Origin of the sequence: Geodermatophilus telluris (assembly GCF_900102745.1) — a bacterium.
Classification (GTDB): Bacteria; Actinomycetota; Actinomycetes; order Mycobacteriales; family Geodermatophilaceae; genus Geodermatophilus; species Geodermatophilus telluris.
In genome coordinates this window covers 1-57,372 of record NZ_FMZF01000007.1, presented here as the reverse complement: position 1 = coordinate 57,372, position 57,372 = coordinate 1, and the positions used below count along the sequence as shown (strand labels likewise).

Below are 57,372 nucleotides of genomic sequence, written 5' to 3'. Positions count from 1 at the left end.
TCCCCGGTGACGCCCAGCCGCGACAGCCCGACCGCCACGCCCCCGCCGGCGACCGTGGCGACGGCGCCCAGCGTCGTCGACAGCGCGTTGGCCGACACCAGCGACGGCTCGTCGGCGGTGTGCGGGAGCCCGGCCGACAGCGCCGACAGCACGAACCGGGTGACCGAGAAGACCACCAGGCCGAGCGCGTAGAGCGGGACGCCGGAGACGCCGGCGAGCACCGTCGCGGCTACGACGGCCACCAGCGCCGCCCGCAGCAGGTTGGCCCGGAGCAGCACCTGGCGGCGGCTCCACCGGTCCAGCCAGACGCCGGCGAAGGGGCCCACCACCGAGTACGGGAGCAGCAGGACGGCGAACCCGGCGGCGACGTCGAGCGGATCGGCGGCGCGCTGCGGGTTGAACAGCACCGTGCCGGCCAGCGAGGCCTGGAAGACGCCGTCGCCGAACTGGGACAGCAGCCGGGTGGTCAGCAGCCGGCGGAAGTCGCCGCGGAGCAGCAGGTGCCGCACGGTCGTGTCGGCACCCACGGGAGCGAGGGTAGGACGCGCCTCCGCCGCCCCCTGACGGCCGGGCTGTTGCACACTGGTGGGGATGTCCGCGGTGCCCTCGTCACCTGATCCCGAGTCCGGCCGGCCCGCCCGTCCGGGCACGGGCCGACGTCGCCCGGCCCTGCCGCCGCTGTCCACCGGGACGCTCGACGACGTCGGTCCCGGGTCCCTGCTGGTGGCGATGCCGGCGCTGACCGACCCGAACTTCGCCGGCGGCGTCGTCTACGTGCTCGACCACAACGACAGCGGCACTCTCGGCGTCGTGCTGGGTCGGCCCAGCCAGGTCGAGATCCGCGACGTGCTGCCCGGCTGGTGCGACCTCGCCGTCGAGCCCGGCGTCTTCCACGTCGGCGGCCCCTGCGAGACCGACACCGCGCTGTGCCTGGCCGCCTGGTCCGGCGCGACGGCGGCCGAGGACGCCGGCCTGCGCCGGGTGGCCGGTGACGTCTATCTCGTCGACCTCGACGCCGACCCCGCCGCCCTCGAGTGCGGGTCCGGTCGCGGCCTGGCCGGGCTGCGGGTCTTCGCCGGCTACGCGGGCTGGTCGCCCGGCCAGCTGGCCGCCGAGATCGCCGAGGGCGCCTGGGCCTGCGTGCCCGGCAGCCCCGCCGACGTGCTCAGCGACCTGGCCGGCTCGGCGCTGTGGCGCGCCGTCCTGGGCCGGCAGCGGGGTCGCCTGGCGGTGCTGTCGACCGCGCCGGCCGACCCGTCGGCCAACTGACCTGGCACGGCGCGCGGCCCGGGCGCGCGCGGACCCCCCGCATCTGGTAGGAAGAGGCCCGGAGGGGGCGGTCTGGGGAAGAGGCCGCCCCCTCCCCCACGTCCTGGCACGGCCTCCCTGCAGGGGCCCGCCCCGAGCGCCAGCGAGGGGTGGGGGGCAGGGAGGCCCTTCTAGACGCCGACCGCCGCGGCCACCGCCGGGTGGGCCACCGCGTCCACGGTCTGGTCCTCCTCCGGCAGCGCGATCGTCCGCGGCCCGTGGTCGGCCAGGGTCACCGTCACGTCCTCCTCCTGGCCGGGCAGCGGGGTGGCGTACTGCAGCAGCAGCCCGCTCCCGTCGTCCACGGCCACCGACCAGCCGGCGTCCGAGGCGTACACGGTGGCCAGCTGCCCGTCGATCGAGCGCTGCCCCTCCCAGGTGTGCCCGCCGGCGGTGAACGCCGCGGCGTCGTCGGTCCCGGTCGCGCCGAGGTTGAGCACCACCCGCACGAGCACGTCGGTCAGCGGCACCTCCTCCGACCCGGTGGCCAGCGGCCGCCGCACGAAGGGCACGTCGGGCAGCCCCTCGGCCGACAGCGCCGCCGGCAGGCCGGCCAGGTCGCCGAACCAGACGGTGTCCGCGGTGAAGAACACCGTGCGGACGTCGTCGGGCTGCTCGCCGCCGTAGGCGGTCACCGCCCGCGCGCGACCGGTCCCGCCGGCCAGGTCGACCTCGCCGGTCAGGGTGAGCAGCCCGTCCTCGCCGAAGGGCGCCGTCGCCACCAGGTCCGCGCCGCCGCTCTCGGCGGTGTCGGCGAGCAACCCGGCGAGCACCTCGGCCTCCTCGGCGGTCACCGGGTCACCGGGCTGGCGGGCGGCGGGGTCGTCGGTGCAGCCGGCGAGCAGGACCGTCGGCAGGACGAGCGCGGTCGCGAGCAGGCGGCGCGGCATGGCGGCCAGCGTAGGCAGCCGCGCTGCCGCGCACCCGCAGACGTGGCAGGGCCCGCCCTCCGGATCGGAGGACGGGCCCTGTCAGGTGCGCTCAGCGTGCGCTCAGCGCTCGACCTCGCCGCGGATGAAGGCCTCGACGGCGTCGCGGGCCTCGCTGTCGCTGTACTGCACCGGCGGCGACTTCATGAAGTACGACGACGCCGACAGGATCGGGCCGCCGATGCCGCGGTCCTTGGCGATCTTCGCGGCCCGGACGGCGTCGATGATGATGCCCGCCGAGTTGGGCGAGTCCCAGACCTCGAGCTTGTACTCCAGGTTCAGCGGGACGTCGCCGAACGCGCGGCCCTCGAGCCGGACGTAGGCCCACTTGCGGTCCGAGAGCCACGGCACGTGGTCCGACGGGCCGATGTGCACGTTGTCGGTGCCCATGTCCCGGTCGACCTGGCTGGTCACGGCCTGGGTCTTGGAGATCTTCTTCGACTCCAGGCGCTCGCGCTCGAGCATGTTCTTGAAGTCCATGTTGCCGCCGACGTTGAGCTGCATCGTGCGGTCGAGCTGCACGCCGCGGTCCTCGAACAGCTTGGCCAGCACCCGGTGGGTGATGGTCGCGCCGACCTGGCTCTTGATGTCGTCGCCGACGATCGGGACACCGGCGGCGGTGAACTTGTCCGCCCACTCCGGGGTCCCGGCGATGAACACCGGCAGCGCGTTGACGAACGCGACGCCGGCGTCGAGGGCGGCCTGCGCGTAGAACTCGGCGGCCTGCTGCGAGCCGACGGGCAGGTAGCAGACGAGGACGTCGGCGCCGGACTCGCGGAGGGCGGCCACGACGTCGACCGGCTGCTCGTCGGACTCCTCGATCGTGGCCCGGTAGTACTTGCCCAGGCCGTCGAGGGTGGTGCCGCGCTGCACGGTGACGCCCAGCGGCGGGACGTCGGTGATCCGGATCGTGTTGTTCTCGCTGGCGACGATGGCCTCGGAGAGGTCGCGGCCGACCTTCTTGGCGTCGACGTCGAACGCGGCCACGAACTCCACGTCGGACACGTGGTACTCGCCGAAGCGCACGTGCATGAGGCCCGGGACCGAGGTGGTCTCGTCGGCGTCCCGGTAGTAGTGCACGCCCTGCACCAGCGACGCGGCGCAGTTGCCGACGCCGACGATGGCGACCTTGACAGCTCCCATGGTCTTCCCTTCATCCCTGGACCGGGTGGTCCTCACTGCGGACCGTTCGGTCCTGGCGGTGGCTGGCGGCGGGCCGGACAGCCGGTGGTGCCCCGCGGTGGTGCGGGTCGGTCGGTGCGGGTCAGTCGGTGCGGGACGGCGGCTCCGCGTCCCCGCCGGTCTGCTCTCCCGGGTCGCGGCGCTCGCTGTCGATGAGCTCGGACAGCCAGCGCACCTCCCGGTCGACCGAGTCGAGTCCGTGGCGCTGCAGTTCCAGCGTGTAGCGGTCGAGCCGTTCCCGGGTCCGCGCCAGTGAGGACCGCAGGCCGTCGCGCTGCCGTTCGACCGTGCGGCGGCGCCCCTCCAGGATGCGCAGCCGCACGTCGGCGGCGGTGTGCCGGAAGAAGGCGAGGTGGACGCCGAAGAGCCTGCCGTCGTCGTAGGCCTCGGGGCCGGCCTGGCTGACCAGCTCCGCGAACCGTTCCTTGCCCTCCGCGGTGATCGTGTAGACCACCTTCCCGCGCCGTCCGGTCAGCGGCGGTGCGTCGGCCGGCAGCGGTGCCCGACGGTCGGGCTCGTCGGTGCTGACGAGCCCGGCGGCGTGCAACCGCTTGAGTGCGGGGTACAGCGAGCCGTAGGAGATGCTGCGCAGGCCACCGAGCACCTCGGCGAGCTGTTTGCGCAGCTCGTACCCGTGCATGGGCGACTGTTGCAGCAGTCCCAGGATGGCGAACTCGAGCACCTCGCCCCCAGCCTCTCCTGCCGGTCGATGTATCGGGACGATACATCGGGGGGTGAACGGAGCCGCAACTCGGCGCCGCTCGCACCCGCCCGGGTGACCCCCCGTCCCGGCGTCGCAGCGGCCCCGGGGGTGGCGGACCTGCGTACATTGGCGGCCGTGCCCGGACGTCGATCCGTCGTGGACTACTCGCTGCAGCGGCGAGCCGTCCTCGCGGACGTGCAGTCCGGGCGCACCGGGCTCTCCGAGGTCTGTGACGCCAGCCCGTACCTGACCCGCGCGGCGAGGTACCACGGCCGGGCCACCGACGTCCCCTGCCCGGTCTGCCGCCGGGAGCGCCTCGCGCTGGTGAACTACGTCTACGGCGAGTCGCTCGGACACGTGTCGGGGCAGGCGAAGACCGACGCCGAGCTCGCCCGGATGGACGCCGCGCAGGAGGAGTTCTCCGTCTACACCGTCGAGGTGTGCCGGGCCTGCGGCTGGAACCACCTGGACTCCTCCTACGTCCTGGGGACCGAGCCGGCACCCGGTCGCCAGCCGCGACGGGCACGCCGCCGCGCGGTCACCGACTGACCGGCCGGCGGACCGGCGGGTGACCGCCGGACCCGTCCGTCACACCCGTCCCGGGCGGACGGCGCCCACGCGCGTCCTCCCGGGTGCACACACCCGAGAACGCCACGCTGGGCGGGACCCCGTCCCGCCCACCGACTACCGAGGAGGGGCTGCCTGGTGCCTCCCCACGACGAGACCACGCCGGTCGGGCCGCAGGGCCCCGACCGGCGACCGACGAGCGGCCGCGGCTCCGGGGGGAGCGGCGGCCGCCGTCCCCCCACCGACCGGGCCCGTGCGGCCGCGGGCCGCCCGGGTGGCTCCCGCCCCGCCGGCTCCCGGCCCGCCGGGCCGCGCCCCGCCGCTGGCAAGAACGGCCGGACGAAGAAGCAGCGGCGCCGCCGCGGCCTGAAGATCGCGCTGGCCTCGCTGCTCGGGCTCTTCGTGCTGCTCGGCGTCTTCGTCGGCGTCGTCTACGCCACCACCGAGGTGCCCGACCCCGACTCGGTGTCGAACGCGCAGACCACCGTCGTCTACTACGCCGACGGCACCACCGAGATGGGCCGCCTCGGCGACACCAACCGCACCAACGTGGCGCTGGACCAGGTGTCGGAGCCCGCCCGCGAGGCGGTGCTGGCCGCGGAGAACCGGAACTTCTACTCCGACCCCGGCATCTCCTTCACCGGCATCGTCCGCGCCGCGTGGAACAACCTCACCGGCGGCTCGACGCAGGGTGGCTCGACGATCACCCAGCAGTACGTCAAGAACGCGTTCCTGACCTCGGACCAGACGTTCAGCCGCAAGTTCCAGGAGCTCTTCCTGGCGGTCAAGCTGGACAACGAGTACTCGAAGGACGAGATCCTCGAGAACTACCTCAACACCATCTACTTCGGCCGCGGCGCCTACGGCATCGAGGCCGCGGCGACCACCTTCTTCGGCGTCCCGGCCGCGCAGCTGACCGCGCAGCAGGGCGCCGTCCTCGCCGTCCTCGTCCGCAGCCCCAGCTCCTACGACCCCGAGGCCAACCCCGAGGGCGCGCAGGACCGCTGGGGCCTGGTCCTCGACGCGATGGTCGAGGAGGGCTGGATGACCCAGGAGGAGCGCGACGCCTCGGTCTTCCCGCCGGTGCAGCCGCGGCCCGAGGGCTCCACGCAGGGCATCCCGTCCGGGCCCGAGGGCCTCGTCGTGCAGCAGGCGATCGACGAGCTGCGGGCCAAGGGCTACACCGACCAGCAGCTGCTCGCCGGCGGCCTGCGGATCGTCACCACGGTGGACAAGGCCGCGCAGGACGCCGCGGTGACCGCGGTCGGCGACGTCATGGACGGCCAGCCGGACAACCTGCGGCAGGCCCTGGTCGCCGTCGACCCGCGCACCGGCGCCGTCCGCGCCTACTACGGCGGGACGAGCGGCACGGGCAACGACTACGCGCAGGCGCAGCGCCAGCCCGGCTCCTCGATGAAGCCCTACGTGCTGGCCACCGCCCTGGACCAGGGCATCGGCGTCAACGCCCGCCGCGACGGCAGCTCGCCGCAGACCTTCCCCGACCGCGAGGCCCCGGTGCGCAACTCCGGGGGCGTCTCCTGCGGGGCGTGCACCCTGGTGGAGGCGATGACCCGCTCGCTGAACACCACCTTCTACGGCCTGGCCTACGAGGTCGGCCCGGAGAACGTGCGCGGGACGGCGCTGGCGGCCACCGGCCTGCCCGACACCTGGCAGGGCGGCCCGCTCGAGAACAGCACCACGCTGGCCAACGGCGACGGCTTCACCGGCTCGGCCATCGGCATCGGCGAGTACGAGATGCGCCCGATCGACCAGGCCGTCGGCTTCGCCACCTTCGCCAACGGCGGCACCCACCGCGACCCGTACTTCGTCAGCCGGGTCACCGACACCGAGGGTGCGGTGCTGCTGGAGTACGGCGGCGAGAGCGGCGAGCAGGTGCTGCGGCCGGAGGTCGCCAACGACGTCACCTTCGCCCTCGAGGGCGTCGCGCAGTACTCCCGCCGGGCGCTCGACGGCGGCCGCGAGGTGGCCAGCAAGACCGGTACCCAGGGCCTCAACGCCGACGACAACTCCGACGCCTGGATGGTCGGCTACACCCCGTCGATCTCGGCGGCGGTGTGGATGGGCACCGACGGCCGCGAGCCGATCGTGAACTCCGACGACGCGATCATCTACGGCTCGGGCCTGCCCGGCGCGATCTGGCAGCAGTTCATGGACACCGTGCTGGAGGGCACGCCGGAGGAGGACCTGCCCAACTCGCCGCGCATCCGCGGCGACACGGGCAACGGCGTGCCGGCCCCGGAGACGGCGGCCCCCACCACCACCGCGCCGCCGACGCAGGCCCCGCCGACGACCGAGGCCCCGGTGACGACGGAGGCCCCGCCGCCGACCACCGAGGCCCCGGTGCCGGCGCCCGCGCCGACGACGACGCCGCCGGCCCCGGTGACGGGACCGCCGACCGACGGGGTGGTCCCGCCGCAGGGCGGCCAGCCCGGCGACGGCAACGGCAACGGCAACGGCTCGCCCGCGCCGACCCAGCAGGCGCAGCCGACCGGCTGACGCCGGACGCCCGGCACACTGACCGGGTGAGCTCCTCCCCCACGGGCCCGTCCGCCCCGGCACCCTCGCCGGCGGACGGGCCCGCGGCGTCTGCGGACCCGTCCGCCGCCCTCGCCGCCCGGCGGCCCGACCGCGTGGTGCCCACCTGGACCGACCCGGTCGCCGCGCAGGCCAGCGAGGCCGTGGGCGGCCCCTGGGGACGCCACGCGGTGACCGGGCGGGCGCTGTTCTGGACGCCGCTGCGGGTCTGCCTGCTGTTCAGCACCGGTGTGCTCGCGCTGGCCTGGCTCAAGCAGTCGCCGTGCGCCGACGGCAACTGGGCGGGCTCGGTGCAGTACACGCACTTCTGCTACTCCGACACCGTCCCGCTGTTCGGCATCCACGGACTCGACGGCGGCGCGCTGCCCTACCTCGACTCCGCCGTCGAGTACCCGGTGCTCACCGGCGCCTTCATGGCGCTCGCGGCGCTGCTCGCCCGCAGCTACGGCGACCTGGCCGCGGCGGCCGGGCTGCTGCCCCAGGTGCCGCCGGTGCAGGCCTACTACGTGGCCACCTGCCTGCTGCTGAGCCTGTGCGCGCTGGTCACCACCCGGGCCGTGCTGGGCACCAGCGGCCACCGGCCGTGGGACGCCGCGCTGGTCGGCCTCTCGCCGCTGCTCCTCGTGCACGCGTTCACCAACTGGGACCTGTTCGCCGTGGCACTGGCCGCCTGCGGGCTGTGGGCGTGGGCCCGCGACCGGCCGGTGCTCGCCGGCGTCCTGCTGGGCCTGGGCACCGCCGCGAAGCTGTTCCCGGTGCTGCTGCTCGGCGCGCTGTTCCTGCTCTGCCTGCGCGCGGGCCGGCTGCGGGTGTGGCTGCGGGCCGCGCTCGCGGCGGCGGCGGCCTGGCTCGCCGTCGACGTGCCGGTGGCGCTGCTCGCGCCGGAGAACTGGTCGCTGTTCTTCCGGCTCAACAGCACCCGCCCGGCCGACCCGGACACGGTCTGGAACCTGCTCATCACCGCCTCGGGCGGGACGCTGCTCGACGGCCCGCTCGCCGAGGGCGAGGCGCCGGTGGTGCTCAACGCCCTGGTCGCGGTCTGCGTGCTCGCGGTGTTCGCCGCCTTGGGCTGGCTGGTGCTGCGCGCGCCGGTGCGCCCGCGGGTGGGCCAGGTGGCGTTCCTGCTGGTCGCCGGCTTCCTGCTGGTGACCAAGGTGTGGAGCCCGCAGTACTCGCTGTGGCTGCTGCCCCTGGCGGTGCTCGCCCGGCCGCGGTGGCGCTCGCTGCTGGCCTGGCAGGCCACCGAGGCGGTGCTGTGGGGGGTGCGGATGCTCTGGTACCTCGGGGCGGACGCCCGCGGCGTGGGCACCGAGTGGTTCTTCCTCGCGGTCGGCGTCCGCGACGTCGCCGTCCTCGTGCTGGTGGCGCTGGTCGTCCGCGACGTGTGGCACCCCGACGGCGACGACGTCCGCACCACCTGGCCCGGCGTCGACGACCCCGCCGGCGGCCCCCTGGACGGCGCCGAGGACCGCGTGGTGCTGCGCGGGCGGGTCCACGCCTAGCGGCCGCTACGCCCGGGACAGGGCCTCGCGCACCAGCTGCACCTCCTCGGCGTGCGCGGCCGCGTCGCCCGGCGTCTCCAGCACGACCGGGCAGTCGGCGGCGCGGGCCACCTCCAGCAGCAGCTCCAGTGGGATCTCCCCGCCCGTGAGCGGCGCGTGCCGGTCGCGGCCCGAGCCCGCCGGGTCACGGCTGTTGTTCAGGTGCACCAGGTCGACGCGGCCGGTGACGGCGCGGACGTCGTCGACGGCGGTCGCGAGGTCCCAGCCGGCGGCCCAGGCGTGGCAGGTGTCGAGCACGAACCCGGCACCGAACTCCCCGACGGCGTCCCACAGCCGGGCCACCGCACCGAGCTCGCGGGCCATCGCGTTCTCCCCGCCGGCGGTGTTCTCGATGAGCAGCGGCAGTGGGAAGCCGCCCTCCTCGGCCTGCCGGACGAAGGTCTTGCGCCAGTTGTCGAAGCCCGCGGCCGGGTCGTCCTTCGCCAGCACGTGCCCGCCGTGCACCACCATGCCCCGCGCCCCGATCGCCGCTGACGCCCGCGCGTGGACGGCGAGGTTCTTGCGGCTCGGGATGCGGATCCGGTTGTTCGTCGAGGCCACGTTGAGCACGTAGGGCGCGTGCACGAAGACGGCGACGTCGGAGGCCAGCAGGTCCTCGGCGTCGGGCCGCGGCGGCGGGGCCTTCCAGCCCTGCGGGTCGCCGAGGAAGACCTGCACGCCGTCGGCGTCCATCTCGGCGGCCCGGGCCAGCGGGCCGCCGGCGTCGAGCGCGTTGTCCTCGGTCAGGCCGGGTCCGACGTGGACGCCGATCGGGTGCGTGCTCACACCGGCGACGGTAGTCAGGCACGGCCGGCGTCCCCAGCCTGCGGCGCTGGTAGCCTGGGACCGCGCGTCCGCCCGCCGTCGTCGGCGGGACCGGGCGCGCGACGCGTGTACGACCCTCCTGCTGCAGACGTCCTGCAGCCGCCGCAGACCAGAGGAGGTGGGGTTCTCCGTGCGTCACTACGAACTGATGGTCATCCTCGACCCCGACCTGGAGGAGCGCACCATCGCTCCCTCCCTCGACCGGTTCTTGACCGTCGTCACCAACTCCGGTGGCACCGTCAAGACCGACATCTGGGGCCGGCGCCGCCTGGCCTACGAGATCAAGAAGAACGTCGAGGGCATCTACGCGGTCGTCGACATCCAGGCCGAGCCCGCCGCGGTCGCCGAGCTCGACCGCCAGCTCAACCTGAACGAGTCGGTGCTGCGCACCAAGCTCATGCGGCCCGAGGTCCACTGAGCATGGCCGGCGAGACCGTCATCACCGTCATCGGCAACCTGACCTCCGACCCGGAGCTGCGGTTCACGCCGTCGGGGGCCGCGGTCGCCAACTTCACGGTCGCCTCGACGCCGCGCACCTTCGACCGGCAGTCGCAGGAGTGGAAGGACGGCGAGGCGCTCTTCCTCCGCTGCAACGTCTGGCGGCAGGCGGCGGAGAACGTCGCCGAGTCCCTCACCCGCGGCTCGCGGGTCATCGTCTCGGGGCGGCTCAAGCAGCGCTCGTTCGAGACCAAGGAGGGCGAGAAGCGCACCGTCGTCGAGCTCGAGGTCGACGAGATCGGCCCCTCGCTGCGCTACGCCACCGCGAAGGTCACCAAGGCCTCCCGCGGTGAGGGTGGCGGCGGCTTCGGCGGCGGCGGTGGCGGCTTCGGTGGCGGTGGTGGCGGCGGCGCGAGCGACCCGTGGTCGACGCCCGCCGGCCCGTCCGACGAGCCCCCGTTCTAGTCCACACCCCGACCTAGCCGTACCTGGAGAACCCAGTGCCCAAGCCCCCCGTGCGCAAGCCCAAGAAGAAGGTCTGCCAGTTCTGCAAGGACAAGGCGACCTACATCGACTACAAGGACACGACCCTGCTGCGGAAGTTCATCTCCGACCGCGGCAAGATCCGTGCCCGCCGCGTGAGCGGCAACTGCAGCCAGCACCAGCGGGACGTCGCCACGGCCGTGAAGAACAGCCGTGAGATGGCCCTGCTGCCCTACACCTCGACGGCGCGCTGACCATGAGCACCCAGAAGCTGATCCTGACGCAGGAGGTCACCGGTCTCGGGTCCTCCGGTGACACGGTGGAGGTCAAGGGCGGGTACGCCCGCAACTACCTCCTGCCCCGCGGCCTGGCCATCGTGGCCACCCGCGGTGCCGCGAAGCAGGTCGAGTCCCTGCGGCGGGCGCGTGCCGCCCGCGAGGTGCGCTCGCTCGAGGAGGCCCAGGCCGTGGCCGGCCGCCTGCAGGGCCTGACCGTCCGCGTGCCGGCCCGTGCCGGTGCGGGCGGCCGCCTGTTCGGCCGGGTCACCACCGCCGACGTCGTCAACGCCGTGACCGCCGCCGGTGGCCCGGAGCTCGACCGCCGCCGGGTGGAGCTGCCCAGCAGCATCAAGACCACGGGCCGGCACACCGTCACCGTGCGGGTGCACCCCGAGGTCACCAGCCAGCTGCCGATCGAGGTCGTCGCCGGCTGAGCGCGGGCGACCACCCGGTCGCCGCCGTACCGCCCGAGAGGGGCGTCGGACACCCGTCCGGCGCCCCTCTCGGCGTCTCCGGGCCCGGTGGACGGCGTGGCCGCCCGGGCCTGCACCACGTGTCGACCCGGCGTCGTCTCCGGCGCCCGGAGACCACCGCAGGTCGACGACCGGCGGTTCCTCCGGCCCGTCCCCCGCCCTGTGGACGTGTGACCGCAGGGACGGGTGTGCTGCGACCCGCGACACGCCGGTGCGCGACACCACGGGTTCTCGCGGACTTTCTCCCGTCCACACCCGGTGGGTGGCCTCTGCGCAGGTCAGCGCCGCGGTGGGGACGGACGGCGCGGTCGGTCCCCTGCCGTCTCCACATGTCGACACGCGTGTGTCCACCGACTTGTCCACAAGTTGTGCAGAACGCGCCCCACAGCGGTGTTGGACGCCGTCCCCCGCGCTCCCTACCGTCGCTGACGGCGGGTGGACGGACCGGTTCTGTCGGTCCCCCGCCCTAGCCTCAGGCTCGAACAGGCGTTCGAGAGCGTTCCAGCAGTCCTGGTGCTTCCCCCACCGGACCCCGGCCAGTGGCCGGGGTCTGTCTGCGGGTGCGCCGGTGGAGAGAAGGAGGACCTCCCGTGGCGGTGGCCGACGAGTTCAGCCGGCCGTCCCCGACGGCGCCGGAGTACGACCGGCAGCCGCCGCAGGACGTCGCGGCGGAGCAGTCGGTGCTCGGCGGCATGCTGCTGAGCAAGGACGCGATCGCCGACGTCGTCGAGGTGCTGCACGGCAACGACTTCTACCGGCCGGCGCACCAGGTGATCTTCGACTGCATCCTCGACCTGTACGGGCGGGGCGAGCCGGCCGACGCGATCACCGTCGCCGCGGAGCTCAACCGCACCGACCAGCTGTCGAAGATGGGCGGTGCGGTCTACCTGCACACGCTCATCGCCTCCACGCCGACCGCGGCGAACGCCGGCTACTACGCGGCCATCGTCGCCGAGCAGGCGGTGCTGCGGCGGCTGGTGGAGGCCGGCACCCGCGTGGTCCAGCTCGGCTACGGCGCGGCCGGCGGGCGGGGCGACGTCGACGACATCGTCGACCGCGCTTAGCAGGAGATCTACGACGTCACCGAGAAGCGCATGAGCGAGGACTACTCGCGCCTCGAGGACGTCCTGCAGCCCACGATGGACGAGCTCGACGCCATCGCCTCCCGCGGCGGCACCGCCCGCGGCGTGCCCACCGGCATCCGCGACCTCGACGAGCTCACCAACGGCCTGCAGGCCGGCCAGATGGTCGTCATCGCCGCCCGTCCCGGTGTGGGCAAGGCGCTGGCGCTCGACACCCCGATCGCCACCCCCACGGGGTGGACGACGATGGGCGAGGTCGGGGTCGGTGACCGGGTGCTCGGTGCCGACGGGCGCCCCACCACGGTCGTCGCCGCCACCGACGTGCTGACCGACCGGCCCTGCTACGAGGTGCACTTCTCCGACGGCACGGTGATCGTCGCCGACGCCCGGCACCAGTGGGTCACCACCGACCGCGCCGCGCGCCGGCTGGGCGAGCGGGGTGAGGCCCGGGTCCGGACCACCGAGGAGCTGGCCCGCACGGTCCACTGCGCGACGGCCGACCGGCGGCTCAACCACGCCGTGGTGAACGCCGCGCCCCTGGACCTGCCGGCCGCCGACCTGCCCGTGCCGCCGTACGCGCTCGGCGTGTGGCTGGGCGACGGGACGTCCGCGGCGGCGCACTACACCAGCGCCGACCCCGAGATCGCGGCCTACATCGAGGCCGAGGGCCTGGTGGTCGTCCCGACCGGTGTCGACCGGCGCTACGCGCTGCGCCTGCCGGCCCGTCCGGCACCGGCCGAGCGGCCGTGCCCGATGTGCGGCGAGCTGTTCGTCCCGCGGACCTCGCAGGTCCAGACCTGCGGCAAGACCTGTGGTGGCCGGCTGCGCGCGAGCGGCGGGGTGGGGCGCGACGCGACCTGCCCCGACTGCGGCGGTCCCTCGTCCGGCACGGCGCAGTGCCAGGCCTGCCGGGACGACCACGGCACCGTGCAGGGCCTGCTGCGCACCCTGGGCGTGCTGGGCGACAAGCACATCCCCACCGCGTACCAGCGGGCGTCGGTGACCCAGCGGCGGGCGCTGCTGGCCGGCCTGCTCGACACCGACGGCACCGTCACGCAGGGTGGGGCCGTCCAGTTCGCCGTCACGAACCGCCGGCTGGCCGAGGACGCCCGCGAGCTGATCGCCGGCCTCGGGCACCGGGTCAGGCTGAGCACGAAGCGGGTCCGCGGCCGGTCCGAGGCGTCCTCCACCTGCTACACGCTGACGTTCAGCACGGACGACGAGGTCTTCCGGCTCGAGCGCAAGAAGCTCGTGCACAAGGAGCGTGGCGCGCGCACCTACACCGCCCGCGGCGTCCGTTTCGTCACCGACGTCCGGCCGGTCGCCAGCGTGCCGGTGCGGTGCATCCAGGTGGACGCCGCCGACTCCCTGTTCCTCGCCGGCCGGAGCTTCGTCCCCACGCACAACTCGACGCTGGGGCTCGACATCGCGCGGTCGGCAACGGTCAAGCACCACATGCCCGCCGTCATCTTCTCGCTCGAGATGAGCAAGCACGAGATCACCATGCGTCTGCTGTCGGCCGAGGCGAAGGTGCCGCTGCACCACATGCGCGCGGGCACGCTGTCCGACGAGGACTGGTCGAAGCTGGCCCGCCGGATGGGCGAGGTCGCCGACGCGCCGCTCTACATCGACGACTCGCCGAACATGACGATGATGGAGATCCGGGCCAAGGCGCGGCGGCTCAAGCAGCGCAACGACCTCAAGCTGGTGGTCATCGACTACCTCCAGCTGATGACCTCGGGCAAGCGCGTCGAGAGCCGCCAGCAGGAGGTCTCGGAGTTCTCCCGTGCCCTCAAGCTGCTGGCCAAGGAACTGGAAGTCCCGGTCATCGCGATGAGCCAGCTGAACCGTGGTTCAGAACAGCGGCAGGACAAGAAGCCGATGCTCTCCGACCTCCGCGAGTCGGGGTGCCTGCCGGCGGAGACGCGCATCCTCCGGGCCGACACCGGCGCCGAGACGACGATGGGCGCACTGTTCGCCAGCGGCGCCACCGACGTCCCCGTCTGGGCGCTGGACGACAACCTGCGCTACGTCCGCCGGCACCTGACCCACGTCTTCTCGACCGGTCGCAAGCCGGTGCTGCAGCTGACCACCTCGTCCGGCAAGACGGTGCGGGCCACGGCGAACCACCCGTTCCTCACCTACGACGGCTTCCGGCCGCTCGGTGAGCTGGCGCCCGGTGACCGCATCGCGGTCCCGCGGCACGTGCCGGCGCCCGACCGGATGACGGTGTGGGAGGACGAGAAGGTGGTGCTGCTGGCCCACCTGATCGGTGACGGCAGCTTCGTCAGGCGGCAGCCGCTCCGCTACGCGTCGGTCGACGAGGCGAACCTGCGGGCGGTGACCACGGCCGCGCTGCACTTCGGCGTCGTGGCCGTGCGGGACGAGTACGCGGCGGCCCGGTGCACCTCGCTGCGGCTGCGGGCGCCGTTCCCGCTCACCCACGGGCGGCGGAACCCCATCGCCGCCTGGCTCGACGAGCTGGGGCTGTTCGGTCTGCGCAGCCACGAGAAGTTCGTGCCCGAGCCCGTCTTCTCCCTCCCGAAGAAGCAGATCGCGCTGTTCCTCCGGCACCTGTGGGCCACCGACGGTTCTGTCACGGTGACCAAGGACGGCCGCGGTGGCCGGGTCCACTACGCCTCCACCAGCCGGCAGCTCGTCGACGACCTCTCCCGGCTGCTGCTCCGCTTCGGGATCTCCTGCCGCGTCCGCCGGACGCGCAAGACCGGCTACCGCGACGGCTGGACCCTCGACGTCAGCGGCTGCGACGACCAGCGGCGCTTCCTGGGGGAGATCGGCGTCCACGGCGCCCGCGGGGCGGCTGCCGAGCGGCTGCTGGAGGTCGTGCGGGCCACGTCGGGCAACCCGGACGTCGACACCATCCCCGTCCAGGTCTGGGAGCGCGTCCGGGACGTCCTGGCCGAGCAGGGCATGAGCCACCGCGCCTTCGCCGCCGCCATGGGCTCGGCCTTCTGCGGCAGCGCCATGGGGAAGCACGCGCCCAGCCGGGAGCGGCTCGGCCGGGTCGCGGAGATCCTCGGCGACGCGGAGCTGGAGATGCAGGCGGTCAACGACCTGCTGTGGGACGAGGTCGTCTCCATCGAGCAGGGCGCGGAGGAGGAGGTCTACGACGCCACGGTGCTCGGCGGCCACAACTTCGTGGCCGAGGGGATCGTCGTCCACAACAGCATCGAGCAGGACGCCGACATGGTCATGATGATCCACCGCGAGGACATGTACGAGAAGGAGAGCCCGCGGGCGGGCGAGGCCGACATCATGCTGGTCAAGCACCGCAACGGCCCGACCGCGAACGTGACGGTCGCCTTCCAGGGCCACTACAGCCGCTTCGTCGACATGGCCAACTGAGATCCGGCCGACGGAGACACGGCCGACCGACCGAGCCACGACCGAGGGGCCCAGGACCGCGACGGTCCCGGGCCCCTCGCCGTGTCCGGCATCCCTCCCACGGTGCTCCACGTGGAGCGCGACAGCCGGTCGGGCGTCCCACCTGCGGTGCAACACCTCGGCCTTGTGATGCGGACCACCGTCGTCTACGAAGAGGTGTCCCTCCCCCCAGCTTGGAGAAGCCTGTGCAGCAACGACGCTGGCAGCGGGCGACCTCGTCGGTCGTCGGCGCGCTCACCCTGACGACCGCGTTCGCGGTCGCCGCGCCCCCCGCCCTGGCCGCCCCGCCGCGGCCCACGCCCGTCTCGGTGTTCCCCTCCGACTCGCTCACCGTCGCCGACCCCGGCCAGGTCACCGGCCGCCGCGTCGCGCTGCCCACCCGCGACTGCGGCGCCCCGGTGTCCTGCGGTCTGGTGCAGCAGCTCAACCAGCTCGACGGCTTCGACCTCGACCCGCGGATCGCCGTCCGGTTCACCCGCCCGGTCGACCCGGCGCAGGCGGCTGCCGGCATCACCGTCGAGGGCCCCGACGGGGAGCGCACCGGCGTCGACCGCGTCGTCTGGGACCCCTCGACGAAGGTCCTCTACGCGCACCCGGCCGAGCAGCTGGCGCCGGCCACCACCTACCGGTTGCGGGTGGCCGACGGCCCGGGTCACCGGCCGCTCGAGGACACCTTCACCACCATGAGCGCCCCCGACGGCCTGCTCGACCTGCGGGAGCAGATCGACAGCGGCGCCGCCTTCGCCGACCTCGGCATCACGCCCGGCCTGCAGGTGGACGGCGTCTTCCCGGCCGCCGGCCTCGGTGTCTCCCTGGTCCAGGACACCGCGGTGAGCGGCGCCGACACCACCACCCCGGTGGTCGTGCCCCAGGCGGCGACCGGCGGCCGGGTCGTCTTCGGCTCCTTCGAGGCGCCGTCGTGGCTGCGCGACGACGTCACCATCGAGCAGACCCCGACCCGCGACGACGGCCCGGAGCCCGTGGCGGCGGAGCGGCTGCCGTTCGTCGCCGTCCTGCCCGCCGGGGAGGCGCCGGCGGGCGGCTGGCCGACGGCGGTCTTCGGCCACGGCTTCACCCGCTCCACGGCGGACGTCTTCCTCGCCGCGGTGGTGAACGCGCGCAGCGGGATCGCCACCGTCGCCACGAACGTCGTCGGTCACGGCTACGGCCCCGGCAGCCAGTGGCAGGTCACCCCGCTCGGCGGGCCGACGACGACGCTCCCGGCCTACGGTCGCGGCGTCGACCAGGACGTCAACGGCACCGTCGAGAGCACCGAGGGCTCCTCGGCGACCGGTGCGGCAGCGGCCCAGTCGTCGCGGGACGCGCTGCGCCAGACGGCCGCGGACGTCATGACGCTGGTCCGCTCGCTGGGCGGCAGCGACGTCGACGGCAACGGGTCGGTGGACCTCCGGGGCGCGGGCGTCACCTACTTCGGCCAGAGCTTCGGCGCCATCTACGGGACCATGGTCACCGGGGCCGACCCGACGATCACGCGGTCGGTGCTCAACGTGGGCGGCGGTCCGGTCACCGAGATCGCCCGGCTGGGGGCGTTCCGCCCGCTCACCGAGCAGGCGCTGGCCGCGGCCGGGCTGCTCAACAGCGACGACCCGACGCGCAACCACTTCCAGGAGCAGCTGCCGCTGCGCGGCGAGGGCCCGGTGACGGTCACGGTGCCGGGTGCGGTGGAGATCCAGGAGTTCCTCGCCCGGTCCACCTGGCTGTCCCGCCCGGGCAGCCCGGAGACCTTCAGCCCGCTCATCGAGCCGGAGCGGGCGGTCTTCCAGGTGGCCTTCGGCGACCGGACGGTGCCCAACCCGACGTCGTACACGGTCATCGACGCCGGTGACCTGTGGGAGCGGACCAGCCTCTACCGCAACGACCGCACCCCGCAGGCCGGCGTCAACCCGCACGGCTTCCTGCTGGACCTGGCGACGTTCCCCGTCGCCGGCGTCCAGGGCCAGACGCAGGTGGCCGCGTTCCTCGGCCGGGGGCAGGTCGTCGACCCCGACGGCGCGGGCGGCGTCTGGGAGGTGCCGGTCGCGGACCCGTCGGTGCTGCTGGCGCTGAACTTCGAGCAGCCGGCCCTGCGGCCCTGACCGGCCGCTGACACGCGGAGGGGCCCGGGACGACGACTGTCGTCCCGGGCCCCTCCGTCTGGCAGCTCTACGCGGCGGCGGCGGCCATCGCGGCCTGCTCCCGGAGGAGAGCGCGGCGGACCCGCGGCTTGCCGGTGGTCATCTTCCACAGCTTGGCCAGCTGCACGGGCAGGTTCCGGGCCGTGGTGTTCTCCAGCCAGCCGTTCGGCAGCGACAGCCGGATGATCTTGTGCCAGGCCGAGCCGACCTGCTGCGGCAGCGGCGCGGTGTGGTAGTTCAGGCCGTAGCGCTCGAACAGGTCGCGGATCTTCGGGGCGATCTCGGCGTACCGGTTGCTCGGCAGGTCGGGGAACAGGTGGTGCTCGATCTGGTGCGACAGGTTGCCGGTCAGAGTGTGCATCGCCTTGGAGCCGGAGATGTTGGCCGAGCCGAGCATCTGGCGCAGGTACCACTCGCCGCGGGTCTCGCCGTCGATCGACTTCTTCTCGAAGGTCTCCACGCCCTCGGGGAAGTGCCCGCAGAGGATGACGGAGTTCGACCAGAGGTTGCGGACGATGTTGGCCACGAAGTTGGCGGCCAGCGTGGAGACGAAGTTCGGGCCCGACAGCAGCGGGTGGATGAGGTAGTCCTTGCGCACCTGCCGGCCGATCTTGACCAGCACCTGCTTCGCCCGCCGGCGGAACTCCGGGTCGCCGGTCTGCTTCTTGGCGATGACCGCGCCGAGCTCGAGGTCGTAGGCGGCGATCCCGTACTCGAAGAAGCAGGCGTTGATGAAGCTCCACAGCGGCTGGCCGAGGTACATCGGCGTCCACGGCTGGTCCTCGTCGACGCGCATGATGCCGTAGCCGAGGTCGTTGTCCTTGCCGATCACGTTCGTGTAGGTGTGGTGCAGCTCGTTGTGCGAGTGCTTCCACTGCTCGGCCGGGCTGGCCATGTCCCACTCCCACGTCGTGGAGTGGATCTTCGGGTCGCGCATCCAGTCCCACTGGCCGTGGAGGATGTTGTGCCCGATCTCCATGTTCTCGAGGATCTTGGCGATCGACAGGCCGATCGTCCCGGCGATCCAGGCCGGCGGGAAGCCCGAGGCCAGCAGGACGGCGCGGCTGCCCAGCTCGATCTTGCGGTGCACGTCGATGACCCTGCGGATGTAGCGGGCGTCGGCCTCGCCGCGGCTGTCCATCACGCCCTGGCGGATCTCGTCGAGCTCCTTGCCGATGAGCTCGACGTCCTCGGGCGTGAGGTGCTCGATGGGGTTGACGTCCTTCTTCTGCAGAGCGGTCATGCGGTGCGTCTCCTCGGGGTCGAGAGGTCAGTGGTCGATGTCGCAGGCGCCGGCGGCGGCGCTGATGCAGGTCTGGACGAGGACGCCGTCGCCGGGGACGGCGGTGGTCACCTCGCCGGTGCGCAGGTCGCGGACGGCGCCCTCGCGCAGCGGGAGCACGCAGCCGTAGCAGATGCCCATGCGGCAGCCGCTGGGCATGAGGACGCCGGCCTCCTCGGCGGCGTCGAGGATCGGGGTGGCGCCGTCGGCCTCGAGCGACGTCCCGTTCCTCGTGAACGTGACCGTGCCGCCCTCGCCGGTGACCAGCACCGTCGGGCGGAACCGCTCGGTGTGGAGGCGGTCGGCCAGGCCGGCGGCCGCCCAGTGCTCCTCCAGCGCCTCGAGCATGCCCAGCGGCCCGCAGGCCCAGGTGGCGCGCTCGGCCAGGTCGGGCACCAGCTCGGCGATCGCGGCGGCGTCCAGCATCCCGGCGGTGTCGGTGTGCTGCTCGACCAGCCGGATCCGGCCGGCGGCGGCCAGGTCGCGCAGCTCGGTGCCGAAGACGACGTCGTCGGCGGTGGGCGCGGAGTGCACCAGCACCACGTCGTCGAGCTCCGGGTGGTTGCGCAGGATGCCCATGACCGGCGTGATGCCGGAGCCGGCGGTGACGAACAGCGCCTTGGCCGGCCGCTGCTCGGGCAGGCAGAACTCCCCGGTGGCCTGGTCGAGCTGCACGATCGTGCCCGGCTCCGCGCGGCGCACCAGGTGGTTGCTCACCTTGCCGTCGGGGATGGCCTTGACGGTGACCGTGAAGCAGCCGTCGGTGCGGCCGAGGTCGGAGGTGATCGAGTAGGCGCGCCACATGCGCACGCCGTCGACGTCGATGCCGATGCGCACGTACTGGCCGGGCCGGTGCGGCCGCCAGTCGGCACCCGGGCGGATGACGACCGTGGCGGCGTCGCGCGTCTCCGGGACGACGGCCTCGATGCGACCGCGCAGGTCGGCGCCCGGGCGCAGCGGGTGCACCAGGTCGAGGTAGTCGGCCGGCAGCAGGGGCGTGGTGACGAGCTCGGCCAGGCGGAGCGCGCGGTCACGCAGCGTCCTCAGGGTCGGCCGGGCCGCGGTGGGGCGCGGAGCGGTCGCGGTCATACCTCCACTGTTCCCTGCGCAGGGGACGACTACCTGTGCTCTGGACGTGAACGTCGCGCCGGATACTGTTCCGTGCGAACAAGAGCGGTCACGGAGGGGTCACGGTGCCGACGGATCAGGAGACGTTCGGGCTCGACGTCGCGGCGGTGGTGCGGGCCGAGCTGCCGTCGGTGGCCGAGCGGACGGTCGCCGCCATCGTCGTCGAGGTGCCCAGCTACGCCGAGGCCTTCCGCGGCCCCATGGGCCGGCGCATCGAGAACGCCGTCGAGCTGGCCCTGGCCGGTTTCCTGGAGCTGGCCACCGCGATCGACGGCGCCGATGCCAGCCGGCCGATCGCTCCGGCCATCGAGGGCGCGTACGCGCTGGGCCGCGGTGAGGCCCGCACCGGCCGGTCGATGGACGCGCTGCTGGCCGCCTACCGGGTGGGCGCACGGGTGGCGTGGCGGCACATGAGCGGGACGGCGGTGGCCGCCGGGCTGTCCGCGGGCGCACTGGCCCGCTTCGCCGAGCTCGTCTTCGCCTACATCGACCAGCTGTCGGCGGCCAGCGCCTCCGGGCACGCCGACCAGCTGGCCGCCAGCGGGCGGGTGCGCCGCCGCCACCTGGAGCGGCTGACCGAGCTGCTGGTCACGGGCGCGCCGCCCTACGACCTGCACGCGGCCGCCGAGCTGGCCGACTGGACGCCGCCGCGCACCCTGACGGCGGTGCTGCTGCCGGAGGCCGGCGCGCGCGAGGCGATGGCGCTGCTCGACGCCCGGACGCTGCAGGCCGGGGAGGACCTGCCCGGCGCGGAGCCCTCCACCGAGCGCGCCGTGCTGCTGGTGCCCGACGCCGAGGGGTTCGCGCGCGCCGCCCTGGTGCGGGCGTTGACCGGCCGCGGCGCCGTCGTCGGCCCGCCGCGGCCGTGGGTGGACGCCCGGTCGTCGTACTCCCGCGCGCTGCGGGCGCTGCAGCTCGGCCTGGAGCCCGAGGGCGACGTCCCGGTGGACACCGAGCTGCGGCTGGCCGACCTGGTGCTGCGGGCCGACGGCGAGGCGCTGGCCGACCTGCGCGCCCAGGTGCTGGCCCCCCTCGACGACCTCGGCCCCGGCCCCCGCGAGAAGCTGCTGGAGACGCTGCGCTCGTGGCTGCTGCACCACGGCCGCCGCGAGCAGGTCGCCGCCGAGCTCTACGTGCACCCGCAGACGGTCCGCTACCGGATGGGGCAGCTGCGCGAGCGCTTCGGTGACCGCCTCGACGACCCGCAGACCGTGCTGGCGCTGACCTTGGCCCTCGGCGCGCGCTGAGCGGGGCGGGTGGACGACCGGCACCGCACAGGTGCCCGGCATCGCACAGGTGACCGGCACCGCGCACCCAGCTGCCTCCCAGCCGGGCGGCCGAGGCTCGGGCGCACCGCGGCACCGCACCGGCGCCGCGGGCACCGAGGAGGTCCGCCGTGCACACCACCGACACCCACCCCGGCCCCACCGAGCACGTGGGCGCGCACGCCTGGGTGCGCGTCCCACGCCGTCTCCTGCTGGAGGGGAGCGCCGGCCGCGCCGTGGAGGTGTCCGCCGTGGCGCTCGCCGAGCACCCCGGCGCGATCCTGCGGTCGCTCGCCGTCGGGGCCGACGGTCGTCGCGAGGTCAGCCGGCCCGCAGCACCGCGACCAGGAAGTCCGACGTCGCGGTGAACGGGTGCAGGTGCCAGGTCGACAGCAGCACGTCGGGCTCCAGCCCGGCGGTGCCGGCGTCGGCGAGGAAGGCGTCGAAGGCGTAGTCGCGGCCGGCGCCGAAGCCGACCACCGCCCGCCCACCCGCCACCAGGTGGGCGCGGAAGCGGCGCAGCACCTCGACGCGGGTCGAGGTGCTGAGGAAGGTCACCACGTTGCCCGCGCAGACGACGACGTCGAACCGGTCGGGCAGGTCGAGTTCGGCGAGGTCACCGACCAGCCAGCGCGCCCCCGGGTGGTCCTGTTCGGCGGCCGCGACGAGCACCGGGTCGACGTCGACCCCGACGACGTCGTGCCCCACCGAGGCGAGGTACCCGCCCACGCGGCCGGGCCCGCAGCCGGCGTCGAGGACCCGCGCCCCGCGCGGGAGCATCGCGTCGACCAGCCGGGCCTCGCCGACGATGTCCGTGCCGCCCGCCGCGAGGTCCCGGAAGCGCTGCACGTAGGCGGCCGAGTGGCCGGGATCGGCCTGCGTCATCCGCACCCAGGCGTTCTCGCTCACGGTGCCATCGTCGCCGGGCGCCAGTCCGGCGGGTCACCGGGGTGCAGCGCGGGGTCGTCGGCGGCCAGCGTGCGCACCGGCCCGGGTGGGGTCAGCGGGCCCTCGAACCGCACCGTCACCCGGCCCAGCCCGCGGCCCCACACCCAGCCCGGCCCCAGCTCGTCGTGGACGACGTCCTGCCCGGGCCACCACCGCCGGTCGGCCGGCGGCTCGGGCTCGGCCGGCGCCTCGGCCACGGCGGTCTCCCCCGGCTCCGGCACGGCCTCGTCGTCGGCGGCGAACAGGTCGCCCTGCGCGTACTGCGACAGCCCGGAGACGCCGACGCCGAGCAGCCGCAGGCCGCCGCCGGTGCCGGCCTCGGCGAGCAGCCGCCGGGCGATGGAGGCCACCTGCCGGGCGTCGTCGGTGGGCTGGGGCAGGGTCTGCGAGCGGGTGATCGTGGTGAAGTCGTAGCGGCGCAGCTTGAGCGTCACCGTCCGGCCCGACAGCGACGACGCGCGCAGCCGGCCGCCCACCCGGCCGGCCATCGCGTCGATGAGCCGGTTGAGCTCGGCCACGTCGGTGAGGTCGCGCTCGAAGGTCGACTCCTGCGACACCGACTTGGCCTCCCGCTCGGCGACCACCGGGCGGTCGTCCTCGGCCCGCGCCAGCTGGTACAGCCCGGTGCCGTGCGCCCGGCCGGCGAGCGCGACCAGGTCGTGCAGCGGCTTGCGGGCGAGGTCGGCCACCGTCCGCACGCCCACCGTGTGCAGCCGCTCGGCCGTCGCCGGGCCGACGCCGCCCAGCCGGGTCACCGGCAGCGGGTGCAGCACGTCGAGCTCCGAGCCGGGCGGGACGACGACGAGGCCGTCGGGCTTGTCCAGGTCGGAGGCGATCTTGGCCATGAGCTTGGAGCTGCCGATGCCCACCGAGCCGGTCACCCCGCCGGTGGCCGCGGCGATCCCGGCCTTGAGCCGCCGGGCGAGCGCGGTGACGCCGTCGACGGTCAGGTCGTGGCCGGGGCCGGCCGCCAGGTCGACGTAGGCCTCGTCGATCGACACCGGCTCCACCAGCGGCGACAGCTCGCGCAGCAGCTGCATGACGACGTCCGACGTCCGCCGGTAGGCGCCGAACCGGCCGCCGAGGAAGGCCGTGCCGGGCGGGCAGCGGCGCCGGGCCTCCGCCGTCGACATGGCCGAGCGGGCGCCGTAGGCGCGCGCCTCGTAGGACGCCGTGGCGACGACGCCGCGCCCGCCGGTCCCGCCGACGACCACGGGCCGGCCGCGCAGCGAGGGCTTGTCGCGCTGCTCGACGGCGGCGAAGAACGCGTCGAGGTCGAGGTGCAGCACACTCGCCTCCCGCCGCACGGCGCCATTCTCCCCGCCCGTTGCCGGTGCGCCCGCCACCCGGCAGGCTCCGTGACATGGGGGACCGGCGGACCGCGTTCGAGACCGCCTACGACGCGGCGCTCGCGCGCTGGCCGGTGCCGGTCCGCCCGGTCGACGTCGAGACGCGGTTCGGCCGCACCCACGTGCTGGTCAGCGGCGCGCCGTCGGCTCCCCCGCTGGTGCTGCTGCCCGGCGGCGGGGCCACCCCGCTGGCCTGGTCGGGCGCGATGCGGCGGCTCGTCGCGGTGCGCCGCGTGCACGTCGTCGACCCGGTCGGCGACGCCGGCCGCAGCCCGGCCACCAGCCCGCTCACCAGCACCGGCGACGTCGTCGACTGGCTCGCCGAGGTCCTCGACGGGCTGGGGCTGGGCGCCGTCGACCTGGCCGGGCACAGCTACGGCGGCTGGCAGGCCCTCGCCCTCGCGCTCGACCGGCCCGACCGCGTGCGCCGCCTCGGCCTGGTCGACCCGACCACCACCTTCGCCGGCTTCTCCCCCGGCTACCTGCTGCACGCCGTCCCGGTGCTCGCCCGGCCCAGCGCCGCCCGGATGCGGGCGCTGGTGCGCTGGGAGACCGGCGGCCGGCCGGTGGACGACGCCTGGCTCGACGTCGCCGCGCTGGGCGCCGAGGTGTCGACGGCGGCGCCGGTGCGCACCCGCCGGCCCGAGCCCGCCCGGCTGGCCGCGCTGACCGTGCCGACGCTGGTCGTCGTCGCCGGGGACGGGCGGGCCCAGGACCCGCGGCAGGTGGCCCGCAACGCGGGCCGGCTGATGCCGCGGGCGAGCGTGGTGACGCTGCCCGGCGCCACGCACCACACGCTGCCGGCCGGTGCGGAGCAGGCGCTCACCGAGTTCCTCCGCTGAGCGGGGGCGGTCCGTCCGGGTGGACCGGCACCGCCCGTGCCCGAACTCCTCGATCACCGCCGCGCCGGCTGTGTCGGGCAGCGTGACCGGGCTCCCGCCCCGCAGCCGGCTCAGGCGTCGGTGAGCGCCGCGGGCGGCAGCCAGTCGGCGTCGAGCAGCTCGGCGATCTCCTGTAGCGAGGAGGTGTCCGCGCCCGCCGTCGACCCGCTGACCGCCAGCCGCTCGACCATCACCCGGGCCACCTGCTCCTCGACGGTGCCCTCGGCGAAGGCCACCCGCCACGGCGACACCTGCCCGTCACGGTGGGTGCGGCCGGTGACCTGGCGGGCCTGGATGCCGGAGAACCGCGGCTGGTGGAACAGGCCCACCCGCGGGGTCGACGACGCCGTCGCCCCGCCCGGCAGCAGCTCGCCGGCGTGCAGGCTGATCGAGGCGGTCACGGTGAACACGCACACCGGGGCGGCGCCGGTCTGGAAGCGCAGCCGCTCGGCCTCGACGTCGAAGCGGTCCCGGCCGTAGATCGAGGCCACGGCGACGCCCGAGTCCAGCAGCGCCTCGCGGATCGGGTCGGCCGCCGTCTCGACGAACTCCACCGACACCGCCACCTGCCGCTCGGCCTCCACCTGCGCACGCACCCAGTCGACGGTGGCCTGGACGCGGATCAGCCCGGCCTTCTGCCGGAACCGCAGCAGCGCGGCGCGACCGCGGGCGCTCTGCCGGGCGCGGCGGGCCAGCTGCATCTCGGCGCGGAACTCCTGCCACTCCGACGCGTAGGCGCACCTCTCGGCCGGGGTCAGCGCCACCGGCGTCCCGGTCACCGACACCGGTCCCCACGGCGCCGGGCGGTGCAGGGTGGCGGGTGGCTCCGCGCCGGTGAGCCAGCCCTGCAGCCGGGCGAGGTCGGTGCGGCGGGCGTCGGCGTCCTCGGTCCACGCCCAGCCGTAGCGGCCCCGTTCCACGTGGAACCCGTGCTCGGCGAGCTTCGCCGGCAGGTCCGCCCACGCGCGCAGCGGCTCGCCGTGCACCTGGGCGAACTGCGGCGCCAGGTAGGGCAGCTCCAGCGGGGTGTGCGCGGGGGTGGCGGTGGCGGCGACGACGAACGGGACGTCCTTCGCGCGCCCACCGCCGGAGACCGCCTTCCAGTGCTTCCACCGCTGCGTCGTCGTGTGCCGGACCATGTGCGCCTCGTCGGCGATCACGACGTCGAAGGTCAGCGTGCTCACCTTGGCCAGCCGGTCCCAGGTGGTCACGCACCAGCGCAGGCCGCCGTCGCCGAAGCCGGCGATCGAGCGGGTCCAGTGCGGGATGGTGATCGCCGCCGGGCGGTCGGCGACCACGAGCACCCGCTCGCCGCCGCGCAGCTCGCAGATCTCCCGGGCGGCCAGGACCGCGGTGCCGGTCTTGCCGACGCCGGGGTCGTCGCCGAGCAGGAACACCCGGTGCCCGGCCGCGGCCGAGGCGACGACGGCCTCCGCGCCGGTGCACTGCTCCTCGCGGGGGACCATCGGCCGGCCCTCCGGCAGCGGCCGCGGCGTCTCGTTGAGCTCGTCCTCGAGGAAGCGCTCGAACGTGTACGGCGGCGGGTCGTAGGGCGCCAGCGCCGACGGCAGCTCCGCGCCCACCCACACGTGCGCCTGCAGCCCGGCGTGCCAGGTGGCGCCGGGTGCCGGCGCGCGGAAGGGGACGGCGAGCACCCAGACCCGCTCCCCCGGGCCCGCGGTGGGCAGGTCGGGGACCGCGGGGCGGCGGGCCGTCGTCCGCCGTCTCGTGGTCCGCCGCCTGGGGGTCGTGGCGGCACGGCGCCGTCCGGGCACGGTGGACCTCCTCTCGTCCGGGGCACGGTAGGTCGCCGGCGGCCGGGGATCTGGTGGAATCGCCGGGTGACTGCCGACGCGCCCTCCGACGAGCGGCTGGCGGCGCGCACCGTCGGGGAGTCCGGGCCGCGCGTCGTCTTCGTCCACGGCCTGTTCGGCCAGGGCAAGAACTGGACGACGGCGGCCAAGGGGCTCGCCGACGGCCACCGCGTGACGCTGCTCGACCTGCCCAACCACGGGCACTCGCCGTGGACCGACCGGGTCGACTACGTCGACATGGCGGAGGTGGTCGCCGACGAGCTGGCGTCGTCCGAGGAGCCGGTGACGCTGGTCGGGCACTCGATGGGCGGCAAGGTGGCGATGCAGCTGGCGCTGCGCCGGCCGGAGCTGCTGCGGGCGCTCGTCGTCGTCGACATCGCGCCGGTGGAGTACCCGGTGTCCGGCGGCCGCACCGACGACCCCGACGAGGAGGCCTCGCCGTTCGGCGCGTTCATCGCTGCGATGCGCGCGGTGGACCTCGGCGCGCTGCGCACCCGCGAGGACGCCGACCGGGCGCTGCGCGAGGCGGTGCCCAGCACGATGGTCCGGTCGTTCCTGCTGCAGAGCCTGGTCCGCGAGGGGGTGGGCTCCGGCCGCTGGCGGTGGCGACTGAACCTGGAGACGCTCGAGCGCGACCTCGGCGAGCTGCGCGGCTTCCCCGACCCGCCGCCGGGCGCCACCTTCGACGGCCCGGTGCTGTGGATCGCGGGCGCGAACAGCCACTACGTGCTGCCCGGCGACCGCGCGCGGATGGACGAGCTGTTCCCCTCGACCCGGCTGGTGAAGGTCAAGGGTGCCGGCCACTGGGTGCACTCCGAGCAGCCCGAGGTCTTCCTCGAGACCCTGCGCCGCTTCCTCCAGCAGGTCGAGGACGGGCGTTAGGACCTCCGCCCCGGCCGGAGCGACCGGTCACAGGACACGTCGCATGCTCGACACATGTGATCGCATGCGCGCCACACGTAGGATGGGCGGCGTGCCCAAGATGGTCCAGGTGCGCAACGTCCCGGACGACCTGCACGCGGCCCTGCGCGCCCGGGCCGCGGCGAGCGGGTTGAGCCTCTCGGAGTACCTGCTCCGAGAGCTGCAGGTGCTCGCCGCGCGTCCCAGCAAGGCCGAGGTGCTCGCCCGGGCTGCACGACGGGGTGGGCGGATGTCGTTCGACGACGCCGTCGCCGCGATCGCGGCGGAGCGTCCGGACGGCCCGTGATCGTCGTCGGTGCATCCGTCCTGGTGCCCGCTCTCGTCGACGACGGTGGGTCCGGGGCCCTGGCCCGTGAGCGGTTGCTCGCCTCGGACGTGCACGTCCCGGCGCTGGCGGACGTCGAGGTCCTCTCCGCCGTCCGACGCGCCGTCCTGGCCGGCCGGCTCCCCGCCCAGCGCGGTGCCGAGGCCCTGGAGGACTGGAGCGAGCTGACCGTGGAGCGGTACCCCCACCTGCCGCTCCTGCCGCGGGCGTGGCAGCTGCGGGAGTCCGTCAGCGCCTACGACGCCCAGTACGTCGCCCTCGCCGAGCTCCTCGGCGTCCCCCTCGTCACCGCCGACGCGCGGCTGTCCCGGGCGCCGGGACTCCGCTGCGCCGTGGACCTCCTGAGCTGAGGGTGGGCGCCGCGGCCGGGGCGACCTGACCCGTCCGGGGTGGTGGTGCTGGCCCGGGCCCCGCCCGGGCCCGTACCGTCCGCGCTGGCCCGGCGTGGGGGACGCCGGGCCACCACCGACCCGGCAGCCGGGCAGGACGACGGGGGACGGACATGACCCAGTGGGGCGCCCACGACCCGGCCGCGGCGCAGCAGGGCCGGCCGGCCTACGGGCCGCCGCAGCCGCCCTACCGCCCGCCGCAGGCGCCCTACGGCCCGCCGCCCGGCTACCCGCCGTACGGGTACGGGTGCCCGCCCCGGCGCACCAACGGGCTCGCCATCGCGTCGATGGTCCTGGGCATCGTCTGGGTCTACTGGATCGGCAGCGTCCTCGCGCTCGTCTTCGGCTACGTCGCCCGCAGCCAGATCCGCGAGCGCGGCGAGGGCGGCGACGGCATGGCGATCGCCGGGATCGTGCTCGGCTGGGTCGGCGTCGGGTTCCTCGGGCTGGTCCTCGTCGCCGCCCTCGCGTCGGCCTGACCCGTTCCCGCCGTGACCCCCGACGACGTCCGCGCACTGGCGCTGGCCCTCCCGGAGGTGACCGAGGCCGACCACCACGGCCGCCCCTCGTTCCGGCTGGGCAGCGCGGTGCTGGCCACGCTGTGGGACGAGGACGCGCTCAACGTGCTGGTCGGTGAGTCGGAGGCCCGGGCGGCCGAGGGCGGCCCCTGCTCGCTGCTGTGGTGGGGACGGCGGGTCTCCGGCGTCCGCGTCGACCTCGCCGCCGCCGACCCGGCCCTCGTCGCCGACCTGCTGGAGGAGGCCTGGCTGCGGCGTGCGCCGGTCCGGCTGCGGCGCCCGGGACCGCGCTCGGGTTGAGCCCGCGCGGCCGGCAGCCGAAACACCGGGTGGCCCCGCCGTCCGGACGGGCGTCGCGGACCCGCCACGGGGAGGCCCGCGGCGCCCGTCGGCGGAGCCGGACCCGTGGCTAGAGTCGGCGACCGACCGGGTCCGGCGCGTGGGAGGAGAGCCGCATGACGGCGTCCCCCTGGCCGCGGCCCGTCCCGCTCGTCGGCGACGTCACCTCCGCCGCCGAGCGGGCCGGCGACCCGGCCGCCTGGGCGATGCCCGAGCACGCCGATGGCCTCTACGCCGTCGTCGCCGCCCGGCGCGACGTCCGCCGCTACCGCCCCGACCCGGTGCCCGACGACGTCCTGCAGCGGGTCCTCGCCGCCGGGCACGCCGCGCCGTCGGTGGGGCACAGCCAGCCGTGGCGCTTCCTCGTCGTCCGCGACGCCGCCACCCGCGACCGGGCCGCGGTCCTCACCGACCGGGAGCGGCTGCGCCAGGCCGCGCAGCTGGAGCCCGACGCCGCACGGCGGCTGCTGGACCTGCAGCTCGAGGGCGTGCGCGAGGCACCGCTGGGCGTCGTCGTCTGCTGCGACCGGCGCACCCCCGCCGCCGGCGTGCTGGGCCGGGCCACCTTCCCCGACGCCGACCTGTGGAGCTGCGCGGCGGCGATCCAGAACCTCTGGCTGGCCGCCCGCGCCGAGGGCCTGGGCATGGGCTGGGTGACGCTGTTCCGCCCCGACGAGCTCGCCGCGCTCGTCGGGCTGCCCGACGGCGTGGTGACCCTCGGCTGGCTGTGCCTGGGCTGGCCCGACGAGCGCCCGCCCGCGCCGGGCCTGGAGCGGGCCGGCTGGTCGCGGCGGCTGCCGCTGTCGGCCGTCGTCGTCGAGGACCGCTGGCCGGCCGACGACGGCGGTCCGGCCGCTCCCCCGTCGCACCTGCGCGCCCCCGGCCGGGACGCCGTCGTCGGTGCCCGCGACGAGGCCGACCGGCTGCTCACCCCGCCGGGCTCGCTCGGCGTGCTCGACCGCGCGGTGGACCGGGTGGTGGCGCTGGGCCGCGGCGACGCCACCGGCGGCACGCTGGTGCTGGCCGCGGCCGACCACCCGGTCGCCGCGCTCGGCGTCTCGGCCTACGGGACCCGCGTGACCCGCGACGTCGCCCGCGCAGCGCTGGCCGGGGTGTCGGTGGGCGCCACCGCCGCGGCCGCGGCCGGGCTGGCCACCGTCGTCGTCGACGCGGGGGTGGCCGGCGACCCGCTGGACGGCGCGGTCGCCGCCCGCCCCGCCGGTCCGCGCGGCGACCTCGCCGCCGCCCCCGCCCTGACCCGGGACGACGTGGCGCGGCTGCTCGCGGCCGGCCGCGGGCTCGGCGCCGCCCACGCCGGCGCGGGCCTGGTCGCGCTCGGCGAGGTGGGCGTCGGCAACACCACCGTCGCGGCCGCGCTCGCCGCCGGGCTGCTCGGCGTGGACGCCGCCGCGGTGACCGGTCTGGGCGCGGGCGCCGACAGCGCCGTGCTGGAGCGCAAGCGCGACGTGGTGGCCGCCGCGCTGACCCGGGCCGGCCGCGGGCTCGGGCGTGACCCTGCCGGGGCCCTGGCCGAGCTCGGCGGTCCGGAGCTCACCGTGCTCGCCGGGGTGCTGCTGGGCGCCGCGGAGGCCGGCACCGCCGTCGTCCTGGACGGGTTCGCCGTGTCGGTGGCCGCGCTGGCCGCCGTCCTGCTCGAGCCGGGCGCGCAGGCCGCCCTGGTGGCCGGGCAGCGCAGCCGTGAGCGGGGGCACGAGCTGGTGCTGCAGGCGCTGGGCCTCGAGCCGCTGCTGGACCTGCGGCTACGGGCCGGCGAGGGCGCCGGGTCGGCGCTGGCCGCCGGGCTGCTGCTCGACGGCCTGCGGATCCGCCGGGGGACCGCCCGGGTGGGGTGAGGCCTCAGGGCAGGGGGAACGGTGGCGCGAGGTCGGCGAACATGGGGAAGTGCCGGGTGTTCAGGGTCGCCAGCTCCAGCCCGTTGACCTCGGCCACCGCGGCCACGAGGTAGTCGCCGAGCCCGATGCCGCCGTGCGACCGCCGGTAGGTCCTCATCAGCTCACCCGCGCGCCAGCCGACCCGCTCGGTCACCGGGAAGACGTCGAGGCTGGACAGCAGGCGCGTCACCTCGCGGCGTTCGGCCGACCGCATCCCGCCGCTCACCTCCGTGAGCGTCACCGCGCTCGTGGCCAGCCGGCCGGTGCGCCGGCGGGCGTCGAGGAGCCAGTCGCGGGCAGCCGGCACGCCGCGGAGGTGGGCGATCACCACGTCGCTGTCGAGCAGGATCACAGCCGGCTCACCCGGTCCAGGTGCGCGGCCCGCTCGTCCGGGCCCCGCTCGAGCGGGCCGTCCGCGACGAGGGCGCCGAAGGACTCGGTGATGGCTGCCAGGTCTGCGTCGAGGTCGGACGGTGCCGCGGAGACCCCGCGGTCGACCAGGCGCCGGACGAGTTCGGCCCGGGAGACCCCCGCGGCCCGCGCGATGGTGTCCAGGGCAGCGGTCTGGTCCTCGTCGAGGTAGATGTTCGTCCGCCGCATACACCACAACCTACACCACTCCTGGCGGGGTGGACCGGTCGCGGCAGCAGGGGTCGGAGGGCCAGGATCATCGCCGTGACCGATCCCCGTGCCGGCCAGCCCGCCGCCCCCGCCGACCTGGTCGACGTCGCCTCGCTGGTGACCGCCTACTACACGCTCGTGCCCGACCCGGCCGAGGTCGCCCAGCGGGTGGCGTTCGGCACCTCGGGCCACCGCGGGTCCTCGTTCGACACGGCGTTCAACGAGGCGCACATCCTGGCCACCACCCAGGCGATCTGCGAGTACCGGAGGGCGCAGGGGTACGACGGGCCGCTGTTCCTCGGCCGCGACACCCACGCGCTCTCCGAGCCGGCCTGGGCCTCGGCGCTGGAGGTGCTGGCCGCCAACGACGTCACCGTGCTGGTGGACGCCGCCGGCCGGTACACGCCCACCCCGGCGGTCAGCCACGCCATCCTGGCCGCCAACCGGGGGAAGAGCTCGGGGCTGGCCGACGGCATCGTCGTCACCCCGTCGCACAACCCGCCCCGCGACGGCGGGTTCAAGTACAACCCGCCGTCGGGCGGCCCGGCCGACACCGACGCCACGAAGGTCATCGCCGACCGCGCCAACGAGCTGCTCGCGGCCGGTCTCGACGGGGTGCGCCGGGTGCCGTTCACCCGTGCGCACGCGGCGGCGCAGCGGCACGACTACGTGGCCGCCTACGTCGACGACCTGCCCGCCGTCCTCGACCTCGACGCCGTCCGCGACGCCGGGGTGCGGATCGGCGCCGACCCGCTGGGCGGGGCGTCGGTCGACTACTGGGCGGCGATCGCCGAGCGGCACCGCCTCGACCTCACCGTGGTCAACCCGCTGGTCGACCCCACCTGGCGGTTCATGACGCTCGACTGGGACGGCAGGATCCGGATGGACTGCTCCTCGCCGTCGGCCATGGCCTCGCTCATCGGCAAGCGGGCCGACTACGCGATCGCCACCGGCAACGACGCCGACGCCGACCGGCACGGCATCGTCACCCCCGACGCCGGGCTGATGAACCCCAACCACTTCCTCGCCGTCGCGATCTCCTACCTGTTCGCGCACCGGCCCGAGTGGGGCGCCGACGTCGCGGTGGGCAAGACGCTGGTGTCCTCGTCCCTCATCGACCGCGTCGTGGAGGGCCTCGGCCGGCGGCTGGTGGAGGTGCCGGTCGGCTTCAAGTGGTTCGTCCCCGGCCTGCTCGACGGCACGGTCGGCTTCGGCGGCGAGGAGTCCGCCGGCGCCTCGTTCCTGCGCCGCGACGGCGGGGTGTGGACGACGGACAAGGACGGCATCCTGCTGGCCCTGCTGGCCAGCGAGGTCCAGGCGGTCACCGGCAGCTCGCCGTCGCAGCTGCACGCCGAGCTGACCGCGCGGTACGGGGAGTCGGCCTACGCGCGGGTGGACGCGCCCGCCTCGCGCGAGCAGAAGGCGGCGCTGGGGAAGCTGTCGCCCTCCGACGTCGCCGCCACCGAGCTGGCCGGCGAGGCGATCACCGCCAAGCTGACCGAGGCCCCTGGCAACGGCGCCTCCCTCGGCGGCCTCAAGGTGGTCACCGAGAACGCCTGGTTCGCCGCCCGCCCGTCGGGCACCGAGGACGTCTACAAGGTGTACGCGGAGTCCTTCCGCGGCCCCGAGCACCTCGCCCGCGTGCAGGAGGAGGCCCGCGCCGTCGTCGGCGCCGCGCTCGGCGGCTGAGCACTCCCGCGGAGTCGCCCGGTGCACTTCCGCGGAGTCGCCCGGTGCACTTCCGCGGAGTTGCCCGGTGCACTTCCGCGGAGTTGCGCCGGGCGGGGCAGGATCGGGCCATGACGACGGCCCTGGACCCGACCGCCCTGGTGCGCGAGCTCGTCGGCCGCAGCACCGTGTCCGGCGACGCCGACGCGCAGCGCGACCTGCTCGGCGCGGTCACCGAGGTGCTGCACGAGTACGCGCCGCACCTGCTGGTGACCGAGGGGCGCGACCGCGACCACCCGTGGCGGCTGCTGCGCACCCCCGCCGACCCCGGACGGCGGCAGCTGCTGCTGGCCTGCCACGTGGACACCGTGCCGGTGCCCGACGCGGGTGCCTGGCAGCGCGACCCGTTCGGCGCCCAGCTCGAGGACGGGCGCGTGTGGGGCCGCGGGGGCAGCGACATGAAGGCGGGCGTCGTGGCCGCGGTGGCCGCGCTGGCGGCGGCCGACCCGCAGGCGCCGGTCTCGCTGCTGCTCACCAGCGACGAGGAGATCGGGTCGCGGGGTGCCGCCGCCGCGGCCGCCGCCGTCGCCGAGCTGCCGGTGGGCGCCGTCGTCGTCCCCGAGGCCACCGGCAACGAGGTCGTGCTCGGGCACAAGGGCGCGCTGTGGCTGGCCGTGCGGACCGCCGGCCGGGCCGCGCACGGCAGCACGCCCGAGCGCGGGCACAACGCGGTGCTCGACCTGGCCGCCCTCCTCGCCCGGGCCGGTGCCGCGCTGCCGTTCCGCAGTGACCCCTTCCTCGGCACCGAGACGTGGAACCCCGGTGTGGTGGCCGGCGGCACGGTGCCCAACGTCGTCCCCGACCGGGCCGAGGTGGTCGTCGACATGCGGACCGTGGCCGACGGCGACGGCCTGCTAGCCTGGTGGCGGGGGCAGCCGGAGGTGGCCGACGTCGAGGTGCGGGTCGACCTGCCGCCGGTCGGCACCCCCGCCGGCGACCCGTGGGTGGCCACGCTGCCCGCCCCGGTGCGGCCCACGCCGGCCACCTACTTCACCGACGCGTCCGTGCTGGTCCAGGTGGTCGACGGCGCCCCGATCGTGGTGTGGGGCCCGGGGACGCCCGCCGTGATGCACGCCGTCGACGAGTACGTGGAGCTCGCGGAGCTGGAGCAGGCCGCGGCCGCCTTCACCGACGTCGTCGCCGCCTGGCGCGGCTGAGCGCAGCGGCGGGGGCAGGTCAGCGGGGGCAGGTCAGCGCCGGCCGGCTCAGCGCCGGCTGGCCTTGTCGGCGTACATCGCCGCGTCGGCCTGGCGCACCACCGCCTCCTCCGCCTGCCCGGGCTCGGTGCCGGCGTCCACCGAGCCGATGCCGATGCTCAGCCCGACCCGCACCGTGGTGCCGCCGACGGTCAGCGTCCCCGGCATGCCCTCGCGCAGCCGCGCGGCGAGGTGCTCGGCGTCGGCCCGCTCGGTGTTCTCGCAGACGACGGCGAACTCGTCGCCGCCGAGCCGCGCCGCGGTGTCGCTGGCGCGCAGCACGCCGGAGAGCCGGTCGGCCACCGCGACCAGGACGGCGTCGCCGGTGTGGTGGCCGTGCTCGTCGTTGACCGCCTTGAACCCGTCGAGGTCGAGCACCAGCACGCAGGTGGGCGTGTGCTCCCGGTGGCCCCGCTCGAGCGCGTGCCGCAGCCGGTCGTGGAACAGCAGCCGGTTGGGCAGGCCGGTGAGCGGGTCGTGCGCCGACAGGTGCAGCAGCCGCTCCTCCAGCTCCTTGCGCTCGGTGACGTCCTCGACCACCAGCACCAGGTGCGGCGGGTCGCCGTCGACCCAGGACGTCGTCACCTGCACCGGGACCACGCCGCCGTCGGGCCGCTGCACCCGGCACTCGTAGCGCACCCGGCCGCGGCGCTCGCGCAGCTCGCGGCACACCGCCCGCGCGCCGGGCACGTCCTCGGGGTGGGTGTAGGCGAAGACCGTCGCGCCGCGCAGCTGCTCCGCGGGGACGCCGACCAGCTCACCGAGGACGGCGTTGGCGGCCAGCAGCTCGCCGCTCGGCGTCCCCAGGGCCACGCCCATGGGCGAGTGCGTGAAGGCGCTGTCCAGGTCGGCGCGTGGCCGGCTCCCCCCGGCCTCGACGTCGAACACGGTGCACCTCCAGTCCTCCCCCACCGACACCGAGATCATCCCCGATCCCCCAGTGTTCCCGCCCGGGTTCCACGTGGAACCTGCCCACGAGGGAGGATGGTCCCGTCGCGTGACGTCCGCGCAGGTGACGAGGAGGGTCGTGTGAGCGAGAGCCCGGTCGAGGTGATCGACCCGGGGGTCATGCGCGACGTCCTCGGCCACTTCGCCTCCGGCGTCACCGTGGTGACCGCCGACACCGACGACGGCCCGATCGGCTTCACCTGCCAGTCCTTCAGCTCCCTGTCGCTGGACCCGCCGCTGGTGGCCCTCGCCCCGGCGCGCACCTCCCGGACCTGGCCGCGGCTGCGCGAGCTCGGCCGGTTCTGCGTCAACGTGCTCGCCGAGGACCAGGCCGGGCTGTCGTCGGCGTTCGCCCGCTCGGGCGTGGACAAGTTCGCCGGGGTCTCGTGGCGGCCCAGCCGGCAGGGCTCCCCCGTCCTCGACGGCGTGGTCGCGTGGCTGGACTGCACGCTGTGGGCCGAGTACGACGGCGGCGACCACACGATCGTGGCCGCCCGGGTGCTCGACCTCGCCGCCGACCCGGGGCGCCGCCCGCTGCTGTTCCACCGCGGCCGCTACGGCATCGCGGAGGACCTCGGCGACTGAGGCGGCGCCCTCCGGTCAGCCGAAGCGGACGGCGATGAGCGCGACGTCGTCCCGGCCGTCGAGGGGAGCGCGGACCGCCGCGTCGCACAGCTCCCGGGGCGAGGCGTCCACCGGGGTGGCCGACAGGCGCTCGACCAGCGCGGCGATGCCCTGGTCGAGGTCGGAGCCGGGCGTCTCCACCAAGCCGTCGGTGTAGCCGAGGACCGTCGACCCGGCCGGCAGCTCCACCTCCAGCGCCGCCCGCTCGGCGTCGACGTCGACCCCGACGAGCAGCCCGGTGACGCCGTCGACGGGCCGCACCGCGCCGTCGGGCGAGCGCAGCAGCAGCGGCGGGTGGCCGGCGCTGGCCACCCGCGCGCGCCACGGGCCGCCGGGCGCGGCCGGGGGGACGGCGTTGAGGTAGGTCATCGTCGCCAGCGGCGCCACCCGCAGGCCCTGCACGAGCCGGTCGACGCGGGTGAGCACGGTGCTCGGGTGCGGGTCGGGCGCGTCCCACAGGCAGGCGCGGATGAGGCCGCGCAGGTGCCCCATCGCGGCCGCGGCGGCGACGTCGTGGCCGACCACGTCGCCGACCACCATGCCGACCGAGCCGTCGGGCAGCTGCAGCAGGTCGTAGAAGTCGCCGCCGACGTCGGCCGCGGTCGAGGCGCTCACGTAGTGCGCGGCGGCCTGCACGCCCGGGATGGCGGGGAGGTCGGGCAGCAGGGAGCGCTGCAGCGTGTCGGCGACCGCGTGCTCCTGCTGGTAGAGCCGCACGTTGTCCATGACCAGCGCCGCCCGGCGGGCGAGGTCCTCGACCAGGCCGACGTCGTCCGGGGTGAAGGGCCGGTCCGCCGAGGTGCGCACCAGGGTGATCGAGCCGCGGGTGCGCCGGCGGGCGACGAGCGGAGCGCTCAGCGCCGCCACCGCACCGAGCCGGGCGGCGACCTCCTGCGCCGACGGCGAGGCGACGGTCTCGTCCAGCTGCGCGGGCAGCCGCTCCACCAGCACCGACCGCGAGGTGGTGATCGCCTGCTGGCTGGGCGAGTGGGGTGGCAGCCGCACCCCCTGGCCGGCGGCGTGGCGGCGCAGCTGGGTCAGCCGCAGCTCGCGGTCGCGGGAGGCGACCTCGCGGACCTCGCCGGACTCGTCGACCACCGTGACGACCACCCAGTCGGCCAGCGTGGGCACGCACAGGGTGGCCAGCCGGTCGAGCAGGTCGCCGACGTCGAGGGTGGCGATGAGCGAGCTGGTGGCCTCGGCCATGAGTGCCAGCCGGCCCTGGGCGCCCTCGGCGGCGGCCTGGGCCCGCTCGGCGTCGGCCTGCGCCCGCTCGGCGGTCGCGCGGGCGCTCTCGGCCTCCTGCCGGGCGGCCTGCTCGGCGGCCAGCGCGGCCTCGCGCTCGTCCTCGACCCGGACGCGCTCGGTGACGTCGGTCTGGATGCCGACGAAGCTCACCAGCTCACCCTCGCCGTCGAAGACCGGGCTGATGGCGAGCTGGTTCCAGAAGGCGGTGCCGTCGCGGCGGTGGTTGAGCACCGTGGTGGTCAGCGCGCGCTGCGCGGCGAGCGCGGCGCGGATCTCGGCCACCGCGGCCGGGTCGGTGCCCGGGCCCTGCAGGAACCGGCAGTTGCGGCCCACCGACTCCTCGTACGAGTACCCGGTGATCCGGGTGAACGAGGGGTTGACCCAGATCAGCGGGTTGTCCGGCTGGCGGGGGTCGGTGATGGTGAAGGCGATGTCGGTGGCGACGACGGCCCGCTCCCGCAGCGCCTGGAGCTCCGCCTCGGCGTCCCCGCCGCCGACGCCCTCGACCTCGAGGAACACCACCAGCGAGAGCTGCCGGGTGCTCGCCGGCTGGGAGAGCGGGAAGCCGGTGACCCAGAGCAGCCGGTCGGCCCGGCCGTCGTCGTCCCGGGCCCGGGCCGCGTCGGTGCCCCGGCCGGGCACCAGCCGCACCGCCTCGCCGGTGATGGGCTGCCCCTGCGCGACCAGCGACAGCGGGCCGGTGGTGCGCGCCAGCGGCGCGCCGCCGAGGTCGGTGAGACCGACGGCGGCACCCCAGGTGTCGATGTCGACGGGCAGCCGCACGTCGCCGGCCAGCTCGATCGCGGCGTCGTTGGCGTAGGTGACCGACCCGGACTTGTGGTCGATGAGCAGGACGGCGACCGGCACGTCGGCGAGCACCGCCGGGAGCGCGGCGGCCGAGCCGTCGTGCTCGGAGACGGCGACGCTCGCGGCGGTGACGACGTCGGACTGCTGGTCGCCGCGACCGCCGACCGGGGCGGTGGCCTCCGCCATGGCGGCCCGGGCCTCCGGCCGCACGCCGTCCTCGGCCGGCCCGGCGCCGAGGGCACGGGAGGCCGGGCTGGTCGAGGTCGCACCCGTCGGCCGCTCACCCTCCGGTCGCACGCAACGAATCTAGCCGGTGTGCACCGCCGGCCGCCGCCCGCTCCCCGGTGCACCACCCCGCGGGCGGTCGCCCGGACGGGTGTCCCCGCCGGTCAGGTGTGCGGCGGCCGCGCGCGGGCACTCCCCGGGGACGGTCTCGGGAGGGAGACGACATGGGACTGCTCGACCGGCTCCTCGGCCGGCGCCGCGCACCGGAGCCCCGCTACGACACCTACGCGGACACCTACGCGCCGCCCCCACCGCCTCCGCCGCCCGCGCACGGCGGCGAGCAGCGCCAGCAGCTCACCGACCAGCAGGCCGTCGAGCGTTACCGCTACCTGCTGCGCACCGCGCCGCCCGACCAGATCGAGCAGGCCCACGCCGAGGCGTTCGGCCAGCTCACCCAGCAGCAGCGGCAGGAGGTGCTCACCCAGCTCGCGGCCGCGGTCCCCGCGGGTGAGCGGCCCCGCGCCGACGACCCGCGGACGCTGGCCCGGGTGGCCACCCGCGCCGAGCTGCGCCAGCCCGGGACGCTGGAGCGCGCGTTCGGCGGCGGCTTCGGCGGCGGCCCCGGGTACGGACCCGGCCCGGGGTACGGCGGCGGCTACGGCCCGGGCTACGGCGGCGGCGGGTACGGCTACGGGCCGCGGATGGGCGGCTTCGGCGGCTCGCTGGGCGGCAGCCTGCTCGGCACCGTCGGCGGCCTGGTGATCGGCACCGCCGTGGCCGACGCGCTGTTCGACACCGGCCTCGGCGACTCCGGCCTGTTCGGCGGCGGCGACGAGGAGGCCTACGCGGAGGGCTACGCCGACGGGGCCGACGGGGCCGACGGGGCCGACGGCGGCGGGGACGGTGGCGGGGACTACGCCGCGTCGGACGGCGGCTACGGCGGCGACCCGGGTGCCGACTTCGGCGGCGGCGCCGACAACGGCTACGGCGACTACGGCGGCGGGGGTGACTTCGGCGGCGGGGACTTCGGCGGTGGGGACTTCTGACCGCTCAGCCCCGGCCGGCCGCCCGCCCCTGGCGCCGCAGCCACAGCAGGCCGAGCACCGGCAGCACCAGGGGCACGTAGCCGTAGCCGCGGCCGAACGCCGACCAGACCGTCTCGTCGGGGAAGGCGGCCCGGTCGGTCAGCGACAGCGTGCCCACCACCAGCACGCCGACCAGCTCGACCGTGATCGCGGCCAGCGCCACCCGGCGCCCGCCCCGGGCCAGCGCCACGGTGGCCACGACGTAGACGACGGCGGCCAGCGCCGACAGCAGGTAGGCCACCGGCGCCTCGGCGAACCGGGTCGCCAGCTGCACCCCGGCCCGCGCCCCGGCGGCCAGCGCGAACACCGCGTAGACGGCCACCAGCACCCGGCCCGGCCCGGCCGCCGTCCCGCCGGGCGCCGTCCCCCGCCCGGCCTCAGCCACCGGGCGCCTCCCACAGCTGCACGAGGCGCCACACCATCACGAGGGTGACCAGGCTGGCCACCGCGAGGACCGTGCCCGCCCAGCGGCTCGGCTCGGTGCGCGACCACAGCACCCCGGCCACCGGCAGCAGCACCACGCCGGCGAGGTAGCCGACGAAGGTCGCCGTCTCCGGCGGCCGCTGCCCGCCGGCCAGCGCGACGGCCGCGACGACGGCCTGCACGAGCAGCAGCACCTCGAGGACGGCGGCCCCGGCCAGGTGCACCAGCCCGATCCGCCGGCGGGCGGCGGTCGAGGCCAGCCCGGCGAGGGCCACGAGGGCGGCGACCGTCGTGGCCGACCAGACGAGGACGGCGTTCATCGCGCCCATGATGGCGCGTTCCCCGGGTGGGGCGGTTGCGGGCGGGGGGTGTCCCTGTCACACGACCGTGCGCGACCTCGTCGTCGACCTCGACGGTGCCGCTCCCCCCGGGCCCTCGCGCCGCCGTGGCCCAGTGCGGCCACCGGGGCCACCGGCTCAGCGGTGGACGCTGGACATGTCGGGGTAGCGGTCGCCGACCGCGGCGCCCACGGGCGCGGCGTCGTCGAGGCGGCGCAGGTCGTCGTCGGTGAGCCGGACGTCGGCCGCCGCGGCGTTCTCCTCCAGCCAGCGCACCCGCTTGGTGCCCGGGATCGGCACCACCGGCGGGTTCCCCCCGCGGTCGCCCTGCGCCATGACCCAGGCCAGTGCCAGCTGCGAGGCGGTCACGCCGCGCTCGTCGGCGATCTCGCGGACGCGGTCGACCAGGCGCAGGTTCTGCTCGAACGCCTCGCCCTGGAACCGCGGGTTGTTGCGCCGGAAGTCGTCGGGCGCGAGGTCGTCGACGCTGCGGATCTGCCCGGAGAGGAAGCCGCGGCCGATCGGTGAGTAGGCGACGAAGCCGATGCCCAGCTCGGCGCAGGTGGACAGGACGCCGTTCTCCTCCGGGTCCCGGCTCCACAGCGAGTACTCCGTCTGCACCGCGGCGACGGGCTGGACGGCGTGCGCGCGGCGGATGGTCTCCGGCGCGGCCTCCGAGATGCCGGCGAAGCGCACCTTGCCCGCCTCCACCAGCTCGCGGATCGCGCCCCAGGTGTCCTCGACCGGCACCGACGGGTCGACGCGGTGCTGGTAGTAGAGGTCGATGACGTCGACGCCGAGCCGCTGCAGCGAGGCGTCGCAGGCCCGGTGGACGTACTCGGGCCGGCCGTTGATGCCGCGGAAGGAGCCGTCCTCGCCGCGCTCGTTGCCGAACTTGGTGGCCAGGACCACCTCGTCGCGGCGGCCGGCGATCGCCTGCCCGACCAGCCGCTCGTTGGTGAAGGGCCCGTACATGTCGGCGGTGTCGAGGAGCGTGACGCCGAGGTCCAGCGCCCGCTGGATGGTGCGCTCGGCCTCCGCCTGGTCGCCGGTGCCGTAGAACTCGCTCATCCCCATGCAGCCCAGCCCGAGGGTCGGGACGGACAGGGACCCGAGGGTGCGTGTCTCCATGACCCCCGTCCTGCCCCCGGTCGGTCGTGCCCAACCGGTCGGGAGGGGGGCACCGCTCCGCCACCCGCCGCACCGCGCGCTCCACGCTGCACGCTCGCACCCGAAGTCCACCCAGCTCGCCGCCGTCCGAGGTGACATCGCCACCGAGATGGACGGCCCGGTGCGGAGAGTCTCCGGCCCGATCGCGCCCGACCTGTACGTGTACGAGTCCGAGGAACCTGCCCTCACTCGCCGGGGGCGTCGGTCCGTGGTCCCGCTGGAGTTCCAGCCTGGGTGCACCGTCCGCCCGGATGAGCGGCGGGGCGGACAGTTCGCCTCGCGCCCTCGACCGGGTCTCCGGTGAGTGAGGAACCGGCGGGCGCCGCGGACGTGCCGCGATGTCCGCTTTCCGTGCGAAAGACGTGGTCAGCAGCCCGTTCGTGGGCCCAGAACTGTCGTACCCCGGTCGTAGGTTCGGTTCGTGGAGCAGATCGGGGAGGACGCGCCGCCGTGCGACGGCGGCCTGCTCGTCGCCGAGCGGCCCGAGCTGCGCCGGCTGCCGGTCGGGCTGCTCACGCGTGAGCAGAAGGCGGCCGAGCTGGAGCACGTCGCCGCCCTGAAGGCCCGGCTGGCCGCCTACGAGGCGGAGCTGGTGCTGGGCCTGGCCGACGACAGTCCCGACGACCTGGACCCGGCGCCGGGGACGCCGGGGGCGCGGCGGGGGTCGTGGGCGCCGGATCCGGAGCTGCCCGGGGTGAGCGAGTTCTTTCCCGCGGAGCTGGCGGTGGTGCTCAACTGCGGCCGCCGCTCGGCCTCGATCCTGGCCCACCGGGCGTGGGTGTACCGGGAGTCGCTGCCGGCGACGTGGGCGGCGCTCGCCGAGGGGGTGCTGGACGAGGCGCGGGCCAAGGTCTTGGTGGACGTGCTGCAGCACACCGACCCGGCGGTGGCCCGCGAGGTGGAGGCCCGGCTGATCGGGCAGGCGGCCGGCTGGACCACGCACACCCTGCGCAAGCGGACGGTAGCCGCCCTGCTGGCCGTGGACGCCGACGCGGTCGATGTGCGGCGCCGGGACGCCGAGCGGCAGGCCGACGTGCGCGTCTACCCCTCACCCCGCGAGGGCATGAGCACGCTGGCCGCCGACCTGCCCGCCCCGGTGGCCGCGGCCTGCTTCGACCTGGTCGACCAACTGGCCGTGCTGCTCAAGCGGGACGGCGACCAGCGGCCCATCGGGCAGTTGCGCGCCGCGGTGCTCGCGGACCTGATCCAGCGCCCCTGGGACACCAGCCGCCCGGCGGTGACGGCGCACCTGCAGATCACTGCGACCCTGGCGGCCCTGGCGGGGGACAGCAACGAAGCCGGTGAGGTGAACGGGCTGCCGATCACCATCGGGCAGCTCCGCGAGCTGCTGCGCGCCCTCGACGGGCTGGGGTTGCGCACCCCGGAGGGCGGGTCGGTGACGCTGGCCCTGACCGAGGACGACGGCACGCTGCGCGCCACCAGCACCCTCGACCAATTGCGCCGGATCGCCCGCCGCGGCTGCCCGGAGCACCCGGCCGCCGACTGCGGATGTGCGGTGCTGGACCGGCCCGCGCCGGTCGATCGGCACGACCCGAGTGCGGCGCAGCAGACCTTCGTACACACCCGCGACCGCACCTGCCGCTTCCCCGGCTGCGGCCAGCGCGTCGGCTGGGCGGACGCCGACCACGTCGTCCCGCACGCGCACGGCGGCGCCACGGACTGCGGCAACCTGTGCTGCCTGTGCCGCAGCCACCACCGCCTCAAGACCTTCGCCCGCGGCTGGCGGTTCGAGATGAGCCCCGACGGGGTGCTCACCGTGACCACCCCGTCCGGGATCACCCGCACGACGAGACCACCGGGGATGCGACCACCGCCGGCCGCGACCCCACCACCCGGCGACCCGCCCTCACCCACCGACCCGGACGAGCCGCCCCCGTTCTGACCCGCCGGCGCGGCCGGCCCGCCGGGTGCTGCTACGCCCAGCGGGCCAGCGCGGTGCAGGTCCCCGGGGCCACGACGGTGAAGCCGGCGTCGACGATCTGCACCGGGGCCGTGGGGCGCAGCCGGGACCACCGGCCGGTGTCCGGGTGCTCCACCAGCACCGGGAACCCGGCGCCCGACCAGGCGGCCAGCCGGTCCGCGGGCATCCGCAGCGCGGTGACCTGGGCGGCGTGCCCGGCAGCCGCGGCGGCCTTGCCCAGCGGCAGGAACGGCGCCGGGCAGAGCGACACCACGACCGGGCCGCCCGGTACCGGCTCGACCAGCGGCAGGGCGTCCGGGTCCTCGAGCTCGCTGCCCGACAGCTGCAGCCTCGCCACCTCCCGCGGCAGCGCGTCGAGCGCGGTCGGCACCAGCGCCCGGACCTCCGCTCCGTCCACCGCCACGGTCACGCCGGGCAGCTCCGCCACCCGCTGCCAGGCCACCCCGCGCGCCCGTCGGCAGTGCTTGCGGATCCGCCCGTCGGTCCACCGCCGCACCTGCGGGTGCCACTCGCCGCCGGGCCGCACCCGTTCGTCGGCCAGCAGCCGGACGACGGCGACCGCGGCGGCCGCGCACACGGCCGTCCGGGTCGGCGGGGCACCCTTCTCGACGCGGGCGACCAGCTGCAGGGCCCAGGGCGCCTCGCCCTCCGGGTCGTCGTGCACGGGCACCACCCTGCCCGACGGCTGGGCGCCGGCTCCGTTCCACGTGGAACCGGACCCGACGCCGCGGGCACCGGGCGGCACCGGGCCCCGACACCGCTGGCGCCGGGCGGCACCGGACCCCGACACCCAAGCGGCACCGGGCCGTGTTGCGTCGGTGTGACGATCCCCCCGAGGCATCGCGGGAGCCGTCCCCGTGGGGTTGGATCGAACCCATGTGCGGCCTCACCGGAGAGATCAGGTTCGACGGCTCCCTGGCCGACACCACCGCGGTGGCGCGGATGGTCGAGGCGCTGGTCCCCCGCGGGCCGGACGGGCAGGGCCAGTGGAGCGCCGGCCGGGTGGCCTTCGGTCACCGCCGCCTGTCGGTCATCGACCTCTCCGCCAGCGGCTCGCAGCCGATGGTCGACAGCGAGCTGGGGCTGGAGGCGGTCTTCAACGGCTGCATCTACGACTACCAGGAGCTGCGCGCCGAGCTCGAGGCCCACGGCTACCGGTTCTTCTCCACCAGCGACACCGAGGTCCTGCTCAAGGGCTACCACCACTGGGGCGTCGACTTCGTCGACCACCTGCACGGCATGTTCGTCGTCGTCATCCACGAGCGGGACACCGGCCGCGTCGTGATGGCCCGCGACCGGCTGGGCATCAAGCCGCTGTACCTCGCCGAGACGCCGGGGCGGCTGCGTTTCGCCTCGTCACTGCCGGCCCTGCTGCGCGCCGGCGACGTCGACACCTCCATCGACCCGGTCGCGCTGCACCACTACCTGACCTGGCACGCCGTCGTCCCGGCGCCGCGGACGCTGCTCAACGGGGTCCGCAAGCTGCCGCCGGCCACTGTCCGGGTGATCGAGGCCGACGGCACCAGCCGCGAGCACCGCTACTGGGAGCCCGTCTACGAGCGCCGCGCCGAGCAGCAGGGCTGGTCGGCCCGCGACTGGGAGGACGCCATCGAGGAGGCGCTGCGGGTCGCCGTCCGCCGCCGCCTGGTCGCCGACATCCCGGTCGGCGTGCTGCTCTCCGGCGGGCTGGACTCCAGCCTCATCGTCGGCCTGCTCGCCCAGGAGGGGCAGACCGGGCTGGCCACCTACTCCATCGGCTTCGAGGCCGTCGGCGGCCGCGAGGGCGACGAGTTCCAGTACTCCGACGTGGTCGCCGAGCGCTTCGCCACCGACCACCACCGCATCCGGGTGTCCTCCGACGAGCTGGCCGCCGCACTCGGCCACGCGATCGGCGCGATGGCCGAGCCGATGGTCAGCCACGACGTCGTCGCCTTCGACCTGCTGTCGGAGCGGGTCAGCCAGTCCATCCGCGTCGTGCAGTCCGGGCAGGGCGCCGACGAGGTGTTCGCCGGCTACCACTGGTACCCGCCGCTGGCCGACGTCGGCCGCGAGGAGGCCGTCGAGCGCTACGCCGCGGCCTTCTTCGACCGCGGGCAGGCGGACATGCGCGCGCTGGTCGGCGAGCGGTACGCCCTCGACGGCGACCCGAGCCTGGACTTCGTCCGCGACCACATGTCCCGCGCCGGCGCGCAGACCGCCGTGGACGCCGCGCTGCGCCTCGACAGCGAGGTCATGCTCGTCGACGACCCGGTCAAGCGGGTGGACAACATGTCCATGGCGTGGGGCCTGGAGGCCCGGGTGCCCTTCCTCGACCACGACCTGGTGGAGCTGGCGGCCCAGTGCCCGCCGGAGCTCAAGCTCGCCGACGGCGGGAAGGGCGTGCTCAAGGCGATCGGCCGGCGGATCATCCCGCCGGAGGTCATCGACCGCCCCAAGGGCTACTTCCCGGTACCGGCGATCACCCACCTCGAGGGCAAGGTGCTCGGCCTGGTGAAGGACGCGCTGTCCAGCGACGCGGCGCGGGAGCGCGCGCTGTTCCGCCCCCAGTACGTGTCCCGGCTGCTCGACGACCCCAACGCCGAGCTCACCCCGCTGCGCGGCAACAAGCTCTGGCAGCTGGGCCTGCTGGAGCTGTGGCTGCAGAACCACGGGGTTTGAGGAGGCGTTCCGTGGCACCCCGGCTCGCCGGACACCGCCGTCGGCACACCCCGGACCTGACCGGGCGCACCTACGGCCGGCCCTCCCAGCACGAGCTGGAGGGCATGGACGCCGACGTCGTCCTGGACCTCGCGTGGGGCCGGCTGGTGTTCGGGCAGACCTTCGCCGAGATGCGGAACATCCTCGCGGCGCTCCGCGCCGAGGGGACCGGCCAGCGCGACATCTGCATCTACGCCCGCGACCCGCACGTGCTCGTCGGCCTGGCCCCCGACGAGCTGTTCATCGACCCGAGCTACACCTACCGCCTCGACCTCTACCGCTACCGGCCGCGACCCGAGCTCATCCGCGGCGTCTTCGTCCGCACGGTGACCTCGCTGGACGACATGGTGGCGATCAACGGGGTCTACGCGCGCAACGGCATGGTCACCGGCGCCCCCGAGACGATGTGGGCCAACCACCGCACCCGCGCCTTCACCTACCTCGTCGCCGAGGACACCAGGACCGGCCGCGTCGTCGGCACGGTCACCGGTGTCGACCACGTGCTCGCCTTCGGCGACCCGGAGGGCGGCACCAGCCTGTGGTGCCTGGCCGTCGACGCGCAGAGCGCCCCGGCGGGCACCGGCGAGGCGCTGGTGCGGGTGCTCGCCGAGCGCTACGTCGGCCGCGGCCGCTCCTACGTGGACCTCTCGGTGCTGCACGACAACAGCGGGGCGATCGCGCTGTACCGCAAGCTCGGCTTCGTGCGGGCGGCCGCGGTGTGCGTCAAGCGCAAGAACCCGATCAACACGCCGCTGTTCGCCGGCGGCCCGCCCGGCCTGGACCTGCTCAACCCCTACGCGCGGATCATCGCCGACGAGGCGCTGCGCCGCGGCATCCGCGTCGAGGTGACCGACGTGGAGTCCGGCGAGATGCGGCTGTCGGTGGGCGGACGGCGGGTGCTCACCCGGGAGTCGCTGTCGGAGTTCACCACCGCGGTCGCGATGAGCCGCTGCGACGACAAGCGGGTCACCCGGCGGATCGTCGAGGCCGCCGGCGTCCGGGTGCCCCGCGGGGTGTCGGCGCCCGAGGACGACCTCGGCCCGGCCCGGCGGCTGCTGGCCGAGTGCGGCGAGGTGGTGGTCAAGCCGGCCCGTGGCGAGCAGGGCAAGGGCATCACCGTGGGCGTCACCGACGACGGGGAGCTCGAGCGCGCGGTCGCCGCCGCCCGGCTGTTCTGCCCCGACGTGCTGGTCGAGGAGCTCGTCGCGGGCGAGGACCTGCGCGTGGTGGTCATCGACCACGAGGTGGTGGCCGCGGCGGTGCGCCGGCCCGCGGAGGTCGTCGGCGACGGCCGCCGCACGGTGACCGACCTGGTCCGCGAGACCAGCCGGCGCCGCGAGCGGGCCACCGGCGGCGAGTCGCGCATCCCGCTCGACGACGTCACCGCCGACGTCGTCCGGGCCGCCGGGCACGGGATGGACGACGTCCTCCCCGAGGGCCGGCGGCTGCGCGTGCGGCGGACGGCGAACCTGCACACCGGCGGCACCATCGAGGACGTCACCGACCGGCTGCACCCCGCGGTCGGGCAGGCCGCGGTGCGCGCCAGCCGGGCGATCGGCATCCCGGTGACCGGCATCGACTTCCTGCTGCCCGACGTCGAGGGGCCCGACGCGGTCTTCGTCGAGGCCAACGAGCGCCCGGGGCTGGCCAACCACGAGCCGCAGCCGACCGCCGCCCGCTTCGTGGACCTGCTCTTCCCCGAGACCCGCCGGAGGTAGGTGCGGGTGGCCTACCTGCTCGCGGCGCTGGGCGGGGCGCTCGGTGCACTGGCGCGCTGGGGCGTGGCCGAGGCGCTCCCCCGGGACGACGGCGGCTGGCCGTGGGCGACGCTGCTGGTCAACCTCAGCGGCTGCCTGCTGATGGGCCTCCTGCTCGGCGCGCTGGCCGGCCGCTCCCCCGAGCCGGTGTGGGCTCGGCCGCTGCTGGGCGTCGGGGTGCTGGGCGGGTACACCACCTACTCGGCGTTCGCGGTCGAGGCCACCGACCTCGCCGACGGCGGCGCGCTGCTCACCGCCGCCGCCTACGTGCTCGCCTCGCTCACCGGCGGGGTGCTCGCGGTGGCGGCCGGCGTCCACCTGGCCCGGCCCCGGTGACGCCGCTGCTCGTCGCCGCGGGCGCGATGGCGGGCGCGCCGCTGCGGCTGCTGGTCACCCGGCTGGCGGCCCGGCGGGGGCGCGACCCGGCGCTGGGCACGCTCGCGGTCAACGTCGCCGGGTCCGCCGTCCTCGGCGTGCTGCTCGGCCTCGGGGACGCACCGGCGGCCGTCGTCGCGCTGGTCGGCACCGGCTTCTGCGGGACGCTGACCACGTTCTCCACGCTCGGGGCCGACGTCGTCCGGCTGGTGGCCGGGCGGGCCGTGGGTCGCGCGCTGGCCTACACCGCCGCCAGCGCCGTCCTCGGCCTGGGCGCCGCCGCGGTGGGGTACGCCGCCGGGGGCTGACCCGTGCTCAGCGCAGGGCGGGCGCCGGCACCGGCCCGGCGGCGACGAGCTCGTCGACCGGCCGCGCGGCGCTGTAGAGCCAGCCCTGCACCAGCGGGCAGCCCAGGTGGACGAGCAGCCGCTCCTGCTCGGCGGTCTCCACCCCCTCGGCGACCACGGTGAGCCCCAGGGTGTCCCCCAGCTCGAGGAGGGCGCGCAGCATCCCCGCCCGGCGCGGCGAGGTGGTCGAGGTGGCCAGGAAGGTGGCGTCCAGCTTCAGGTAGTCGGCGGGCAGCGTGTCGAGCCGGCTGAACGACGACCAGCCGGTGCCGAAGTCGTCGATGGCCACCCCGATGCCGTGCCGGCGCAGCCGGGCGAGGGTGCCGAGCGCGGGCGACGAGGACGCCTCGAGCAGGCTCTCGGTGACCTCGACGACGAGGTCCCGCGGGTCCCAGCCGGTGTCCGCGAGGGTCTGCAGCACCCGCTCGGCGTAGTCCGGGCACACCAGCTCCTGCCCGGAGACGTTCACCGTCAGCAGCACCCGGCGGCCCCACGCGGCGGCCAGCCGGCCGGCGTCGGTGCACGCCGAGCGCAGGACCGTCGCCCCCAGCTCGCCGACCAGCCCGGCGGCCTCCGCCGCCGGGACGAACTCGGCGGGGGACACCGGTCCCCGCACCGGGTCCCGCCAGCGGGCCAGCGCCTCGACGCCGACCGTGCCCCCGTCGGCCAGCGAGACGATCGGCTGCAGCGCCACGGTGACGTGCCCGGCCGCGAGCGCCGCGGCGAGGTCCACCGCCACCCGGGAGGTGTCCCCGCCGCTGAGCACCGACCGCCCGCGGCCGCCGGCCTTGGCCGCGTAGAGCGCCGCGTCCGCGCGGCGCAGGAGGTCGGCCGCGCTCTCGCCGTCGGCACGGACGGCGACCCCGGCGGAGAAGCCGCAGCCGGGCAGCGCGGCGCGCACCGCCTCCACCCCCGCCAGTGCCCGCGCCGACGACCCGGTCGCCAGCAGCAGCGCGAACTCGTCGCCGCCGAGCCGCGCCACCGCCGTCGCGGCCGGCACCGCCCGGCGGCAGGCCACGGCCACCGACCGCAGCAGCAGGTCGCCGGCGCCGTGCCCGTGCGAGTCGTTCACCTGCTTGAACCGGTCGAGGTCGAGCAGCGCCAGCGCGACGGGGTCCCCCGGCCGGGTGGCGTCCAGCACGCCGTCGAACCCCCGGCGGTTGAGCAGGCCGGTCAGCCCGTCCCGGCTGGCGCTGGACGCGCGCTGCACCAGCAGGCCGGTCACCGCGGCCACCGCCAGGCACACGAGCGTGGTGCACACCGCGACCGCCGCGGGCACGTCGCGCACCGCGGCCAGGCAGCCGACCTGCGCGACCAGTGCCAGGCCGAACTGCGCGGTCGCCGGCGCCCAGGCGAAGAACAGGAAGCTGTCGACGGCGACGAAGACGTAGATCGCCGCGGCCGCGACGGCCGACGCGGGGTCCGGGGCCGCGAGCACCGCCAACGAGATCAGGCACGTCCCGCCGAGGACGGCGACGTGGAACGTGGCCCGCGGCAGCCGCTCGCCGCCCACGAGCAGCAGCAGCGCCACGGTGAGCGCGACCACGCCGATCACCGCCAGGACCCGGCCGTCGGTCCGGGGGCCGGTGACGGAGGCGAGGGCCAGCACCGCCGTCCCGCCCATGGCGTAGAAGGCCCCGGTGGTCCGCGCCATGACGCGCGCAGTGGCCACGTCGGGTGCCGTCGAGGGGATCCGCACGGGCAGCACATCGGCGGACGGAACCGTCCGCTGCAGCCCTGCCGGCCTCCGCGCCGTCCGTCGTCATCCCCCGGGGTGAGCCGGCGGGTGGCCGTCCCCCCGCCCGGCCCGGGGGTGCCGGGCGGGGTGACCGTCAGTAGGGTCGGTACCGGTATGGCCGGAACGGACGCAGGAGACGCGCGGGCGGACAGCCCCGTCGTCGTGGTGGCCAACCGGCTGCCGGTCGACGCGGTGACCGAGCCCGACGGCACGGTGCGCTGGCAGCGCAGTCCCGGTGGCCTGGTCACCGCGCTGGAGCCCTTCGTCGCCGGCCGCGGCGGCGCGTGGGTGGGCTGGTCGGGGTCGGCCGGCGAGGCGCCCGAGCCCTTCGAGTCCGGCGGGATGTCGCTCGTCCCGGTGCCGCTCTCGGAGGAGGAGGTCGACCGCTACTACGAGGGCATGTCCAACGCCTCGCTGTGGCCGCTGTACCACGACGTGGTCGAGAAGCCGGAGTACCACCGCACGTGGTGGGACACCTACGTGCAGGTCAACAAGCGCTTCGCCGACCGGGCCGCCGAGGTCGCCGGGCAGGACGCGATCGTGTGGGTCCACGACTACCAGCTGCAGCTGGTGCCGGCGATGCTGCGGCAGCGGCGCCCCGACCTCACGATCGGCTTCTTCCTGCACATCCCGTTCCCGCCCTACGAGCTGTTCACCCAGCTGCCGTGGCGCTCCGCCGTCGTCGAGGGGCTGCTCGGCGCGGACCTGGTCGGCTTCCAGCGGCCCAGCGCGGCCGCGAACTTCGTCCAGCTCGCCCGCCGGCTGCACGAGCTGCCCACCCGCGGCGCGACGATCGAGTACGACGGGCGCACCGTCACCGCCCGGGCCTTCCCCATCTCCATCGACGTGAGAGCCTTCGACGAGCTGGCCTCCTCCCCCGAGGTGCTCAAGCGGGCCGCGGAGATCCGCGCCGAGCTGGGGGACCCCGAGAAGATCGTCCTCGGCGTCGACCGGCTCGACTACACCAAGGGCATCGCCGTCCGGCTCAACGCCTTCCAGGAGCTCCTCGAGGACGGCGTCGTCGAGGCACCGGGGACGGTGATGGTGCAGGTGGCCACGCCCAGCCGCGAGCGGGTCGAGCACTACGTGCACATGCGCGAGACCATCGAGCAGCAGGTCGGGCACATCAACGGCGTGTTCGGCAGCCTCGGCGGGCCGGCGGTGCACTACATCAACCAGTCGATCCCCCGCGAGGAGCTCGCCGCCCTCTACCGCGCGGCCGACGTCATGCTGGTGACGCCCTACCGCGACGGCATGAACCTGGTGGCCAAGGAGTACGTCGCCGCCCGGGGCGACCTCGGCGGCACGCTGGTGCTCTCGGAGTTCGCCGGCGCCGCCGCCGAGCTCAAGCAGGCGTTCCTGGTCAACCCGCACGACATCGCCGGCGTGAAGAACCAGCTGGTGCGGGCGCTGCGCACCGAGCCCGACGAGGCCGCCCGCCGGATGCGTGCGATGCGCCGCCACCTGGCCCGGCACGACCTCGACCACTGGGCGTCGTCGTTCTTCGATGCGCTGCGCGCCCAGGCGTGAGCGCGGTCCCCGACGACCTGGCGGCCGCGCTCGCCGCCCTGGCCGGGCGCCGTCCGCTGCTGGTCGCCTCCGACTACGACGGCGTGCTGGCCCCGCTCGCCGACGAGCCCTCCGCCGCCGTCCCCTCCCCCGGCGTCGACGGGCTGCTGGCCCGCATCGCCGCGGCCGACGGCGTCACGGTGGCGCTGGTCAGCGGGCGCGGCGTCGAGGACCTCCGGCAGGTCAGCGGCTTCACCGGCAGCTACCGCTGGGTGGGCAGCCACGGCGCCGAGTACGGCGGGCCCCTCGCCGGCGAGCTGGCCGGCCGCCGCGACGCCCTGGCCGACCGGCTGGCCCCCCTGGTGGCCGCCGTCCCCGGCGCGCGGCTGGAGGTCAAGCCGGCCAGCGTGGCGGTGCACGTGCGGCAGGTCGCCGACCCGGCCGCGGCCACCCGGCTGCTGGCCGACGCCGGTACCGCGGTGGCCGATCCGTCACTGACGATGAAGCCGGGCAAGGCGGTGCTCGAGGTCGCCGTCACCGACGCCGACAAGGGCAGCGCGGTCGGCCGGCTGCGCGACGAGCTCGGCGCGGCGGCCGTCGTCTACCTCGGCGACGACGTCACCGACGAGGACGTGTTCGGCACCCTCCGCCCCGGGGACGTGGGCATCAAGGTCGGCGACGGCGAGACGGCCGCCGCGCACCGCGTGGCCGACCCCGCGGCCGTGGTCGACGTCCTCCGGCAGCTGGCCGACCGGCTCGGCTGAGCTCCGGGGCCCCGGGCACGGCGTGTCCGGTCCCCGGCCCGGGTGGCCGGCACCCGGCGGTCCGGTCGGCGTCCCCGCGCGGTCGACACGGCGACCGGGCGCAGCCTCCCGACGCGGGTGGACGCCCGTCCGGGAGGCGGGTCGCCGGACCGGTGCGGTCGACCTGGCGACGGCGCGGGTGCGGTCACCGCCCGCTCCACAACGATCCGGCCGGGGCCGTCCTCCGCGGGCCGGCGCGCGTCCGGGGAGGCCGCACGATTCCGGTGCACGCCCCGCGGGGCACCCCGGTCTCGGCGTGCGCACCCGCCCCAGGAGGCCCCCGTGAACGCCGCGACCCCCTCGCGCCCCCGTACCGCCGGCTGGTTCGCCGACCGTCCGCTGCCGGTGAAGTTCGCCGCCGTCGTCGCCGTCGGTGCCGTCTCGCTGGGCGGCCTGCTCGGCTCGGTGCTGGTCGGCAACGGCGCCGTCCGGGACGCCCAGCAGCGGCTGGCCGACCTGCACCACGCGGAGTCGCTGGTGCTGCGGCTGGACACCCGGGCGAGCGAGCTCAAGGTCGACGGGTTCAAGGCACTCGTCCGCGACGTCCCGGCCGACCAGCTCCCGGAGCTGGCCGACGACGTCGCCGAGCCCGAGGCGCTGCTGGCCGAGCTGTCCGGCGTCCCGCTGGACGGCGACGCGGCGACCGCGGTGGCCGACCTCGGCAGCACCTACGGGGACTACACCGACGCCATCACCGCCTTCGTCGACGGCGCGATCGCCGACCAGGCCGGCAGCCGGGTGCGCTGGGAGGACATCCAGGCCGCCAACGACCTCACCGACGGTGCCGTCGGCACCGCCAAGGACACGCTGGAGGCCGAGACCGCGGCGGCCGGGGAGGAGCTGGCCGCCACGATCTCCCGCTGGGAGACCACCGCCCTGCTCGCCGCCGCGCTCGGCCTGGTGCTGCTGGTCGGGCTCAGCTGGCTGACCGCCCGCTCGGTGATCGGTCCGGTCCGGCGCGTGCACTCCGCCCTCGACGCGCTGGCCGCCGGCGACCTGACGGGCACCACCGGCGTCGACTCCCGCGACGAGCTGGGCCGCATGGCCGCGTCCCTCGACGGCGCCCGGGCCGGCCTGCGGGAGGTGATGGCGTCGGTGGCCGGTGCCTCCGACGCGGTGGCCGCCAGCTCCGAGGAGCTGTCGGCGTCGTCGGCGCAGATCTCGGCCTCGGCGGAGGAGACCTCGGCGCAGTCGGGTGTGGTGGCCGGCGCTGCCGAGGAGGTGTCGCGCAACGTGCAGACGGTGGCCGCGGGTGCCGAGCAGATGGGGGCGTCGATCCGGGAGATCGCCAGCAACGCCGCCGAGGCCTCCGCGGTGGCCGCCCGCGCCGTCACCGCGGCGGAGACCACCACCGCCACGGTCGCCAAGCTCGGCGACTCCTCCGCCGAGATCGGCAACGTCGTCAAGGTCATCACCTCGATCGCCGAGCAGACGAACCTGCTGGCGCTGAACGCCACGATCGAGGCGGCGCGCGCTGGGGAGGCGGGCAAGGGCTTCGCGGTGGTGGCCAACGAGGTCAAGGAGCTGGCGCAGGAGACGGCCAAGGCGACCGAGGACATCGCCCGCCGCGTGCAGGCCATCCAGGGCGACACGACGGCGGCGGTGGCCGCGATCGGGGAGATCTCCCAGATCGTCGCCCAGATCTCCGACCGGCAGACCACCATCGCCTCGGCGGTGGAGGAGCAGACGGCGACGACGAACGAGATGAGCCGCTCGGTGCAGGAGGCCGCCCAGGGCTCCGGGCAGATCGCCGACAACATCTCCGGGGTCTCGACCGCCGCGGACTCCACCACCCAGGCGCTCACCCAGACCCGCACCGCCGTGGACGAGCTGGCCCGCATGGCCGGCGACCTGCGCAGCACCGTCGCCCGCTTCACGTACTGAGAGAGGACCTCCCTGCAGGGAGGCCGCAGCAGCGAACAGGAGAACCACATGCCCTCCCCCGCCGTGACTCGACGCCGGCGCTCGCGCTGGTTCGCCGACCGGCCGATCGCCGTGAAGATCCTCAGCCTGCTGGCCTTCAGTGCCTCCGTCGGCGTCCTCATCTGCACGGTCGCGGTCGGCCGGATCGGTGACCTCGACGAGAGCCAGCGGGACATGTACGAGGGTCACGTCGTCGCGCTCTCCGACCTCGACGACATCCAGGCCGGCTACGAGCAGCTGCGGCAGGGCTACCAGGCCTACTTCCTGGCCGACGCGACCACCCGCACGGGGCTGAGGACCCAGCTCACCCAGGGCCAGGCCGCGCTCGGCGAGCGGATCGACGCGTACTCCGCGACCACCGAGCACGCCGACCTGTTCGGTGCCCTCGCCGACGACGTCGCCACGTCCCTGCAGGTCAGCGACGACCAGTTCCTCGCCGCCCTCGACGCCGGGGACGTCCCCGCCGCCGGCGCGGTCGCCGCGGGCCCGCTGGTCGAGGCGCAGGACGCGGTGGTGGCGGACTTCGCCGGGCTGCGGCAGGTGCTGCGCGAGGAGGCCGACGCCCAGGCCGCGACGGGCGCCGAGACCGCCGCGGGCGCGGTCACGACCCTCTGGACGATCCTCGCGGTGACCGTGGGCGTCGGCCTGCTCATCGTCTCCGTCGTCGTCCGCCAGCTCGTGGGCACCGTCCGCGCCGTGCAGCGCACCGTCGACGCGCTGGCCGCCGGCGACCTCACCGTGACCCCGGACGTCGACACGCTCGACGAGCTCGGCCGCATGGCCGCCGGCCTGGGCGCCGCCCAGGACAACCTGCGCGCGGTGCTCACCTCGGTGGCCGCCTCGGCCGACGCCGTGGCCGCCTCCTCCGAGGAGCTGTCGGCCTCCTCGACGCAGATCTCCGGGTCGGCCGAGGAGACCTCGACCCAGTCGGGCCGGGTCGCCGCGGCGGCCGAGGAGGTGTCGCGCAGCGTGCAGACGGTGGCCGCGGGTGCCGAGCAGATGGGGGCGTCGATCCGGGAGATCGCCAGCAACGCCGCCGAGGCCTCCGCGGTGGCCGCCCGCGCCGTCACCGCGGCGGAGACCACCACCGCCACGGTCGCCAAGCTCGGCGACTCCTCCGCCGAGATCGGCAACGTCGTCAAGGTCATCACCTCGATCGCCGAGCAGACGAACCTGCTGGCGCTGAACGCCACGATCGAGGCGGCGCGCGCTGGGGAGGCGGGCAAGGGCTTCGCGGTGGTGGCCAACGAGGTCAAGGAGCTGGCGCAGGAGACGGCGAAGGCGACCGAGGACATCGCCCGCCGCGTCCAGGCGATCCAGGGCGACACCACCGCCGCCGTCGGCGCCATCGGGGAGATCTCCCAGATCGTCGCCCAGATCTCCGACCGGCAGACCACCATCGCCTCCGCGGTGGAGGAGCAGACGGCGACCACCAACGAGATGTCGCGCTCGGTGCAGGAGGCCGCGCAGGGGTCGGGGCAGATCGCGGACAACATCTCCGGGGTCTCCACCGCCGCGGACTCCACCACGCAGGCGCTCACCCAGACCCGCACGGCCGTCGACGAGCTCGCCCGCAGGGCCACCGACCTGCGCGCGACGGTGGGCCGCTTCACCTGGTGACCACCCCCCGCTGACGTCCCGACCGCGGCCCGCGCCCCTCCTCCTGGGGGAGCGCGGGCCGTGTCGCGTGCCGGGGGACCATTCCGCGGATCGTCAGGAATGGTCACCGGTCTCCGGCGGATTCCTTGTCGACACGGCGGTCCACTCCGTTCCGTCACCCCGGCCGTCGACCATTCCGGTCGTGCGCGGATCGTGACCGACACGCCATTACCAGGTCCGTGTGCGGACCATTCCCGTGCCCCACAGTCCCACTCGACAGCGCGCCCGGCGCTCCCCTGCTCGACACCCTGGAGAGAAACGATGACCACCCCGACCGACGTCCCCGGCCGCGCTCCCGCGGCCGGCTCCTCCTGGTGGGGCGACCGCGGCGTCAAGACCAAGGTCCTCACCGCGGTGGGTGCCGCGGCCGGTGTGGCGCTCGTCGTCGGCGTCACCGCCGTCGTCGGGCTCGACGGCGCCGCGGAGCGCGCCACGGGGCTCAACGCGCAGATCGGCGCGCTCACCGACGTCACCGAGATGCGCGGCGCCATGAAGGACGTCCGGATCAAGACGCGGGACGCGCTGATCAGCGTCGACCCGGCCCGCGTCGAGGCGGCCTTCGACGCCATGCCCGAGCTCGAGGCCCGGTTCGAGGAGGCCCGGCAGAGCTACGAGACCAGCGGGCTGACCGAGGAGCAGCAGGCCCTCGTCGCCCAGGCCGAGGAGTCCTTCCAGCAGTACCTCGAGGTCGGCGAGACCGTCCTCGCCCCGCTCGCGCGGGCCAACCAGCAGCCGGCCTGGGACGAGGCCAACCAGACGCAGGCCAAGCCGCTCGGCGACGCGGTCGAGGAGGCGGTCGTCGAGCTGGTCGAGATCGAGAAGACCGAGGCCGCGGCGGCCGCCGCGGCCGCCGAGTCCGGTGCCGCCCAGCAGCGGGTCCTCGTGCTCGTCGTGCTCGGGGCCGGCCTGGCGCTCGCCTTCGGTCTGGGCCTGCTCGTGGCCCGCACCCTGGCCCGCGGCGTGGCCCGCGTGCAGACGGTCGCCGAGGGGCTCGCGAGCGGTGACCTGACCCGCACCTCGGGCCTGACCACCCGGGACGAGCTGGGCCGGATGGGTGCCGCGCTCGACGGCGCCGTCACCGAGCTGCGGCGGGTCATGGGCACCGTGGCCGGTGCCGCCGACGCGGTGGCCGCGTCGTCGGAGGAGCTGTCGGCGTCCTCGGCGCAGATCTCGGCCTCGGCGGAGGAGACCTCGGCGCAGTCGGGTGTGGTGGCCGGCGCTGCGGAGGAGGTCAGCCGCAACGTGCAGACGGT

Annotated in this window: 52 protein-coding genes (1 of these 52 only partly in view); 33 read left to right on the top strand and 19 right to left on the bottom strand. The window is 75.5% G+C overall.

Annotation, left to right across the window (positions count from 1 at the left end; all coding sequences use genetic code 11):
- Positions 1-527 carry the 5' end (the start) of an MFS transporter gene (locus tag BLQ97_RS19955; protein WP_091368115.1) on the bottom strand. It extends 766 nt beyond the left edge of the window, so the window shows 527 of its 1,293 coding nt (coding positions 1-527); it begins with the start codon at positions 525-527; its stop codon lies beyond the left edge, outside the window.
- A gap of 64 nt (positions 528-591) precedes the next feature.
- Here BLQ97_RS19955 and BLQ97_RS19950 point away from each other — a divergent pair, with 64 nt between their 5' ends.
- Positions 592-1,269, top strand: a complete 678-nt coding sequence (locus BLQ97_RS19950; protein ID WP_091368112.1) for a YqgE/AlgH family protein — start codon at positions 592-594, stop codon at positions 1,267-1,269.
- Between the two features lie 170 nt (positions 1,270-1,439).
- On the opposite strand, the gene BLQ97_RS19945 is transcribed toward BLQ97_RS19950, so the two are convergent.
- The 3 genes from BLQ97_RS19945 to BLQ97_RS19935 form a co-directional block, all read right to left on the bottom strand.
- Positions 1,440-2,198 carry a hypothetical protein gene (locus BLQ97_RS19945; protein ID WP_091368110.1) on the bottom strand — a complete coding sequence of 253 codons (759 nt, stop codon included), beginning with the start codon at positions 2,196-2,198 and terminating at the stop codon, positions 1,440-1,442.
- Positions 2,199-2,300: 102 nt separating this feature from the next.
- Positions 2,301-3,380: an inositol-3-phosphate synthase gene (locus tag BLQ97_RS19940; RefSeq protein ID WP_091368107.1), complete on the bottom strand. Its 1,080-nt coding sequence runs from the start codon at positions 3,378-3,380 to the stop codon at positions 2,301-2,303.
- A gap of 121 nt (positions 3,381-3,501) precedes the next feature.
- The gene (locus BLQ97_RS19935; RefSeq protein WP_091368104.1) at positions 3,502-4,101 is read right to left on the bottom strand and encodes a PadR family transcriptional regulator; all 600 of its coding nucleotides are present in this window, start codon (positions 4,099-4,101) and stop codon (positions 3,502-3,504) included.
- Positions 4,102-4,257: 156 nt separating this feature from the next.
- On the opposite strand from BLQ97_RS19935, the gene BLQ97_RS19930 reads away from it, so the two are divergent.
- The 3 genes from BLQ97_RS19930 to BLQ97_RS19920 all read left to right on the top strand — a co-directional run bounded on the left by BLQ97_RS19930 (position 4,258) and on the right by BLQ97_RS19920 (position 8,747).
- Positions 4,258-4,671: a DUF5318 family protein gene (locus tag BLQ97_RS19930; RefSeq protein WP_245692513.1), complete on the top strand. Its 414-nt coding sequence runs from the start codon at positions 4,258-4,260 to the stop codon at positions 4,669-4,671.
- Positions 4,672-4,827: 156 nt separating this feature from the next.
- Positions 4,828-7,206, top strand: a complete 2,379-nt coding sequence (locus BLQ97_RS19925) for a transglycosylase domain-containing protein (protein WP_091368100.1) — start codon at positions 4,828-4,830, stop codon at positions 7,204-7,206.
- Positions 7,207-7,232: 26 nt separating this feature from the next.
- Positions 7,233-8,747 carry a glycosyltransferase family 87 protein gene (locus tag BLQ97_RS19920; protein WP_091368097.1) on the top strand — a complete coding sequence of 505 codons (1,515 nt, stop codon included), beginning with the start codon at positions 7,233-7,235 and terminating at the stop codon, positions 8,745-8,747.
- Between the two features lie 6 nt (positions 8,748-8,753).
- Here BLQ97_RS19920 and BLQ97_RS19915 read toward each other — a convergent pair whose 3' ends face one another.
- Positions 8,754-9,572, bottom strand: coding sequence for a deoxyribonuclease IV (locus tag BLQ97_RS19915; protein ID WP_091368095.1), 819 nt, complete (start codon positions 9,570-9,572; stop codon positions 8,754-8,756).
- A 169-nt stretch (positions 9,573-9,741) separates the two neighbouring features.
- Here BLQ97_RS19915 and rpsF point away from each other — a divergent pair, with 169 nt between their 5' ends.
- From rpsF to BLQ97_RS19885, 7 genes are all read left to right on the top strand, one after another.
- Positions 9,742-10,029 (top strand): 30S ribosomal protein S6, encoded by a 288-nt coding sequence (gene rpsF / locus BLQ97_RS19910; RefSeq protein ID WP_091368614.1) that lies wholly within the window; start codon positions 9,742-9,744, stop codon positions 10,027-10,029.
- Between the two features lie 2 nt (positions 10,030-10,031).
- The gene (locus tag BLQ97_RS19905; RefSeq protein WP_091368092.1) at positions 10,032-10,514 is read left to right on the top strand and encodes a single-stranded DNA-binding protein; all 483 of its coding nucleotides are present in this window, start codon (positions 10,032-10,034) and stop codon (positions 10,512-10,514) included.
- 35 nt (positions 10,515-10,549) lie between these two features.
- Positions 10,550-10,786 (top strand): 30S ribosomal protein S18, encoded by a 237-nt coding sequence (rpsR, locus tag BLQ97_RS19900; RefSeq protein ID WP_073422051.1) that lies wholly within the window; start codon positions 10,550-10,552, stop codon positions 10,784-10,786.
- Between the two features lie 2 nt (positions 10,787-10,788).
- Complete coding sequence (gene rplI, locus BLQ97_RS19895) at positions 10,789-11,244, top strand: 50S ribosomal protein L9 (protein ID WP_091368089.1); 456 nt, start codon at positions 10,789-10,791, stop codon at positions 11,242-11,244.
- Between the two features lie 629 nt (positions 11,245-11,873).
- Positions 11,874-12,347 (top strand): DnaB-like helicase N-terminal domain-containing protein, encoded by a 474-nt coding sequence (locus BLQ97_RS24055; RefSeq protein ID WP_245692511.1) that lies wholly within the window; start codon positions 11,874-11,876, stop codon positions 12,345-12,347.
- A 6-nt stretch (positions 12,348-12,353) separates the two neighbouring features.
- Complete coding sequence (locus tag BLQ97_RS19890; protein ID WP_281181456.1) at positions 12,354-15,731, top strand: replicative DNA helicase; 3,378 nt, start codon at positions 12,354-12,356, stop codon at positions 15,729-15,731.
- A gap of 224 nt (positions 15,732-15,955) precedes the next feature.
- A complete protein-coding gene (locus BLQ97_RS19885) occupies positions 15,956-17,866 on the top strand; it encodes an Ig-like domain-containing protein (protein ID WP_091368085.1) in 1,911 nt (636 codons plus the stop codon).
- Positions 17,867-17,933: 67 nt separating this feature from the next.
- Here the strand turns inward: BLQ97_RS19885 and BLQ97_RS19880 are convergent, their stop codons facing one another.
- Together BLQ97_RS19880 and BLQ97_RS19875 are read right to left on the bottom strand one after the other, a co-directional pair.
- The gene (locus BLQ97_RS19880; RefSeq protein WP_091368082.1) at positions 17,934-19,148 is read right to left on the bottom strand and encodes a fatty acid desaturase family protein; all 1,215 of its coding nucleotides are present in this window, start codon (positions 19,146-19,148) and stop codon (positions 17,934-17,936) included.
- A gap of 27 nt (positions 19,149-19,175) precedes the next feature.
- On the bottom strand, positions 19,176-20,276 hold the full coding sequence (locus tag BLQ97_RS19875; protein ID WP_091368079.1) for a ferredoxin reductase: 1,101 nt from the start codon (positions 20,274-20,276) through the stop codon (positions 19,176-19,178).
- Between the two features lie 104 nt (positions 20,277-20,380).
- On the opposite strand from BLQ97_RS19875, the gene BLQ97_RS19870 reads away from it, so the two are divergent.
- The gene (locus BLQ97_RS19870) at positions 20,381-21,562 is read left to right on the top strand and encodes a PucR family transcriptional regulator (RefSeq protein WP_091368076.1); all 1,182 of its coding nucleotides are present in this window, start codon (positions 20,381-20,383) and stop codon (positions 21,560-21,562) included.
- Between the two features lie 339 nt (positions 21,563-21,901).
- Here the strand turns inward: BLQ97_RS19870 and BLQ97_RS19865 are convergent, their stop codons facing one another.
- Both BLQ97_RS19865 and BLQ97_RS19860 read right to left on the bottom strand, forming a co-directional pair.
- Positions 21,902-22,489: a class I SAM-dependent methyltransferase gene (locus tag BLQ97_RS19865; protein WP_245692506.1), complete on the bottom strand. Its 588-nt coding sequence runs from the start codon at positions 22,487-22,489 to the stop codon at positions 21,902-21,904.
- Positions 22,486-23,835 (bottom strand): DNA polymerase IV, encoded by a 1,350-nt coding sequence (locus BLQ97_RS19860; protein ID WP_091368074.1) that lies wholly within the window; start codon positions 23,833-23,835, stop codon positions 22,486-22,488. The genes BLQ97_RS19865 and BLQ97_RS19860 overlap by 4 nt, the downstream gene beginning before the upstream one ends.
- A gap of 56 nt (positions 23,836-23,891) precedes the next feature.
- Between BLQ97_RS19860 and BLQ97_RS19855 the strand changes: the two genes are divergently transcribed.
- A complete protein-coding gene (locus BLQ97_RS19855; RefSeq protein ID WP_091368071.1) occupies positions 23,892-24,719 on the top strand; it encodes an alpha/beta fold hydrolase in 828 nt (275 codons plus the stop codon).
- Between the two features lie 110 nt (positions 24,720-24,829).
- Here the strand turns inward: BLQ97_RS19855 and BLQ97_RS19850 are convergent, their stop codons facing one another.
- Positions 24,830-26,533 (bottom strand): DEAD/DEAH box helicase, encoded by a 1,704-nt coding sequence (locus BLQ97_RS19850; RefSeq protein ID WP_091368068.1) that lies wholly within the window; start codon positions 26,531-26,533, stop codon positions 24,830-24,832.
- 66 nt (positions 26,534-26,599) lie between these two features.
- Here BLQ97_RS19850 and BLQ97_RS19845 point away from each other — a divergent pair, with 66 nt between their 5' ends.
- The 6 genes from BLQ97_RS19845 (at position 26,600) to bluB (ending at position 30,917) form a co-directional block, all read left to right on the top strand.
- Positions 26,600-27,454, top strand: a complete 855-nt coding sequence (locus BLQ97_RS19845; RefSeq protein WP_091368065.1) for an alpha/beta fold hydrolase — start codon at positions 26,600-26,602, stop codon at positions 27,452-27,454.
- A gap of 100 nt (positions 27,455-27,554) precedes the next feature.
- Positions 27,555-27,779: a FitA-like ribbon-helix-helix domain-containing protein gene (locus tag BLQ97_RS19840; protein ID WP_245692573.1), complete on the top strand. Its 225-nt coding sequence runs from the start codon at positions 27,555-27,557 to the stop codon at positions 27,777-27,779.
- The gene (locus BLQ97_RS19835; protein WP_091368063.1) at positions 27,776-28,168 is read left to right on the top strand and encodes a type II toxin-antitoxin system VapC family toxin; all 393 of its coding nucleotides are present in this window, start codon (positions 27,776-27,778) and stop codon (positions 28,166-28,168) included. Before BLQ97_RS19840 ends, BLQ97_RS19835 begins: the two co-directional genes overlap by 4 nt.
- A 152-nt stretch (positions 28,169-28,320) precedes the next feature.
- Positions 28,321-28,686 (top strand): DUF4190 domain-containing protein, encoded by a 366-nt coding sequence (locus tag BLQ97_RS19830; protein WP_217637290.1) that lies wholly within the window; start codon positions 28,321-28,323, stop codon positions 28,684-28,686.
- Between the two features lie 12 nt (positions 28,687-28,698).
- Positions 28,699-29,025, top strand: a complete 327-nt coding sequence (locus BLQ97_RS19825) for an MmcQ/YjbR family DNA-binding protein (RefSeq protein ID WP_091368060.1) — start codon at positions 28,699-28,701, stop codon at positions 29,023-29,025.
- Between the two features lie 155 nt (positions 29,026-29,180).
- Positions 29,181-30,917 carry a 5,6-dimethylbenzimidazole synthase gene (bluB, locus tag BLQ97_RS19820; protein ID WP_091368057.1) on the top strand — a complete coding sequence of 579 codons (1,737 nt, stop codon included), beginning with the start codon at positions 29,181-29,183 and terminating at the stop codon, positions 30,915-30,917.
- Between the two features lie 4 nt (positions 30,918-30,921).
- Here the strand turns inward: bluB and BLQ97_RS19815 are convergent, their stop codons facing one another.
- A complete protein-coding gene (locus BLQ97_RS19815) occupies positions 30,922-31,308 on the bottom strand; it encodes a type II toxin-antitoxin system VapC family toxin (protein ID WP_091368055.1) in 387 nt (128 codons plus the stop codon).
- Positions 31,305-31,556: a ribbon-helix-helix domain-containing protein gene (locus tag BLQ97_RS19810; protein ID WP_091368052.1), complete on the bottom strand. Its 252-nt coding sequence runs from the start codon at positions 31,554-31,556 to the stop codon at positions 31,305-31,307. Before BLQ97_RS19810 ends, BLQ97_RS19815 begins: the two co-directional genes overlap by 4 nt.
- A 75-nt stretch (positions 31,557-31,631) precedes the next feature.
- On the opposite strand from BLQ97_RS19810, the gene pgm reads away from it, so the two are divergent.
- Positions 31,632-33,266 carry a phosphoglucomutase (alpha-D-glucose-1,6-bisphosphate-dependent) gene (gene pgm, locus BLQ97_RS19805; RefSeq protein ID WP_091368050.1) on the top strand — a complete coding sequence of 545 codons (1,635 nt, stop codon included), beginning with the start codon at positions 31,632-31,634 and terminating at the stop codon, positions 33,264-33,266.
- Between the two features lie 110 nt (positions 33,267-33,376).
- On the top strand, positions 33,377-34,462 hold the full coding sequence (locus tag BLQ97_RS19800) for a M20/M25/M40 family metallo-hydrolase (protein WP_217637289.1): 1,086 nt from the start codon (positions 33,377-33,379) through the stop codon (positions 34,460-34,462).
- Positions 34,463-34,510: 48 nt separating this feature from the next.
- On the opposite strand, the gene BLQ97_RS19795 is transcribed toward BLQ97_RS19800, so the two are convergent.
- Positions 34,511-35,389: a sensor domain-containing diguanylate cyclase gene (locus BLQ97_RS19795; RefSeq protein WP_245692502.1), complete on the bottom strand. Its 879-nt coding sequence runs from the start codon at positions 35,387-35,389 to the stop codon at positions 34,511-34,513.
- Positions 35,390-35,530: 141 nt separating this feature from the next.
- Here BLQ97_RS19795 and BLQ97_RS19790 point away from each other — a divergent pair, with 141 nt between their 5' ends.
- The gene (locus BLQ97_RS19790) at positions 35,531-36,034 is read left to right on the top strand and encodes a flavin reductase family protein (protein WP_245692501.1); all 504 of its coding nucleotides are present in this window, start codon (positions 35,531-35,533) and stop codon (positions 36,032-36,034) included.
- 15 nt (positions 36,035-36,049) lie between these two features.
- Here BLQ97_RS19790 and BLQ97_RS19785 read toward each other — a convergent pair whose 3' ends face one another.
- Complete coding sequence (locus BLQ97_RS19785) at positions 36,050-38,425, bottom strand: SpoIIE family protein phosphatase (protein ID WP_245692500.1); 2,376 nt, start codon at positions 38,423-38,425, stop codon at positions 36,050-36,052.
- A gap of 152 nt (positions 38,426-38,577) precedes the next feature.
- On the opposite strand from BLQ97_RS19785, the gene BLQ97_RS19780 reads away from it, so the two are divergent.
- Positions 38,578-39,399, top strand: coding sequence for a hypothetical protein (locus BLQ97_RS19780; protein ID WP_091368043.1), 822 nt, complete (start codon positions 38,578-38,580; stop codon positions 39,397-39,399).
- A gap of 4 nt (positions 39,400-39,403) precedes the next feature.
- On the opposite strand, the gene BLQ97_RS19775 is transcribed toward BLQ97_RS19780, so the two are convergent.
- The 3 genes from BLQ97_RS19775 to BLQ97_RS19765 form a co-directional block, all read right to left on the bottom strand.
- Positions 39,404-39,823, bottom strand: a complete 420-nt coding sequence (locus BLQ97_RS19775) for a hypothetical protein (RefSeq protein ID WP_091368041.1) — start codon at positions 39,821-39,823, stop codon at positions 39,404-39,406.
- Positions 39,816-40,181, bottom strand: coding sequence for a hypothetical protein (locus tag BLQ97_RS19770; protein ID WP_091368603.1), 366 nt, complete (start codon positions 40,179-40,181; stop codon positions 39,816-39,818). Before BLQ97_RS19770 ends, BLQ97_RS19775 begins: the two co-directional genes overlap by 8 nt.
- Positions 40,182-40,337: 156 nt before the next feature.
- On the bottom strand, positions 40,338-41,330 hold the full coding sequence (locus BLQ97_RS19765; RefSeq protein WP_091368038.1) for an aldo/keto reductase: 993 nt from the start codon (positions 41,328-41,330) through the stop codon (positions 40,338-40,340).
- A gap of 460 nt (positions 41,331-41,790) precedes the next feature.
- Here BLQ97_RS19765 and BLQ97_RS19760 point away from each other — a divergent pair, with 460 nt between their 5' ends.
- The gene (locus tag BLQ97_RS19760; protein WP_091368036.1) at positions 41,791-43,272 is read left to right on the top strand and encodes an HNH endonuclease signature motif containing protein; all 1,482 of its coding nucleotides are present in this window, start codon (positions 41,791-41,793) and stop codon (positions 43,270-43,272) included.
- Positions 43,273-43,303: 31 nt separating this feature from the next.
- Here the strand turns inward: BLQ97_RS19760 and BLQ97_RS19755 are convergent, their stop codons facing one another.
- A complete protein-coding gene (locus BLQ97_RS19755; protein WP_139173765.1) occupies positions 43,304-43,975 on the bottom strand; it encodes a hypothetical protein in 672 nt (223 codons plus the stop codon).
- A 212-nt stretch (positions 43,976-44,187) separates the two neighbouring features.
- Between BLQ97_RS19755 and BLQ97_RS19750 the strand changes: the two genes are divergently transcribed.
- Genes BLQ97_RS19750 through BLQ97_RS19735 form a run of 4 tightly spaced genes read left to right on the top strand, consistent with a single transcriptional unit; the run spans position 44,188 to position 48,448 of the window.
- A complete protein-coding gene (locus BLQ97_RS19750; protein WP_091368032.1) occupies positions 44,188-45,969 on the top strand; it encodes an N-acetylglutaminylglutamine amidotransferase in 1,782 nt (593 codons plus the stop codon).
- A gap of 11 nt (positions 45,970-45,980) precedes the next feature.
- The gene (gene ngg, locus BLQ97_RS19745; RefSeq protein WP_245692499.1) at positions 45,981-47,726 is read left to right on the top strand and encodes an N-acetylglutaminylglutamine synthetase; all 1,746 of its coding nucleotides are present in this window, start codon (positions 45,981-45,983) and stop codon (positions 47,724-47,726) included.
- Positions 47,727-47,732: 6 nt separating this feature from the next.
- Positions 47,733-48,101 (top strand): fluoride efflux transporter CrcB, encoded by a 369-nt coding sequence (gene crcB, locus BLQ97_RS19740; protein WP_091368599.1) that lies wholly within the window; start codon positions 47,733-47,735, stop codon positions 48,099-48,101.
- Positions 48,098-48,448 carry a FluC/FEX family fluoride channel gene (locus tag BLQ97_RS19735; protein ID WP_091368030.1) on the top strand — a complete coding sequence of 117 codons (351 nt, stop codon included), beginning with the start codon at positions 48,098-48,100 and terminating at the stop codon, positions 48,446-48,448. Before crcB ends, BLQ97_RS19735 begins: the two co-directional genes overlap by 4 nt.
- Before the next feature lie 7 nt (positions 48,449-48,455).
- On the opposite strand, the gene BLQ97_RS19730 is transcribed toward BLQ97_RS19735, so the two are convergent.
- Complete coding sequence (locus BLQ97_RS19730; RefSeq protein WP_139173764.1) at positions 48,456-50,159, bottom strand: putative bifunctional diguanylate cyclase/phosphodiesterase; 1,704 nt, start codon at positions 50,157-50,159, stop codon at positions 48,456-48,458.
- 180 nt (positions 50,160-50,339) lie between these two features.
- Between BLQ97_RS19730 and BLQ97_RS19725 the strand changes: the two genes are divergently transcribed.
- From BLQ97_RS19725 to BLQ97_RS19705, 5 genes are all read left to right on the top strand, one after another.
- Complete coding sequence (locus BLQ97_RS19725; protein ID WP_091368025.1) at positions 50,340-51,755, top strand: alpha,alpha-trehalose-phosphate synthase (UDP-forming); 1,416 nt, start codon at positions 50,340-50,342, stop codon at positions 51,753-51,755.
- A complete protein-coding gene (otsB, locus tag BLQ97_RS19720) occupies positions 51,752-52,498 on the top strand; it encodes a trehalose-phosphatase (RefSeq protein WP_091368024.1) in 747 nt (248 codons plus the stop codon). Before BLQ97_RS19725 ends, otsB begins: the two co-directional genes overlap by 4 nt.
- Before the next feature lie 321 nt (positions 52,499-52,819).
- Entirely contained in the window at positions 52,820-54,421 is a 1,602-nt protein-coding gene (locus tag BLQ97_RS19715) for a methyl-accepting chemotaxis protein (protein WP_091368021.1), read from the top strand.
- 48 nt (positions 54,422-54,469) lie between these two features.
- Positions 54,470-56,080 carry a methyl-accepting chemotaxis protein gene (locus BLQ97_RS19710; RefSeq protein WP_091368018.1) on the top strand — a complete coding sequence of 537 codons (1,611 nt, stop codon included), beginning with the start codon at positions 54,470-54,472 and terminating at the stop codon, positions 56,078-56,080.
- Positions 56,081-56,380: 300 nt separating this feature from the next.
- A partial coding sequence (locus BLQ97_RS19705; RefSeq protein ID WP_175471835.1) for an MCP four helix bundle domain-containing protein occupies positions 56,381-57,372 on the top strand: 992 nt, incomplete at its 3' end.

Bases quoted from the DNA above. Each gene is read 5' to 3' on its own strand.
- BLQ97_RS19880 (WP_091368082.1), bottom strand. From the start codon at position 19,148: ATGACCGCTCTGCAGAAGAAGGACGTCAACCCCATCGAGCACCTCACG.
- BLQ97_RS19800 (WP_217637289.1), top strand. From the start codon at position 33,377: ATGACGACGGCCCTGGACCCGACCGCCCTGGTGCGCGAGCTCGTCGGC.
- BLQ97_RS19840 (WP_245692573.1), top strand. From the start codon at position 27,555: ATGGTCCAGGTGCGCAACGTCCCGGACGACCTGCACGCGGCCCTGCGC.
- BLQ97_RS19770 (WP_091368603.1), bottom strand. From the start codon at position 40,181: ATGAACGCCGTCCTCGTCTGGTCGGCCACGACGGTCGCCGCCCTCGTG.
- rplI (WP_091368089.1), top strand. From the start codon at position 10,789: ATGAGCACCCAGAAGCTGATCCTGACGCAGGAGGTCACCGGTCTCGGG.
- BLQ97_RS19725 (WP_091368025.1), top strand. From the start codon at position 50,340: ATGGCCGGAACGGACGCAGGAGACGCGCGGGCGGACAGCCCCGTCGTC.
- BLQ97_RS19950 (WP_091368112.1), top strand. From the start codon at position 592: ATGTCCGCGGTGCCCTCGTCACCTGATCCCGAGTCCGGCCGGCCCGCC.
- BLQ97_RS19750 (WP_091368032.1), top strand. From the start codon at position 44,188: ATGTGCGGCCTCACCGGAGAGATCAGGTTCGACGGCTCCCTGGCCGAC.
- BLQ97_RS19780 (WP_091368043.1), top strand. From the start codon at position 38,578: ATGGGACTGCTCGACCGGCTCCTCGGCCGGCGCCGCGCACCGGAGCCC.
- BLQ97_RS19765 (WP_091368038.1), bottom strand. From the start codon at position 41,330: ATGGAGACACGCACCCTCGGGTCCCTGTCCGTCCCGACCCTCGGGCTG.
- bluB (WP_091368057.1), top strand. From the start codon at position 29,181: ATGACGGCGTCCCCCTGGCCGCGGCCCGTCCCGCTCGTCGGCGACGTC.
- BLQ97_RS19940 (WP_091368107.1), bottom strand. From the start codon at position 3,380: ATGGGAGCTGTCAAGGTCGCCATCGTCGGCGTCGGCAACTGCGCCGCG.
- BLQ97_RS19855 (WP_091368071.1), top strand. From the start codon at position 23,892: ATGGGGGACCGGCGGACCGCGTTCGAGACCGCCTACGACGCGGCGCTC.
- BLQ97_RS19810 (WP_091368052.1), bottom strand. From the start codon at position 31,556: ATGCGGCGGACGAACATCTACCTCGACGAGGACCAGACCGCTGCCCTG.
- BLQ97_RS19905 (WP_091368092.1), top strand. From the start codon at position 10,032: ATGGCCGGCGAGACCGTCATCACCGTCATCGGCAACCTGACCTCCGAC.
- BLQ97_RS19945 (WP_091368110.1), bottom strand. From the start codon at position 2,198: ATGCCGCGCCGCCTGCTCGCGACCGCGCTCGTCCTGCCGACGGTCCTG.
- BLQ97_RS19875 (WP_091368079.1), bottom strand. From the start codon at position 20,276: ATGACCGCGACCGCTCCGCGCCCCACCGCGGCCCGGCCGACCCTGAGG.
- BLQ97_RS19710 (WP_091368018.1), top strand. From the start codon at position 54,470: ATGCCCTCCCCCGCCGTGACTCGACGCCGGCGCTCGCGCTGGTTCGCC.
- BLQ97_RS19830 (WP_217637290.1), top strand. From the start codon at position 28,321: ATGACCCAGTGGGGCGCCCACGACCCGGCCGCGGCGCAGCAGGGCCGG.